Here is a 57,671-nt window from a genome sequence, read left to right as displayed (position 1 = left end):
TCATAATCGCCGAAGGATTTCTCCAGTCCGCGAATTTTAACCACTTCGTTGCTCGTATCGATTTTTGCCTTTTGTTTTTGCATATTGCTATTAGCGGAACCAGCCGGCTATTTGTACAATTAAAACTTCTTCAATAAATACCAAAAACATAGCGGTTACAACAGCGCCGTTAGCGGCTTTGCCCACGCCTTCGGTACCCTTGTCGGCATTAAAGCCCTGGTAACAGCCTACAATACCAATAGTGAAGCCAAAAACAATGGCTTTGGATAATGATGCCCAAAAATCTACAAAGGTGAGTGGATCAAAAGCCTGCTCCATAAAGGTAGTATAGGTAGTGCCCTCGTTAGCGCTTACGTTTAGATAGCCGCCCAATAAAGCGATAAAAGCAACATACGTAGATAACAAGGGTATAGTAATGGTGGTAGCAATAACGCGTGTACACACTAAAAACTTAAAAGGTTTGGTGCCCGATACTTCCATGGCGTCTATCTGCTCGGTAACCCGCATGGAGCCTAATTCGGCACCGATGCTGCTGCCTACCTTGCCGGCGGCAATAAGCGCGGTAACCAAGGGAGCCAGCGCCTTCATAATAGCTATGGATACCAGTGATGGCAGCCATGAAGTTGCGCCGAAGCCTGTTAAAGATGGACGACTTTGCTTGGTGAAGATAACGCCCACAATAAAACCGGTTAGCGTGATGAGGGTAAACGAGCGCACGCCAGTTTCGTAGCATTGGCGCACAATTTCTTTGAGGTCGTAAGGCGGCATTAAAACTTCCTTAAAAAAGCGGAGCACAAAAGCATACACTCTATACAGCATCAGGAAGAAATCGCTAACACTATCCTTAGCCCTGGAAAGGCGGGATGGCATTGGCCTTGTTGTACTTTTTATGGTATTCATTTAAGCGGACAAAGGTATAACTAATACAAGATATAGAATAGGTAAGGGCGCAAAATGTTTTAACGGGGGAGTGATTATTACACATGATAGACTATTCAAATGCAAGCCTATAGCCAGCGGTTGTAACCGGGTGTAAATTTGAAATAAAAGAACAACATCTGCAAGGGTGAATTTTGCGTTTGGAATGGTCGGAGATCTGCAGCTATTCGTGTCAATGAGGGCAGAGTGCCAGGCAATATAAAGTCCAAAAAAATGATTCAAAAAAGTGCGAAAAGGCGCGAAATATGCCGAAAAAAGCGCTAAAAAGTGTAAAAACACGGAAGTTTTCGACAGTAAAAAGCAACTTTTCGCCCAAAAACCCATGTTTTTAGGCGATATAGAGGAATCTTTCATACCTAATTTGGTGGTAATTTTTAGTGATTTTGAGATAATATAATATTATTGTGTTAAATTCGTATTATACTTTGATTGTAAACCGCAACCCTAATTAGCCATGTCAAATAACGTAATGCGTGAGATAACCCCGCTCACACCAAGCGATTGTTTTACCATTTTTAGCCGGGTGAAAGCCAAGTTTGATTTTCCCCTGCATTACCACGAGGAGTATGAGTTGAACCTCATTATCAACGCTAAGGGTGCTAAACGGGTAGTTGGCGGCAGTATTGAAGTGATAGATGAGCTGGAGCTGGTGCTTATAGGCCCAAACCTTTACCACGCCTGGTTTACACACCAGGCTAAAAGCGAGGCCATTACCGAGGTGACCATTCAGTTTCATAAGGACCTGTTCGACGATAAATTCCTCCGCCGCAACCAGCTTAGCTTTGTAAAAGCCATGCTGGACAGGGCCCAGCGCGGCATCGCTTTCCCACCCGAAACTATAATGGCTATTAAGGACAGGCTGCAATCGCTGGATAAGAAAAATGGCTTCGATTCGGTGCTGGAGCTGCTCAGTATCCTGCACGATCTTTCTATCAGCCGCAATATGAAGGCTTTATCTGATGCCAGTTTCACCAACGAAAAATTCAACTACAACAGCCGCCGCATAGAAAAGGTGTTCGAATACATGAACGTGAACTACAATAAGCAGGTAACCCTTGCCGAAGTTGCCAAAATAGCCAACATGCCCGATGCCTCTTTTAGTCGCTTTATTAAAAAACGCACCGGCAAAACCTTCATCGATAGCTTGAACGAGATCCGGCTCGGCCATGCCTCCCGCATGTTGATAGAAAGCACCACTACCGTTGCCGAAATAGCCTATAAATGCGGTTTTAATAATATCTCCAACTTCAACCGCATCTTCAAGCGCAAAAAACTCTGCATCCCAAAAGAGTTCAGGGAAACATATACGGGTAACCGCGTATTTATATAGGCTGATTTGAAAATTTGGTGATTTGAAGATTTGAAAATGCGGTGAAACAGCCGGTGCTTTTGGGTTTGGCTGTCATGTTATATCAATACTTGGTTAAAATAGTATTATAGTTGGGTGGTATAACCATCTAATTTTGTGGTTAACCAGTTATAATTATACTTTCCATAAAAAAAATAGACCAAAAATCACCTAAATGAGATTGTCCCTGATAGATATTTCCATCATTGTATTGTACCTCCTCAGTACCATTTTTATTGGGCTTTGGTACCGTAAAAAGGCCCGCGAAAACAAGGATAGCTATATGCTGGGCGGTAAATCGCTGCCCTGGTATAAGCTTGGCCTGAGCGATGCATCGGATATGTTTGATATCAGCGGCACCATGTGGATGGTGAGCCTGTGCTTTGTTTACGGGATGAAAAGTATCTGGATCCCATGGCTTTGGCCGGTATTTAACCAGGTTTTTTTGATGATGTACCTCTCGCGTTGGCTGCGCCGTTCCAACGCCACCACCGGCGCCGAATGGCTGGCAACCCGGTTTGGTAAAACAGGAGCAGGCGTAACCAGCTCACACTTAGTGGTTATCGCTTTCGCACTGTTAAGCTGCCTTGGCTTTATGGCTTACGGCTTTATCGGGTTGGGTAAATTTATCGAGATATTTATCCCCTGGGACCTCATCAAAGGCTATGTGCCGTTTGATGTTGCGCCACAGTATGTGCCTCACGTTTACGGTATTATCTTTACGCTGTTTGCCATGTTCTACTCCATTTTGGGTGGAATGCACAGCATCGTAACCGGCGATATGGTAAAATACGGCATCATGACGGTTGCCTGTATCTGGATAGGCATTATTGCAGCAGAACAAATTGCCAGCCATAAATTAAATGTTCCAAATGGCTGGTACACACCGTTTTTTAGTAAACACCTGGGGCTGGATTGGTCGAACGTGATTAAAGAAGTGAACTTGAAGATCAAGAGCGACGGCTACTCGCTGTTCGCCTATTTCTTTATGATGATGACCTTTAAAGGCTTTTTTGCTGCCCTGGCGGGCCCCGCGCCAAACTACGATATGCAAAAGATATTGAGCACCCGTTCGCCGGAGGAAGCCAGTAAAATGAACGGTTTTGTAAGCGTTATTTTATTACCTATCCGCTATACGCTTATCATCAGTCTAACCGCATTAGGTCTTATCTATTACCACCAAATGAACCTGGCCGATGGCGCAGGAGGTATAGATTTTGAGCGCATTTTGCCTGCGGTTATCAATAACTTTTTACCTGTAGGGCTGGTAGGTTTGCTGCTTGCCGGATTGCTGGGGGCCTTTATGAGCACCTTTAGCGGTACCATGAATGCGGCGCAGGCTTATATTGTTAACGATATCTACATTAAATACGTAAACCCGGAAGCTTCTACTAAAAAGATAATCGGCATGAATTACCTGGTGGGCGTGGTAGTGGTAGCTTTAGGTGTTTTCCTTGGCTTTTTTGTGAAGGATATCAACAGCGTATTGCAATGGATCGTATCTGCGCTTTATGGCGGCTACATTGCCGCCAACGTGCTTAAATGGCATTGGTGGCGCTTTAATGCCAATGGCTTTTTCTGGGGGATGCTTACCGGTATTTTGGCCGCCATGGCATCTTCAGTGCTGGTTACTTATGGCTATATTGCTGAAGGGCAGCTGCTTTACTTTTTTCCGGTGTTGTTCCTGTTCTCGCTGGCGGGCTCCATCATCGGCTCTTATGCAGCGCCCGCTACAGATATGGCGGTGCTGCAATCCTTTTACACCAATGTACGCCCCTGGGGTTTTTGGGAACCGGTAAAAAAGCTGGCCCTTAAAAACAACCCGTCCTTTCAGCCTAACAAAAACTTCAAATTAAATATGTTCAACGTGGTAATAGGTACCATAGCCCAATGCTGCTTAACCATACTGCCCATGTACCTGGTGCTGGGGCAAAAATCGCCATTGCTGGTTACCATAGCCATTTTGGCGGTGATGATGCTGATCCTCAAGAAAACCTGGTGGAATAAACTAAAAGAATATTAATACATTATATGATCCCTACCTTTAAAAACAGGCTGGCGCAGCTGCAAACTGCATACCAGCAACTGATAGATACGCCAAACGAGATCGACGGACCGGGCAACGGCATTTTCGACCGGTATAAAAACCCGGTGCTAACCGCCGCGCACGCCCCCATTAACTGGAAATACGACCTTAACCCCGAGACCAATCCTTACCTTATGGAACGTTTCGGCATCAACGCGGCGTTTAACGCCGGTGCCATTAAATTCAACGATAAGTACCTGATGGTGGTGAGGGTAGAAGGTGCCGACCGTAAATCCTTCTTCGCGGTAGCAGAAAGCCCTAACGGAACCAGTGATTTTACTTTTTGGGATAACCCGGTTACCATGCCCGAAACAGAGGAACCCGATACTAACCTGTACGATATGCGCTTAACCGCGCACGAAGACGGCTGGATCTACGGCCTTTTTTGCACCGAAAGGCGCGACCCGGCTGCCCCGGCACACGACCAAAGTATGGCCATAGCAGCCAGTGGCATAGCCCGCACAAAAGACCTGCTGGTATGGGAACGCCTTGCCGACCTGAAAACCAACTCGCCCCAGCAACGCAACGTGGTATTGCACCCCGAGTTTGTGGATGGCAAATACGCGCTATACACCCGCCCGCAAGATGGTTTCATCAGCGCCGGTAAAGGCGGCGGGATAGGCTTTGGGTTTTGCGATAGCATGAAAAATGCTGTAGTGGACGAAGAAGCCATTATAGATAACAAACAATACCATACCGTTTACGAGGCCAAGAACGGGCAGGGGCCAACCCCTATAAAAACCGAAAAAGGCTGGCTGCATCTGGCACACGGCGTGCGTAACACCGCTGCAGGTCTGCGTTATACCTTGTATATGTTTATGACGGATCTGAACGATCTGACAAAGGTTTTATACAAACCAGCAGGCTATTTTTTGGCTCCCGAAGGTGCCGAACGTATTGGCGATGTAAGCAACGTGGCTTTCTGCAACGGCTGGATAAAAGACGAGGATGGCAGCGTGTTTATTTACTATGCATCGTCGGATACGCGGATGCATGTGGCAACTACCACGGTGGATAAATTGCTGGATTACGTGATAAACACCCCGGCGGATGGCCTGCGCTCGGCTGCTTCGGTAATTACGCTGAATACCATCATCAACAATAATAAAAGCCTTAAAGAACTGGTTTAATAAGGATGAGCGAGATACTTAACGCGTATAAGGCAGAGGTAAGCGAAGAACTGGAGAACATCCTGAACTACTGGGTGGATAACACCATCGACGAAGCCGATCGCGGGTTTTTCGGTAAAATAGATAACGATAATAAGGTTATCCCCGGTTCACCAAAGGGTTCGGTGCTGAACGCGAGGATCTTGTGGAGTTTCTCTGCAGCATATAATCAAACTTATAACGCGCTTTATTTGGGCGTGGCTACCATCGCTTACTTGTATATCATCGATCATTTTATTGATGATGTGCACGGCGGTGTTTACTGGACGGTTGACCACCAAGGCAAGCCCTTAGATACTAAAAAGCAGGTTTACGCGTCTGCTTTTACCATTTACGCGCTTAGCGAATACTATAAGGCAACCAGCGACGAAGCCGTATTGGTCGAGGCGAAAAAGCTCTATTATCTGTTAGTAGAGAAAAGTTACGATGCCGAAAATACCGGCTACCTGGAAGCCTTTACCCGCCAATGGGCACCCATTGCCGACCTGCGCCTGAGCGCCAAAGATGCCAACGAGAAAAAGAGCATGAACACCCACCTCCACGTACTGGAGGCCTATACCACGCTTTACACCATTTGGCCTGATGAGGGTTTGAAGACGCAGATAGATACCCTGCTGCATAACTTTACAGAGCACATCATCGATAGTAAAACAAAACACCTCGTGTTGTTTTTTGATGAGGAATGGAACGCCAAATCTGACACGGTTTCTTATGGGCACGATATAGAGGCAACCTGGCTTTTGCTGGAGGCTGCCGAAGCTATCCATCATGAGGAATTGATAGAAAAAGTAAAGGGCATCTGCATTGAAATCTCCGAAGTAACCCTCGAAGGATTGGATAAGGACGGCGGGTTGTGGTACGAATACGAGCCATCAGCCGATCATCTGGTAAAAGAAAAACACTGGTGGCCGCAGGCTGAGGCAATGGTTGGCTTTTACAATACCTACCAAATCACCGGCGACGAAAAATGGTTGAAACTGTCCATCGGAAGTTGGGGATTTGTAAAGCAACACATCCTCGATCACGAGAACGGCGAATGGTTTTGGGGCATCTACGCCGATGGCAGCGTAATGGCTACCGAAGATAAAGCCGGCATCTGGAAATGCCCATATCATAATAGCAGGGCTTGTTTGGAAGTGATGAGGAGGATTAGTCTGAACCGGGATTAAGCAGATTCATACGATTTAGGGATTTTTTCTATAATGCTGCCGCGGGTTTTCAACCCGTGGTTTGCACAAGGTCAGCTTTCAGCTGACGCAAGCTGGAAGCTTGCCCAATACCCGCCACGGGATACGCTGCGCTCGCGGCAGCGGGGGATAGCATTCTGTTAATTCTCAAATTCTGTGAATTCTGATTCAGACAAACTTTTCTCCTCCTTCATCTGTTCCTCATAAGCAAAACACGAAGTTATGAACACGTACCAGCAAAAATGGATAGATGTATTGGCAGCCGCTAATTTACAGGGTTGGAAAATTGAACCCATTGGCGAGGACATCCATGTAGAAATGCCCCATATTATCGATTTGAAACTGATCAGGGATAACCTGCCTGAAACTCTGGCGGCTATTTCCTTAGATATCACTGTGCCGAAAGAGCGGTTGAGATTCCAGTTTCATAACGGGTACGAAAATTTTGAATATGTGCTGAATCCCGGCGAGGCCGATTTGACGAAGGCTTAAATTTTTGCCTTGGTGGATACGATGGTAACGCAAATACCCATTACAGCTATCAGCGTGAACGATGCCCGCAACGTGGCTAACCCCGCGATAAAGCCGATGATAGGTGGCCCTACCAGGAACCCCATAAAACCAAGCGTAGATACCGCTGCCAGAGCCACACCCGGTGCCATTGTTTTTGATTTGCCTGCAGCGCTGTAAACCATCGGCACAACAGAGGACACACCCGCGCCCACCAATAAAAACCCGGCTAACGCGCTATAAAAGTAAGGGAAGATAACCGCTACGAGCAAACCGGCTGCCGTGAGCAGTCCACTAATCTGCATAGTGCGTTTTAAGCCGAAACGGTGTGCAAATTTATCAGCAACAAAACGGCCCAATGCCATGGTGGCCATAAAAGCGGTAAACCCGGCGCCAATCCAGTCGGTAGGGGCAAGTACCACTTTTTTAAAGTAAATAACGCTCCAATCGAACATTGCGCCTTCGCATATCAGCGAACAAAAGGCAATAACGCCCAGTTTTATGAGCGAATTATCGGGCATCACAAATACCGGCCCTGTATTAACTACTTTATCGTTTTTTAAATAGGGGATAGTGATGATCACCACGATAACAATGAGGGCCAGCATAAACGCGAAATGTTTCCAGGGCACCACCTGCATGTGCATCATAAAAACACCAATAAGCCCTCCGGTGAAACCCGCCAGGCTCCAAAGCCCGTGGAAAGACGCTAAAATGGGCCGGCCGTACATCCCTTCGGCAGCTACCGCTTGGGTGTTTACAGATATGTTTACCGAGTTGCTGGCAAAACCAAAAACAACCAGGCAAATGATAAGTTGCAGCGTATTTTGAGCAAGCCCGAGCGTAACCAGCGCGCAGCTATAAACAATCAGCGCAGCGATCAACAGGTTTCTGCTGCCAATTTTGGTGATTACCCAGCCGGAAAAAGGCAGGGAACACATTAAGCCAACGGGCAGGGCAAATAATACACCGCCCAGTTGCGCTTCAGACAGATCGAGCGTTTGCTGAATGGTGGCTATCCGCGACGTCCAGCTGGCAAAGCAAAGCCCCGTCATGAAAAACATGGCGGCAACGGCTATCCGGAAAACGGTGCGTGTGTGATTGTATGGTAATATAGCGGCTTCCAAATAAATAGATTCTTCTTAGTGTAATTATTACACTAAGTTGTGAAATGTATTTCAAATATAAAACTTTGCGGTAAATTATTACAATATGATTATCTACCTAAGAGGCTAAAAGGAGGCTTGTAGTGTTATAATTAATTGTATATCAATCCATTAATTTGTAATGCTGAACGAGCCGCTTATTGGTCCTGCCGGGGAACCCGTCTTATCATTCATTTGCCCGGTAAATGTGCCTTTCAATGTTCCGTTAAAGCCATTGGCAGATGTAAGGGTACTAAATACTATAGTGCCTTCGCCCACCAAATCTGTCCCTACCGCTATAAGTCCGTTAGGGAAAGTGCCGGCAACTGCGGTTGGGGCTATAATGCTAAACAAATTGGCCGGCTCTGTGCCACCTATTATTTGGGTGCTTCCCTCGGGTACAACGCCGGGTGCTATCACCTGGAAAACAATATGGCTCTCTATCCTGGTTGTTTTACCGGCAAACGTGTAACTTATAAAATTGCTGCTGGAACCACCTCCCCCGGTACCACCTCCAACAGTGCCATCCGGGTATATAGGTTGGTCTATTTTACAACCCGTGACAACGAGCGTAGTGAAAATGATAAGCGTTAATAGGTAGCAATAAATCCTCTTCATGAACAACGGTAGTTTAGATCAGGTAACTCTATAAATATAAATATTTGCCAACTAAAATACTAGCTATAAAAAGGGTTATTTTAACAATCCCCATCCGGCCCGCAAACGGGTCCGTCAATCACATCAAATTTTGGCTTTGCCTGTTCATCGTTCCACTCGCCATAGGCTTTTTCAAGTGTTTGGGTAAACACGGGTACGGCCTGTGCACCTGATACTGCGTATTTTCCGTTCATCACAAAAAATGGTACACCGCGTATACCCAGGTATTCGGCTTCGGCAATATCGTGTTTCACATCATCGGTATAGGTGTCGCTGTTCAATACAACGATTACTTCGTCCCTGTCAAGGCCTATCTCTGCGCCAAGGTCGGCAAGTGTATCGGTATCATCGGTATTTTTACCGAGGGTGAAATATGCCTTGAAAAGGGCTTCTTCCGCGGCATCGCCCAAGCCTTTGCTTTTGGCAAAATGGCTAAAGCGGTGCGCCTTTAAACTATTAGCAACAACCGCCCGGTCGAAATCGTATGTCAGCCCAACTTCGGCAGCCATTTGGGTTACATGGTTGTTCATTTGCTGCGCGTACTCCAAGGTCCAGCCTTTTATATCGGCCAGGTATTGGCTTATGTTCACCGATGGGTCGGTTTTCATCTGCGGGTTAAGCTGAAAGCTTTTCCATTCAATCTCCACCTTGTCTTTACCCTCAAACTGCTGCAAAGCATCCTCAAAACGGCGTTTGCCTATGTAGCAGAACGGGCACATCACATCACTCCAGATCTCAACTTTCATAACCTTATATTTTAAACAAAGGTAACCGATGCTGTTAATGCGCAGGTAAGCCCAAAGTCAAAAAAAATAAGCTAAAATGCTCGCCTGTTTATTTTTAGCGCTGTATTGACAGCTAACTTAATTTTTTTACTTTAGTATTTCACAACCTGGTTAACCAATACTGTTATAAGCCCCTTACTGACAAAATGAATATTAAGACTAAACCTTTGCTTTTTTGGGCTGGCATTGTATTGCTTATTTTACCCGGTTTGCTGCATGCTTACCTGCTGATGCCTTTCCCTGGCAGCCAGGACATCAATGCCATTACCATTTGTTATTACCTCGAAAAGATGGTTTTACCGCTCCGTATTTTAGGCTCGGTATTTATTGTGGCCTACCTCTTCATATACCTGTCAAAAGATTCCCGCAAGGGTAAGATCGTTAAGTTAAGCGTACTTGTCCTTTGCCTGGTTAGCTTTTACTTTACCGATTATATGTTTAAGGCCGAGGTGATGTTTAAAGAAACCAAGAAGGCAAGGTTTGCCAACGGACTAAAAAATAAGGTGCCGCAAAGCTACCTGGTAATTGGCATGGTGCATAACGGCGTTGCCAAAGCTTACCCGATAATTTACCTGGGCTACCATCATAAAGTGCAGGATAGCCTGGGTGGTAAACCTGTTTTGGTTACCTATTGCACCATGTGCCGTACCGGCCGCGTGTACGACCCGGTTATTAAAGGCACTCAGCAAACCTTCCGGCTGGTAGGGGCGAGGCATTACAACGCCATTATAGAAGACGAAGCCTCGGGCTCGTGGTGGTACCAGGCAACCGGTATTGCCGCGGTAGGCCCAATGAAGGGTTCGCATTTGGAGGAACTACCATACGAACAAATGACACTTGGTTCCTGGCTGATAAAATACCCCTCATCGCAGATCATGCAGCCAGACAGGACCTATATGGACGATTACATCGACCTGAAGGATTACGACCACAAGCAAGCGGTGGAAAAGGATAGCGCGCTAAAAAATAAAGACTCCCTGGTGCGCAAAAGCTGGATGATAGGCATCATTGCCAACGGAAAGCCAAAGGCATACGATTGGCGCCAGCTGGTGAAAAAGCAGGTACTAAATGATAACCTGAACGGCACTCCGCTGATCATCGCCATTGAAGACGACCAGCAAAGCTTTCATACCTGGAGCAGTATGGTGGATGGCAAGCAGCTCCATTTTGTTATGGATAAAGAAAATTGCCTGTCCGACCAAGAAACCTCTTCCATTTGGGATTGGACTGGCACCTGTATCTCCGGCCCGCACAAAGGCAAACAGCTCAATAAAATACAAGCCTACCAGGAATACTGGCGCTCCTGGAAACAGTTCCACCCGGGTACCGAATTGTGGAAAGGGGTTTAGGAGTTGTGCAGATTTCAGATGTGCAGATGTGCAAATAAAAAACGCGTCATTGCGAGGCACGAAGCAATCTCTGAACTATGCGTGAACGCTTTGCAATCGCCGACTTGTCCTGTGTAGAGATTGCTTCGTGCCTCGCAATGACGCGTGGGAAAAAAGCTACTTCTCCGTATCTCTTTCTGTAAGCTCCATACCGCATTTGGAGCAGGTGCCGGGTTTATCAGACGTGATTTCGGGGTGCATGGTGCAATAGTATTTGCCTTTTGGTTTTTCGGTTGCAGTTGCCTTGGCGTCCTTTTTTGGCGCGGTGTTACAAGCGGCCAAGGCCAGCAAGCCTGTTAATGCGAATAATATAAAACGGATCTTCATAATTAGTTATTTGTTTTTGATAAAAGCGGCAAAGCCGAATAGGGAAACTACCAGCACACCAAGCGCGGCCAGCATACTTACCACATCGCGGATGTTTTTGCCTGCCCAGCTCATGCCGAAATACTTGTGTAAAAATATAAAGGAAAACCCTTCCGCGCGGTCTATCCCCGCAACTTTTGTTGCAAGGGCCGATGTGGTGGTTTCTATGTACCAGTTCTCGCCGCCGGGGTATTCTACTTTTTGCACCGGCAGGCGCTTGTTAATAAAGCCGTATTCGTTATCAAACTGGCGTAACTGGCTGATGTTTAGCTTACCCTTAGTTTGTTTAATGCCTAAGGGTGCCTCCCGGTAAAAGCCTGTCAGAAAAACCGCGTACAGTTTATCGCCGTCAGCTAATTCCTGTCCGTTTGCTGCATCGAAATAAAGCACCTCTTTTTTATTGGTGCTTATCTGGTAATAAGTTTTTCCATAGAAATTAACAGTGCCTGTTTTGAGGATAGTACTATCGGCCAGGGGCAGTTTTAAATTGGATACTACCATATCTTTGGTATCGATCAGCTGGTTATATTTTTTATCCCCCGGGCCGATGTTGTGCAGCTTTACGATGATGTGGAAAGCCCCGCTGATGATAAAAGTGAACATCACAAAAGAAACGATAAGCCCTATTTGCCGGTGATAGCGGTGTACAAAGCGGGTGTCTGCTTTTCCGGCCTGTTTGCGGTTTTGCTGTGCTGCTTTAAACTTCTTCCAAAAGAAACCATAAACGGTTAGGCCGCTCAGCAACGATAAAAACATCAAACTGACGATAATTAGCAACAATACAAGCCTGAACTGTTCGCCGCCTATTGCCGCTAAAAATTGCCAGGTGTGCAGCTGCTCAAAAAATACCAGCATGGCCTTGCGGGTGTTGTTATTGAAAGTGCCCATGCGGCTTTGCGTGGTTTCTATGTACACATCCATGCCGTCCGGTCTGTCGAAGCTTACCTTCCAAACGGGCAGCAAGTGGTTAATGGGCTGGTAGTGGCCGTCGAAGGTTTTTTGCAGAGTAACGCTTTTGATGCGCGATACGGTGTCCTGCGTAAAATAGCGGGCTAAGTATTTGGCGTAGGTTTGGTCGCCATCCTTCAACAGATCACCGTTATCGGCGATATAGTAGTTTACGGTGCTATCCTCGCCCATAACCTGGTAAAAGGTTTGGCCTTCCAAACTGATCAGCCCGAAATTGCGGAACTGGTTGATATGGTTCTTATCCAATACCTCCCGTACCGACATACCCGGTTTCATGGTGCTTTGCGACGCAGGCCGGAATACTTCCTGCGCAATACCGGGCCTGAACCAGTTGGACATGAACGGGTGGGAGAGCCCGCTCAGCGTCCAGAAGATCACCGGCACCAGGGCGGTTAAACCCAGGATGCGGTGCCATTTATAAAAATTCTGTTTTGCTGTTGCCATGTTAATGTTTTGCTATGGAATAACTGATGCCTAATGTGATGGTGCGTGGTGGGGCGGCGATGTAGGTGTCGCCATACTGCTTGCTGGTTACCGTGGTGGCGTAAAGTTTATCGGTAACGTTAAGCGCGTTGAACCAGATGCCCGCGCCCTTTAATGCGCCCGCTTTCATATCATACCCCAACCGCACATTGTAAATATTATACCCCGAATACGTTTTGGTATTGGCCAGGTTGGTAAAATACTGGTTAATGTGCTGCCATTCGGTTGAAAGGCGCAAGCCTTCGGCATAAGCCGGTTTGTAGGTGATCTCCGAATTGGCTATCCAGGCCGGGGCGTTGTTCATACGCTTGCCGTTGTAGCTGATAACCGTGTTTGTGCCCGTGGTGTAATTAGTGCTCACCTCGCTGTAATCTACATAGGTGTGCCTTGCATTGGTCCCGCTGAAGCGGAAACTGAGTTCCTTCACAGGCGCGTAAGCTACCGAATATTCTACACCACGGTGGCGGGTTGCACCGGCATTTTGGTTTTGGGTGGTATTATCGGGCAGTAACTGGTTGATGATCTCGTTGTGGCCTTCCAAATCGTACAGGGTAACCTCTACGTACATCTTTTTATCCAGCAGGGCCAGCCAGCCGCCGGCTTCGTAGTTGTTAAAGGTGGCCTGTTTTAATTGTACCAGCTGGCGCGAGCTGTATAGGTCGCCGGTTTCGGGCGGCTGAAAGCCTACACTGTAATTAGCATAAAAGCCTTTGTTATTGCCGAAATTGTAGGTGAGCCCCAGCTTAGGCGCCACGATGTTAAAATCGTTCGTTTCCTGCTGTTTGTATTTTGTGCTACCCGCGGGGATGTTGTTGCTGAAAGCATAGTGGATCCGGTCGTAACGTAAACCTATCACAATACGCAACGCGTCAACCGGCTTAATTTCGTATTGGGTGTAAGCCGCGGTGTTAAACAGCTTGATGCGGTAGTCATCAATAAAACGACCAGTACTGGTGTAGCCGGTGTAATAATTATTGGCTACATCTTTTCGCACTTCCAAATATTTGGCGTAGTAGCTGCTTGGGCTGTTATCGGCATAAATCCCCGCTATCAGGCGCGAATGCAAAAAGCTGAAATCGGTACGGTGCTGTGCCAGCAGGCCAATGCTGTGAAAGCGCTGGTTGTTCTCCTGCCCGTTGGAGCTTACGTAGTTACCCGCATTATCCCGCACATCCGATATAAAGTAGCTCGGCAGCTGCGCAGTGGAATTATTGCGGTAGAAAAGGGTAACAAAGGTATTGCTGTTATCGCTCCAGGTATGCTCCAGCCTGGTGCTGGCCCTAAAGGCTTCCACTTTGCGGTAGGTAAAACGCTGGTTGGCACCATAGCTGCGGTTGTGAAAATGCACGCTATCTAAACTTCCCGGCGTTTGGGTGTTGAGGTAGTTATAGGTTGCCGCAGCGGTTAAGCGGGTTGCCGCGTCAACGTCATAAGTGGTTTTGATGTTGGCGGAATACTTATCAAAATTCGAATAATCCTGCCAGCTATCTTTTTGATGGGCGATATAACCACCCGTATACAGCCCCAATTTGCCCGAAGTGAAACCACCATCTGCATCTACCCTGCGGTATTTATAATTATCGCCCTGTACCGATACATTGGCTGCGTAGCCCGCGGGCGCGCTTTGGGTAATAAAGTTAACCGCGCCGCCGATAGCGTTGCTGCCATAAAGCGAAGAAGCCGGGCCTTTGATCACTTCAATATCGCGTACGCCGCTCATGTTGATCTCGTAAAGCGAGTTATGATTGAACATCCCCGTTGGGCGAATAGGCAGCCCGTCTTCCATATACAAATAAAGCGCGTTATAGGTAATGGGCTGGCGAATAGCCATGGTGTGCTGTTCGTTACCCAGGTTCACCATGTAAACACCGGGCACCTTGTTCAGCAACTGGTAAAGGGCGGTTGCTTTGGTATCGTGCATTTGGGTGGCGTTTATCTTGCTGATAGCGATAGGCGCGTTTTGCCTCGCCTGCCGTTCGCGACTGGCGGATACCACTACCTGTTGCAGGTCTATGGTAGCGGGCTCCAGCACTATCTCCACGGAAGTAGTGCCGTTAACTATCGTAAAAAATTGCGTGTTATAGCCCACAATACTAAAACGTAGGGTTTTAATACGATCGGTGTAAATTACAAAATGGCCCTTGGCATCGGTATGGCCCAGGTCTTTCAGGTTGGCCAGATCATCGGCGTTACAAACCGCAACGCCGGTAAGCGGCTCGTGGGTGCGGGCATCGGTAACGGTGAATTTATTTTGCCCAAAGACTGCCGCCGATAGGATGGAAAATAGGAGATATAATGGTGTAAATGGTTTCATAAAGTATATAAAGGTGCCCGCGACAAAGCCGCGAGGCATAAGGTCTGGATTGTTAGGAAGCGGTGGATGCTCTGGTGGCTATTCAACTCACCCCGACGAGGCTCCGCCCGTCGACCCTCTCTACCTGCGGTAAAGAGGGTGAGCTACCATAAAGAGGGCGTCACCATTCTCAAACAATCGTTTTAAATAAAATATACAGCCACGCACAAGCATACACGTGTGCTTAACAACGGGCAAAGCCGGTGCAAAAAACTGTACATGGAAAAACTTTATAGAACTTATGCGAGCCGCGGAGGCTGAAAGATGGGGCGGATTTGGGTGGGTAGGTTAATAGGGGGCTCGGGGCTCGCTATTACCGCCAACAAAACGGAATGGAATTTAATTTGCTCCGGCTCGTTAAATCCCGCTTCCTGGAAAAGGTTCTTTTGCGACGACCGTTCGCCGGCTGCTTTGTTGTCTTCGGCTTGCTTTATCTTTTTCATAAAGTAGCACTTGCCGTTACAATGCATCCACGGTTTATCGCGGTTCTCGCAAAGTTTGGTGGCAATATAATTGCGGTTAAGCTCGAAACCCGCGTAAACAAACAGCCGCGTAAAGTTCACCGTTACCAGCGAAACAATTAACAAATATGCGATTATACGTTGCAGCATTTGGCCGCAAAGGTAAAGCTTGTGGCTTGTATGTGGAAATGGATTGGCGAATTATCAGAGAAATGCTTTTTTAGGCTTGTTCGCGTTCGACATGGGGCGCGAACAGTCCGAACAGGCCCGAACATTGTGATTTTAAACGAAATTACTACTGAATAAGCCTGTGAAAATCTAAAAAGCGATTTCCCCGGGTGAATTATACTCCCAATAAAAAACCCCACCGTTTCGGGCAGGGCTCTATCGGTTTTAGGTTTGTAATTACTTGGCGTGTTTTAATACGAAGTGCGAAGCCGCACCACCGAAATCAATATTCATGGCAACAGAATCGGCATAAACTTTACCCGTGTGTGGGTAATCGGTGCCGTTTACATTTACTTTAAAGGTAAAATCATCACCTTTAATTTTGCCATCGTCAACGCTAACATCGCCCATCGGGGATGTGGCGGTACCGGTAAGTTTTTCGCCATCAACCTTAAAAGTGTAAGTAAGGTCGAGTGCTTGCCCATCGGGGGTGTTAAGTACGCCTACCCATTTGCCGTTCAGATCGGCAAAGGCTGCCAAACATATCATAAAGCAGCAGGATAATACGGCTGTAATAAAGATCTTCTTTTTCATAATCAGTTTGTTTTGAATTACTAAATGTAAGGCTTTTATTAAAAAAACAATAGCCGAGAAAGAAATTTAATATACCGCTAACACACGCGGCTACTCAAACTTGTCTGCCACTACCTGTATCTTCATATCCGGCATTTCTGCCGTTTCCATAGTAGCGGTAATTTTGCCGGCCTTGCCTTCAATGGTAACCGTTGCGTTGAGACTTTTACCACCATCCGTAAACACGGTTGTTACCACGGTTTTTCCCTCTTTATAAGGTGTAGACCAATTGCAGGTGTAGGTTTTTATATCGCCCGTCATTTTGTGATCTTCGTCGCCGGGGGCAATAATTATCTGTGTTTTGGTTAGAGTGATAATGGTTTCCTCATCCTTGCTGCGTTGCAATTCGCCTTTGGCATTGTAATAATTGGTGGCCGATGCAATAAGCATTACAGGCTTGTCACATTGCGCAAAGCTGATGGTGCTGCCAGCCAGTAGTAAAGCAAAGGCTAATACAGTCTTTTTTAAATGGTTTGTTTTCATTTTTTTAAGGGTTAATAGGTTATTCAAACTTATCTGCCACTACCTGGATCTTTTTGCCGGCCTCTTCCTCAGCCACAAAGGTTAAGGTCACTTTTCCGGCTTTGCCTTCAATGGTGATGGTAACATGCAGGTCGTTATTACCATCGGTCAGCACCGCTTTAGCAATTGTTTTCCCGTCTTTAAAAGGGGTGGTCCAGTTACAGGTATACTCGGTAACGTTACCATTCATCATGTGGTCGCCGGGGGTAATGGTGAGTTCGGTTTTTGATAAAATGATAACCGTTTGCTCCGCTTTTGTCCGTTCCACCTCGCCCTTATCGTTTATGTAGTTGGTTACCGATGAGGTAAGTTTTACCGGTTTGTCGCACTGTGCAAAACTGATGGTGCTGCCTGCCAGTATTAAAGCAAAAGCCAATGCGGCTCTCCTCAAATTGTTTGTTTTTGTTGTTTTCATTTTGTGATCGATTTAATATTTCAACAAAGATATATGTTTGATATAGTATTATGCAATACAAAGTACTATATAATTTGCAAATTAATGTATTTTGTGATATTTTATCTCTAAAAGCAATTTATCGAAATTATTAAAGGTAATATCCTGCTATTATCAGGTAGAAATCGATAAAACGGAAGCCTATTTTCTTTTACTTTTGGATAGCTTTACATTTAGCTAATCAATAATTCCTTTTGCCCATGAAAAAGCTTTGCCTCGTGCTTTTTGTTTGCTGCAACATTTCCGCGTACGCGCAGAAACAGGATTACCCCATACAGCCGCTTGCCTTTACACAGGTAAAACTGGCCGATCATTTTTGGGCGTCCCGCATTGAAACTAACCGTACGGTAACCATCCCGGCATCGTTTGAGCGTTGCAAAAGCACGGGCAGGATAAAGAATTTTGAAATGGCCGCCGAGGGGAAGGGTAAGTTTTGCACCGTTTACCCTTTCGACGATACCGACATTTATAAAACCATAGAAGGCGCGTCATACTCCTTAGCGGTTCACCCGGATAGGCAACTGGACGCCTACCTCGATTCCCTGATCACCGTGGTGGGCAAAGCGCAAGAGGCAGACGGATACCTGTACACCTACCGCACTATAGACCCAATACACCCCGGCGGAGCAGCCGGCCCCGAGCGTTGGATGAAGGAGAACGAGAACAGCCATGAACTATATTGCGCCGGCCACATGTATGAAGGTGCTGCCGCCCACTTTATGGCGACCGGTAAACGCAACTTTTTAAATATCGCCCTGAAAAATGCCGACCTGCTGGTGCAAACCTTCGGGCCCGGTAAACGCGCGGTAGCACCCGGCCACGAAATTGTGGAGATGGGGCTGGTGCGCCTTTACCGCATCACGGGCAAAAAAGAATACCTGGACCTGGCTAAGTTCTTTATAGACCAGCGCGGGAAAAAGGCTTACAATAAAAAAAGCAAGAACGTTTGGGAGAACGGCACCTACTACCAGGATGATAAACCGGTAATTAACCAGGACGAAGCCGAAGGCCACGCCGTACGCGCCATGTACCTGTACGCCGGGATGGCAGATGTTGCCGCTTTAACGGGCGACAAACAATACCTGGCCGCCATTGATAAGATCTGGGATAATATGGTAGGCAAAAAAATGTATGTGCAGGGTAGCATTGGTGCCGTTGGCGATGGCGAGCGCTTTGGCGCCAACTACGAATTGCCAAACGCTACCGCCTATAACGAAACCTGCGCCGCCATTGGCAGCGTTTTTTGGAATCAACGGATGTTCCTGCTGCATGGAGATTCGAAATACATCGATGTGCTGGAAAAGGTATTATATAACGGGCTTATCTCCGGTGTTGGGCTGGATGGTAAATCCTTCTTTTACACCAACGCCATGCAGATCCAGGATCACTTTACGCACCCGGATATTGAGCGCGAGCGTTCGGGCTGGTTTGTGTGCTCTTGCTGCCCTACCAACGTTGCCAGGCTCATCCCTTCTATCCCCGGCTACATCTACGCTCAAAACGGTAAAGATGTATTTGTGAACCTGTTTATCAGCGGCACCGGCAGTTTAAAGGTGAATAACAAGGCCCTGCAAATTACGCAGCAAAATAATTACCCGTGGGATGGCGGTTTGGCGTTCATCATTAACCCGGCATCGGCAATGGAGATGAACCTGAAGATCCGCATACCGGGCTGGGCGCAAAACCAGGCCGTTCCTTCAGACTTATATAGCTACCAGCAGCCGCTTAACAAAAAGGTAGAAATTAAAGTGAACGGCAAGCCGGTGGAGTACCAGATGGAGCATGGCTATGCCGTTATCAGCAAGAAATGGAAAAAAGGCGACAAGGTAGAAATGACCCTGCCGATGGATGTACAGCGTGTAATGGCCAGCGAAAAACTGCCCGATGATGCCGGAAGAGTTGCCCTGCAGCGCGGCCCGCTGATGTACGCCGCCGAGTGGACAGACAACGGGGGCAAAGCCGCGAATATCATCATCCCAAAAAACACAGCGTTTACAACGCAATATGAGGCCGGGCTGCTGAATGGCGTTACCGTTTTAAAAGCCGAGGTAAAGGCCATCAACGTAGATACCGCGAAACAAACCGTAAGTACAGAAAATAAAACCCTTACCGCTATACCCTATTATGCATGGGCAAACCGCGGTAAAGGAGAAATGATGGTTTGGTTCCCGGAAGAGGTAAAATTTGTCGATATTATCAGCCGATAACCAAATCTCTATCAAATGAAGAAGATCCTAACCGTTTTATTCCTGCTGGCCTGTTTTGCAAAGGCCCATGCGCAGGTTTCGCTTTCTACCGGCTGGAAGTTTAAGGCCGGCGACAGCACTGCTTTCAGCGCGACAAATTTCGATGACAGCCAGTGGCAGGCCATTGATGTTAACAAACCCTGGGAACGCCAGAGGCACGATTATTACAATGGCTTTGGCTGGTACAGGCTGCATGTAACTATCCCTGCATCGTTAAAAAACAGTTCGTACTTAAAGGATAGCCTCCGCATCGATCTGCAGAATGTAGACGATAACGACGAATTGTACCTCAACGGTAAGCTGATAGCCAAAGGCGGCAGCGATATAAAGGTCTCTAACTACGGCCCGCGCCACTACATGCTGGCCACCAACAACCCCGCAATTTTGTGGGATAAAGAGAACGTACTGGCCATCCGCATATTTGATACCGGCGGCGACGGTGGCCTTTATGGCGATAAGTTCAGCATCAGCATGAATGATATTATGGATTATGTATCCATCAATACCGACGCGGATTTTGTGTACGGCGCAAAAAACGCGGTTGGCAAATCCATCAAACTGATCTCGAAAGGCAATAACTACAACTATAAAGGCAAACTGGATTTTAAAGTGACCGACCCGGAAACCGGCAAGGTGCTTTACGAGAAAACAAACAAAGCCACCTTCACCGGCAGCAAACCCTTTACCTACACGTTTAGCGCCGCAGCCATCGAACGTAAATCGTACCAGCTGAGCTACGTTTTTACGGATAGCTTGTCGGGTACCAAAATTTCTAAGGTAGAAAGCACCCCGTATATCCTTACGCCGGCACCATCGGCAAAGCCAAAAATTAACGGGCCCGAAGTTTATGGCGCAAGGCCGGGCAATCCCTTCCTGTACCTTATCCCGGCAACGGGGCAAAAGCCGCTTACCTATAAAGCGGTTAGTTTGCCAAAGGGCTTATCGTTGGATGTCGCAACCGGTATTATCAAAGGTTCGGTTAGTAAAAAAGGCGATTACCCGGTAACTTTCACCGTAAAAAATGCAGTTGGCTCGGGCACAAAGCAATTCACCATCTGCATTGGCGATAAAATTGGCTTAACTCCCGCTTTGGGCTGGAACAGCTGGAACGCTTTCGGTTTAAGTGTGGATGATGGCCGCGTGCGTACAGCGGCGCGCACCATGATAGAGAAATTAGCCTCCTACGGCTGGAATTATGTAAACATTGATGATGGATGGGAAATTGATAAACGCCTGCCCAGCGGCGAGATAACCGCAAACCAAAAATTCCCGGATATGAAAGGAACCGTAGACTATGTGCATAGCCTCGGGCTAAAAATGGGGATCTACTCATCGCCCGGCCCAACAACCTGCGGCGGCTACTTAGGCAGCTGGCAGCACGAAGATCAGGATGCTAAAACCTATGGCTACTGGGGGATAGACTATTTAAAATACGATTGGTGCTCTTACAGCGAAGTATCGCCAAAGGACCCAACGCTTACCGATCTGAAGAAACCCTACCAGGTGATCCGTGCATCGTTGGATAAGGTTAACCGCGATATTATGCTGAGCTTTTGCCAGTATGGCTGGGGCAAGGTATGGGAGTGGGGGGCCGAAACAGGGGGCAACAGCTGGCGTACTACAGGCGATATCCAGGATACCTGGAGAAGCATGTCGGAAATTGGCTTTAACCAGGATGAAGCCGCCAAATTTGCACAGCCAGGGCACTTTAACGACCCCGATATGCTAGTGGTTGGCAAAGTGGGCTGGGGCCCAAGCCTGCACAACACGCACCTTAGCGCCGATGAGCAATACACGCACATCAGCCTGTGGAGCTTGCAGTCGGTACCCTTGCTGATAGGTTGTGATATGGGCGCGCTGGATAAGTTTACGCTGAACCTGCTTACCAACAGCGAGGTATTGGCGATAGACCAGGACGCTTTGGGCAAAGCAGCCCGCCAGGTTGTAAAAGGCAATACGTACCAGATATGGGTTAAAGAAATGAAGGACGGTAGCAAGGCGATAGGGTTGTTCAACCTGTCGGATAAGTACCAAACCATTACCCTGCCGGGCACGACAGCGGGCACTTACAAAACCATCCGCAACGTGTGGGAGCAAAAAGATCTTACAAAAGGTGCAGGCGATTTTAAGGCAAGCGTTGCACCGCATGGAGTAATGCTGGTGAGGGTGAAGTAGTAAGAGGCCCCCACCCAACCCTCCCCTGAAGGGGGGGCTTAAAGAAGTAATTAACGATATATAATAAATAAATAAATCAAAAATTACCCCTTTAGGGGGTTAGGGGGCTAAATATGAGCATAGTATGGAAAGGGGTATTCCCAGCGGTAACAACAAAATTTACCGATGATGACGAATTGGATTTTGATGCTTTCGATGCCAACATCGAAGCGCAGATACAGGCGGGTGCCAATGGCATCATCCTTGGCGGTTCGCTTGGTGAGGCCAGCGTACTGACCGATGAGGAGAAAATAGCCCTGCTGGAGCATACCGTAAAAGTGGTTGCAAAGCGTGTTTACGTAGTGCTCAACATTGCGGAGCAAACTACTAAAGCCGCCCTGCAATGCGCCAAAAACGCCGCTAAATATGGTGCCGACGGCCTAATGATGCTACCGCCGCTTCGTTACAAAGCCGATGAGGAAGAAACCGTGAAATACTTTGCCGATGTAGCCAAAAGCACTAAGCTGCCTATCATGATCTACAACAATCCTTTCGATTATAAGATAGAGGTTACGCTGGATATGTTTGAGCAGCTTTCGGCATACAAAAATATACAGGCGGTGAAAGAATCTACTCGCGACGTGAGTAACGTTACCCGCATGATCAACCGTTTTGGCAACCGTTTTGCTATTATGACAGGTGTGGATACCCTGGCATTGGAGAGCCTTTTTATGGGTGCCGATGGTTGGGTCGCCGGGTTGGTTGATGCCTTCCCCAAGGAAACCGTAGCTGTTTACCGTTTGGCTAAAGCCGAACGTATGAAAGAAGCATTGGCTATCTATCGCTGGTTTTTACCGGTACTGGAGTTGGACATCCACCCAAAACTGGTGCAATACATTAAACTTGCCGAAAGCGTTACCGGCCTGGGTACCGAAACCGTGCGCCTGCCGCGCCTTAAAATTACCGGCGAGGAACGCGACAGGGTTTTAGGCATTATTAAACACGCCGTAAAACACCGCCCCGAATTGCCGGCAGGCAGTTGGGGTGTAGAAGTTGAAGCAGAAGTTGATGTAACGGGGGTTAGTTAAGGAAGCAAGACGCCAGGAAACAAGAATCAAGCAGGTAAGGGAAGACAGGTGAAAAAACCCACCATGTCGTTTCGAACCGGCGTGTGAGAGGATAGCGGGAAAAGGCGGGTGTGAGAAAACTTATACGAGATGCATAGCGCTTTGCAAAGTTCGTGGCTTGTCACTCGATAAAATTTTTCCCTTCGGTCAAGAGATAGTTCTCTTCGCCCCGGCGCTTCGGCCCTGCCGCGTGCTCATCGAAATGACATTGGGTTTTACAGGTTTTAGTACAACAATACATGAACACAAAAAATATAATCGGCTACAGCTTTTTACCTCAAACGGGCAAAAGCTTTAAAGCGGTAAGCCCGGCTACCAACAACGAAATTGATGGCGATTTTTACGCTGCCACAGCCGCAGACGTGGATGCCGCCATGCAACTGGCAGATAAGGCATTTGCCGTTTACCGCAACACCGAGGCCAAAACTAAGGCTGCCTTTTTGCGCAGTATTGCCGAAGGCATCACCGCCCTGGGCGATGAGTTGTTAAACCGGTGCGCGGCTGAAAGCGGCCTGCCTATTCCGCGTTTAACAGGCGAGCGTGGCCGGACAACCGGTCAGCTGAATATGTACGCCAATCTGCTGGAAGAAGGCAGTTGGGTAGAGGCTGTTATTGATACAGCGATCCCCGATAGGATCCCCTTACCCCGGGTTGATCTCCGCAAAATGATGGTGCCGATTGGCCCGGTGGTGGTATTCGGCGCGAGCAACTTCCCGATGGCATTCTCGGTTGCCGGTGGCGATACCGTTTCTGCATTGGCTGCGGGTTGCCCGGTTGTGGTAAAAGCCCACCCAGCGCACCCCGGTGCCAGCGCGCTGGTTGCCGAAGTGATCATGCACGCCGCCCAAAAGCACGGCTTGCCAGAAGGCATTTTTTCACACCTTTTTGATGATGCTTACACCGTTGGCGAAGCCCTGGTAAAACATCCCAAAACAAAAATAGTAACCTTCACCGGCTCGCTTAAAGGCGGTATGGCGCTGGTAAAAATGGCACGCGAACGCGATGAGCCTATCCCGGTATTTGCCGAAATGGGCAGCACCAACCCGGTAATATTATTGCCGCAGGCCTTGCAAAACCGCGCTGAAGAACTGGCCAAAACTTACACCGAAGCCATCACCTTGGGCGCAGGGCAGTTTTGTACCAACCCGGGCTTGCTGTTTGCGGTTAAATCTGAAGGGTTGGACAGGTTTAAACAAGCGCTCGGAGCTGGCATTGCCAACGTTGCTTCGGCTACTATGCTTACGGCTGGTATCTGCGGCGACTACCAAAAACTGGCTAAAGAAAAGTTGGGCGATGACGCGGTTAACATCATCGGCAAAGCCGATAAACTTAATACCGAAAACCTAAACCAGGCACTGGCCATGGTAAGCGAAATTTCGGCTGGTGATTTCCTGGCGGATGAGAAATTTAAAGAGGAAGTTTTCGGCCCGTATAGCATGCTCATTGTGGCTGATGATATGGCGCAGTTAGAACAGGTGGTTAGCTCGTTACACGGGCAGTTAACCGCTACGCTGATGGCCGAGCGGGAAGAATTGGCGCTGTACAAGCCTATTATCGATAAGCTAAGCAACCTTGCCGGTCGTGTAATATTGAACGGCCCGCCTACGGGTGTGGAGGTAGGTAATGCTGTGCAGCATGGCGGCCCTTTCCCGGCCACATCTGATAGCCGCTTTACTTCGGTTGGTACGGGTGCTATCAAGCGTTTTGTGCGCCCCCTTAGCTGGCAAAACTGGGAGAACGAATTACTTCCCGATGCACTGAAGGACGAAAACCCGCTAGGTATATGGCGGTTATTTAATAATGAATGGGTTAGATAGGTGAGTGGTAAATGGAGAGTGGTGAATGGTTGCAAAAACGTAATTATTTACCACCCTTCCAACTAAGAAAACCACTCACCAATCAACCACTCTCTACTCACCAAATATGACCAAAACATTTTTCTGTATAGACGCGCATAGCTGTGGTAACCCGGTGAGGCTGGTTGCCGGCGGCGGCCCCAACCTTAACGGCGCCAATATGAGCGAAAAACGCCAGCACTTTTTGAAGGAGTACGACTGGATCCGCAAGGGGTTGATGTTTGAACCCCGCGGGCACGATATGATGAGCGGCAGTATTTTATACCCGCCTCACGATCCGGCAAACGATGTAGCGGTATTATTTATCGAAACCAGCGGCTGCCTGCCTATGTGCGGGCATGGCACTATTGGTACCATTACCATCGCTGTGGAAGAAGGGCTCATCACGCCAAAAATACCCGGCATTATCCGCATGGAAGCACCGGCTGGCCTGGTGATGATATCCTACAAACAGGTAGGCGGGAAGGTGAAATCGGTAAAGCTGGTTAACGTGGCCTCGTACCTCGATTCGGAAGGATTGCAGGTGGAATGCCCGGATCTGGGGATGCTTACGGTTGATGTGGCCTACGGCGGTAATTTCTACGCCATAGTAGATCCGCAGGAAAACTTCGGCGGACTGGAAAACTATACTGCCGACCAACTCATCTCCTGGAGCCGGGTTCTGCGCACGCGCATAAATGAAAAATACACCTTCGTTCATCCGGAGAACCCAACCATTAATACCTGTACGCATATCCTGTGGGCAGGCAAAACGATTTCGCCGGATGCAACGGCCCGCAACGCTGTTTTTTATGGCGATAAGGCGATAGACCGGTCGCCCTGCGGAACGGGTACCTCGGCAAGAATGGCACAATGGCATGCCAAAGGCAAATTAAAAAAAGGTGATCAGTTTATCCACGAAAGTATTATCGGCAGCCAGTTCATCGGCACGGTAGAGGATGAAGTAACCCTGGGCGGTAAACCCGCCATTATCCCCGGAATAGAAGGCTGGGCAAAAGTATATGGCTACAACACCATCAAAATTGATGATGAGGATGATCCTTACGCCTTCGGGTTCCAGGTGATCTAAGGCAACACCACCCAACCCTCCCCTTCAGGGGAGGGCTTTAAAAGTAGAAGTTGAATCAATGAAGCAAATCAAAAATTCCCCCTTCAGGGGGTTAGGGGGCTCGGCTCATGAGTAAATCAATCATCATCGGAGGGGGAATCATCGGCCTGTTCTCCGCATATTATTTGCATAAGGCAGGCTGGGAAGTAGAGATATTAGAGCAGGGCGACCTGCAGGATAATTGCTCTTTCGGCAATGCGGGGATGATAGTCCCCAGCCATTTTATACCACTGGCCGCGCCGGGGATGATAGAGCAGGGCATCCGCTGGATGTTTGACAGCAAAAGCCCGTTCTACGTAAAACCATCCTTAAACCTGGAACTGATAGGCTGGGGACTAAAATTCTTAAAAGCCGCCAATAAAAAGCATGTTGAACGCTCGGCTGTTCCTTTGCGTGATCTGTCGCTCCTCAGCAAAAAGCTTTATAAGGAGTTTGAGGGCGAAGTTGGCTTCAATTTCGGACTGGAAGATAAAGGTATCCTGATGCTGTATAAAACCGCGAAGTTTGAAGAAGAAGAACATCGGACCGCCGAAAAAGCGAGAGCGCTGGGCCTTGACGCGCGAAACCTAACGGCCGGCGAATGCCGTGCGCTACAGCCCCAAATTGATATGGACGTATTGGGTGCCGTGCATTACCATTGCGACGCGCACCTGTACCCGAATAAACTAATTGCCGGTTTAGTAAAATACCTCGAAGGCGCAGGTGTATCGATCCACCGTAATACCCCGGTAACCAACATTGAACGCGACCATGGCAAAGTGCTTTCTGTGAGCAGTAATGGAAAAAACTTTAAGGCGGATAAGTACCTTATAGCTGGTGGTGCATGGTCGCCGGTGATTGCAAAACTGGCCGGGCTAAATGTGCCGCTGATGCCGGGTAAAGGGTATTCTTTTATGGTGGATGAGCCGCAAAAACGAATGAGCATCCCGTCGCTGCTTTGCGAGGCAAGGGTATCGGTAACGCCCATGAACGGTAGCATCCGCTTTGGCGGTACTATGGAGATAGGCAAGATCAACGACAAGATAAACATGAACCGTGTTGCCGGCATTGTGGAATCTATCCCCAAATACTTTCCCGGCTTTAAACCGCCACCCCCGCAGCTCAAAGAGATATGGTACGGCTTCCGCCCATGCTCGCCGGATGGATTGCCTTATATAGGGCGGTCGGATAAGTATAGCAACCTCGCCTTCGCAACAGGGCACGGTATGATGGGCCTGAGCCTTGCCCCGGCAACAGGTAAGCTGGTAGAAGAAGTACTGAACGAAAAGCAAGTATCAGCGGACATTAAACATTTCTCTCCCGATAGATATTAAAACCAACCACTAACTACTCACCATTCACAACTTAAACTCCCTTGAAAGTTCTCCCATTTACCATACCGGTGCCCCACGGGCAAACCATTATAGTGCAGGAGGAGATATTGCCGCATTTTTACCCGCACCTGCACCGCCATGCCGAAGTACAAATCACCTGGATCCAAGAGGGCGAGGGCACGCTGCTGGCCGGGAACAATATGCATGTTTTTAGCGGGGGCGAGGTGTTTGTAATGGGAGCCAACCAGCCCCATTTATTTAAAAGCAGTCCCGGTTATTTTGCCGAGGGCAGCCAAAAACAGGTACGCGCCATCAGCATATTTTTTAATCCCAACGGCAAGCTGGCAGCGTTATTTAACCTGCCCGAAATGCAATCGGTACAAAGTTTTTTTGCGCAGTGGCAAAATGGCTTTAAGATCCCGGCGGCTGTGACCGGAAACTTTTCAGCGTCGATAATAAAAATTCAGCATAACACGGGCGCGGCACAACTGGCCCTGCTGATAGATATGCTGAACGCCATGAGCACAACCGCGAGCTTGCAGTCACTGTCGTCAGAAAGTTATACCTACTCCATGACAGACCCCGAAGGCGCGCGCATAGCATCAGTATATAACTACATTATGCACAACTACAGCAGCGCCCTCACGCTGGATGAGGTTGCCCGCGTGGCCCATTTAACGCCCAACGCGTTTTGCCGGTACTTTAAAAAGCATACCCGTACTACCTTCATCGCTTTTGTAAATAAAGTAAGGGTGAACGAGGCCTGCAAAATGCTGCTGAACGGCAGTTTAAACAATATAGCCGATGTGGCTTATAGCTGCGGGTTCAGCAGCATCACCAACTTTAATTATGTGTTTAAAAACATTGCAGGGAAATCGCCGAGGGATTATATTAACGATTACTCGGGCGCGGTAAAAACCGACCGCTGATCAATTGGGAATTTCGTAGTAATAGATGGGGGCGAACACGCCTTCGCTGGTGGTGTAATAGCCTTTACTATCTGGCGTAAAGCCAATGGCCTCGCCTTGTTTTTCTTGTTTGTAGGGGAGTTCGCGCGGTGGGCGCTGCATGGCTCGCCATGCCGGCTCGTTTGGCTGGCGCTGCCAGTAGTAAACCTTTTCGTAGCTCTTCAACAGTATCGTCATCCCGTCTTTAGAAATATCGCCGGCGGTTATCCACTTAAACGGTTTTATACCTTTAAAGTATAGCTTGGTCCTGAGGGTCATGGTAACGGTATCATCGTTGCGGTATTTTAGCGGGTAGGTGTACACGCCAACCGTATCATAACGCTTGGTAACAATGTAAATGAGTTTTTCAATGGGGTCTATCATCATGGCTTCTGCATCCTTCGCACCATCGGGGTATTTCAGGTTAATGGGTACCGGCACGGTGTTGGCCAGGCTATCTTTTCCCCATTCCTTTTTTTCTTCGGCACGATAAACGGTGATGAACTTACGCGAGGAGCCGTTATCGCCAATATCGCCAACGTATACATAGCTTTTGCCCGGTACTGGGCCCGGCCCAACATCAATATCTTCTACATCAATAGCGCCAAGGTGTTGTTTATGCCCTTTGTAATAAATAGTGGTGTGCAGTTTGCCATCAGGCGTTATGGCGAAGAAACGGCTGGTGTCGCCGCTATCGTTGTGTACGTAATAAAAGCCTTTGTTGAGAGTAGATGCCGCTATGCCCGAAATTTCGTCCATCTCTTTATCCTGCAAGTGGCTCTCCGCCTGCTTTTTACGGTCGATAAGGCGATGCTTGGCAAAGGCGCCAACAAACATCAGCACAACAATGGGGATCAGGATATTTAATTTTCGGCGGCGGCTCATCTCTTTATATGCATTAATAACATCCGTTCGCTTCATATATTATCAACTTTGCAGTAAAAGCTGTAATTATTTAACAAATAATTACAAATATCGGGAATTTTTATGTTTTATACTAAGCGAATAATCTAAGGTAAACAAAAAAGCCGCCTATGTAAGGCGGCTTAAAAAAAGAGATTATTTAAACTTAGGCTACAGCTTCAGTTTTTGTACCTTGGGTCATTTCAATATCCGGTTTGCTCACATCGGTAATCGCTACGCGGCCACGGTCGCGGCGCAGGATGCGGTTAAACAGTGAGATCTCCCTATCAAACAAAAACTGGAAGAATAACTTGGTCCACGAGGTGTGATAGTATAAAGTATCGTAAAACTCGGGTGCTGTTTTTTTGATCTCGGGCAACTTGTTCCATGGGATAGAAGGGAAATCGTGGTGCTCGTTGTGGAAACCTACGTTAAAGGCAACAGTATTAAAATTACCGTAGTAGCTGTACGTTTCCTGCTCAACACTGTGCGTAAGGTAATGCTCCTGTATCCAGCGTGCGCCCAGCGGGTGCAAGCCTACCGAGAACGAGAAACTTAGCAACAAAAACACCAATGAGTGCGCACCCATAAAATAAACGATAGCAGCTGTGAATACTACCTGTATTAAAAAGTTGGTCACTATCCAGCCATCGAAAGGATGGATCTCGCGCAAGCGCGATAAGCGGAAAAGTTGAAATACCGGGAAAAACAACAACCATAAAGCCTTACCAAAAAACGAATTGCTGATAAGCTTGGCCTCCCAGCGGTTAGGCAGATCGGCATCTAGCTCATGCACACCCTGAAAAGAGTGGTGTTTGATATGGTATTTTTCGAACGAAATAGCGCTTGGCAATATTTGCGGTAAATTGGCAAACATAGATGCAAAGCGGTTGGCGTTGCGGTTTTTAAAAAGTAACTGGTGCGTACACTCGTGTATCATTACAAATAGAGCATGATCTGCAAAAGCGCCCAATAAGTAAGCCGCGCCTACTACCAACCACCACGACTGATCGCGTAGGAACCAGGCCAATATCACCTGGAAAGATACGAGACCAATAATAGCGAAGATCGTATTCGGGTTTTTACCTATCAGTTTCCTAAGCTCCGGAAACTGCTTTAAAATCTTTTTTGTACGGATGCGGTGAGGTTCAGACTCACTCGAATAAACAAAATCAGTTCTCTTCATATTAAGCTTAAAACGATGAAGATAAGAATATCGTGCCACAAATCCAGTTTATTGTAAAAAATGATGCTTTTTATTTGAATAAGATCGCTTAATATTTCTTTTAAAGAAATAAATTTCGCTCAATTTTAAGCCAACATTCTCTCCTAAATTTGCGTTGAATAGTTTAATAATTATCTGTAAAATTTAATAACATGTGGTGGATATACGCTTTACTCTCAGCTGTTTTTGCGGCGCTGACCGCCATCTTCGCAAAAATTGGCATAAAAGGGGTTGATACCGACCTCGCTACCGCCATCCGTACGGTAGTGATACTGCTTATTGCCTGGGCAATTGTGCTTGTAAAGGGCGCGGGCAGCGGCATAGGTAGTTTAACCCGGCTAAACTGGATATTCCTGGTGCTTTCCGGTTGTGCTACTGGTTTATCCTGGATCTTTTATTTTAAGGCACTGCAATTGGGGAAGGTATCGCAGGTTGCACCGGTAGATAAGCTGAGCGTTGCCATCGCCATCATCCTATCCGTGATTTTCCTGGGCGAACCGCTTACCCTTAAATCCGCGTCGGGCGCGGTGCTCATCATCGCAGGTACGCTGGTGCTGATATTTTAGATGGATGCGTCAACTACATCGCCGGTTTTGTTGCAGCGCCAATGAGGGTTACATCCACAAGTTCCAGCGCGGTAACTATATGCTGCACCGCCTCTTTATACTTTTTAAAATGAGGCGTTTCTATATGCAATTTATACGCGGCTGTATCCGCGTATATTTCCAGTATGGTAATGTGCGCCGGGTTGGTTTTATCGGCAACAGCATAGTAAGTTAATACACCATGCTCCAGGCGCACGGCAGTTTCCATCTGTAGTTTTAGGGCAGCATTGTACTTATCCAACTGGGCAGGATCCACCTGGATCTTTGCCAGCCTAACTATCTGGGTTTTTTGTTGTGCCATTGTTTTTTCACTAAATATAAGCGTGAAAATACTTATAGAAAGAAATAAGAACAGCCGCTTGGTATGGTTTAATTTCATTTTGTTGCGATTTTAATTAACGGATTTAACTCATTGCGCGCAAAATAATAACCGTCATCCTGAACTTGTTTCAGGGCCCCACGGCACAGGTCGCCCACATGCAAAACCGCTTTGCACGCCGCTGCTTTGCATGTGGGGTGCAGAAATAAATTCGGCATGACGTGCTCCTTTCTGTCTTCTGGACACCTGTGTTGCCTTAAACCGCCAACTCCTCATAAGCGGCCGTCAGGCTCCGTTGGATGCCATCGCCCTGCCACAGGCTTACACCCGGGATAGCTTTTGCCGCTAAGATCTCATCCTTGGTTTTGCCTGCCTTAATACTGCTTTCTACAAAAGCTACCAGCTTCTCCATATAATCCTGCATTTGTTTTACATCTTCTACGGTGCCCGTAACTTTTAAAGGTTCAAACGCGTGGCCGAAAACGTACTGCGTGTTTTTATCGAAGTGTTTGGTTGCGGCTTCCAGCGCCTGCGGCCAGTGCTTGCAGGATGCACCTGCAGAGCGGTCTATATAAGGGTGCATTTTGTTGAACACCAGGTCGCCGGCATGCACAATGTTGGCATGTTCAAAATGGATGAAAGCGTCGCCGTTGGTGTGGCCAGCGCCAAAATAATGGCCGCTTACGATCTCGTCGCCCACTTTTACTTTCCATTTATCCGTGAAGGTGGTATCGGGGTAAAGTTGCTGGTCTTCTTTTTTTTGTTTTACAGCTGCTGCTTTTTGGTTGATGAGCGAATTGGCATGTGCGGCTACATTTTTTGCGACGCCCTTAAAAGCGATGTTGCCGCTGGTATGGTCGCCGTGGTGATGGGTGTTGATGAGCCATTGGAAAGGCTTATCGCTTTTCTTTTGCATTTCTGCTATCAGGTGCGGTGCGGTATTAGGGAACTGCGCGTCTACCACCACAATGCCTTCCTTGTTTACCATCCAGGCGATGGTGCCACCCTGTTCGATGAAGATCCCTACATTATTGCGTAAGGGGATTACCTGGTAAGCCGGGTCGGCCACGATTGAGGCAAAGCTGCGGTTACCTAAAAATGCAAAAGCGCCCGCGGTAAGAGCCGTATTTCTTAAAAATTGTCTGCGTTCCATATAGAAATTAGTTTTTTTGTCCATAGTCTATGGTCCATAGCCCATAGAAATAAATGTTAATTAGCCAATAGCCGATGGCCCGGAGCTCATGGAAAGGTTAGCGCTTACCATGGTCTATGGACCATCGACTATAGACTAAATTAGTATTGATGAAATGCCTGCGATACAAACTCTAGCACTACAGGCAGCGATGCACGCCAGTAGGTCCAGTTATGGGCACCGTCGCGTACGCGGTACTCATGCGGAATTTCCTTTTTTCGCATCAGGTTATGCACCAGCCCGTTGCCTTCGTATAAAAAGTCGTCGTCGCCTATATCCATAAACCAGCGCACCGCTTTTTTGTTAGCGTCGGGCATGGCGTTTATTAAAGGGATAACACTGTATTTGTTGTAATAATTGCTGATGGTGCTATCCGCGAGGGTTACATTCGGGTTGTTTTTTACCAGCGCCGCTTTAGCTTCCTCCAGGCTCAGGAAACCCGTGGCTGCGCTTAGCGGGCAGGCAGAGGAAAACATTTCGGGATGGTGCAACGCGTAAACAAAGCTGCCGCCGCCGCCCATGCTGAGGCCGGCAACCGCGCGATAATGTTTGTCGGCTTTTATGCGGTATTTTTTTTCCACGTAAGGCATCAGTTCGGTAAAAAAGAAATCCTCGTAATTAAAGTCGCCTTTTATATCGTTATAGTAGCCACGGCGTCCGGTATTAGCATCGGGCATTACAATGATCATACTGGTGGCAATGCCATCGCGGATGGCTTTATCGGTAATGTTTTGCACTTCGCCAAACTGCACCCAGCCGGTATGGTCGTCGCCGCCACCATGCAGCAGGTATAGCACCGGGTAGCTGCGGCCACTGGTCTCATAATCGGGCGGGAGGTAAATAGCAAACTTGCGTTCGCTTTTCAGGATCTTGCTGTTGAGGGTTAAATTATCAAACACCTTGCTGGTTTGGGCAAGCAGCAGGGCAGGACAAAGCAGCAGTAATACGGATAGCAATTTTTTCATCAGGATAAGTTTTTTATTTGGTTTGATGCAATCGGGGTTATTGCATGGCAGATAAATTTAGGAAAAAAAAATTGATAAGCGGGATGGAGAATTGACAACTTTTAAAAAGCTGTAAATTCTTTACAGATCAGGTACCTATTACGGTTTAGTGATCTTTGCGCACAAATAACTGTGGCGTTCCCTTTGGGCCAGGCTATACGTTCCAACTCCTCATTCCGAACCGCTGATAGAGGCGATGCTTCATTCCGGGGTTTCCACTGCTATCCTCAACGCAGGCACAGCCAACTAAAAATATTTATAATTTACTGAACCAATCCCTAAGAATACCGTCAATAATTCGGTCAACGATAAAGCTAACGGTAAGATAACCAGTATAATAGATATTATCAGCGTAGGAAGATAGATTATAATAACATTATTGTAAACCGAATGATAAAAACTACACCACTACGCCACCCATCAGTGGATCGCTAAAGCTTGGGTTGCCGGTTTCTACCCTGCCTGCAAAACGCTGCTGGAAATGGCTGTTTCCCTTTACTTTAAGGGTGAAGTCGTACCAGCCGTGGCTGTTCATCAGGTTCAGTTTCATGGTTTGCGGCGCAAAGCTTTCGTAGGTAATGGTCATCTGTTTGATGCCTGTTTTGTAAGCATTGTCAATCACCTCAATAGGCATAGCGGCATGGTTGCCGGGTATGCCGAAGGTAAGCGCGATATTGCCGCTTAGCTTATTACCGTTAGCCTGATAGGCGAAGTTTACATCCAGTTCGGGGTCGGCGGTGTTGCCTTTATACTCGCGGTAAAAACCGTTGGGGCCGTAAACGCGCAAGTGGTATAGGTTATCGTCAAAATCGTTTAACGCCCATTCTTCGGTAAGGCTATCGCCGGGTACCAGCCCATAACTCCAGGTGCGTACGGCTTCTTTTTGCTCTGGGTTATGCAGACTTGCAAATTTGCCCGGCGCATAAACATTGAACGGTGCGCCAAGTGCCTCTTTACCAAATACTTTATTGCCAGCCTCAAACTTAATTTCAAAATGTTTTTTATCCGCGCTGAGTTTGCCATCGGCATACAGTTCGTAATTAAGCGCGTTGGAGTGCTTAACACCCTTCTCCTGCACGGGCATCACTGCGGAAGCGTGGCGGTTTGTTTTAATAAGGGAAATATCGGCGCTGTTCAGCTTTTTAAAGGTAGGCAGCTTTTTAAATTGTGCCTTATGGATGCCTTCCACATACTTGTTCATATTTAAAAATACTGGTTTGCCTATCACCTCGCCATTGTAGGGACGGAACGCCGAGGTAAGATCACCACAAATGGTACGGCGCCAATCGCTAATATTAGGTTCTTTTATTCTTTTGCCGGTTTTATGGCTCAGGAAGTTCTCCAAAAACTGCAGGCAGGAGGTATGGTCGAACACTTCGGAATTTACCCATCCGCCGCGGCTCCATGGCGAAGCGATCACCATCGGCACCCGGTAGCCCAGCCCTATTGCGCTTTCGCGGTCGTAATGGGTTGGGAAATCTTTGCGTTCCTGTTCCTGCTCCAGCGTTACAAATTCTACACGGGTATCAATGCCCTTAGATACTTTGCCGGTACCATCTTTGTGCGAATGTGGTGCCACAAAAGGAGGGATGTGGTCAAAATAACCATCGTTCTCATCGTAATTCAATACAAAAATAGTCTTCTTCCAAACCTCCGGGTTCTTAGTTAGGATATCCAGCACTTCAGATACATACCAGGAGCCATACCATGGCGCACCGGGGTGGTCGGAGAAATTCTCGGGGGCAACCAGCCACGATACGGTTGGCAATTTGCCTGTTTTTACATCCTCCCTAAACTGGTATAAAACATCGCTTTTGGGTACCTGTACTTCGCGGGCCGTGCCGTTGTCATTGTACTTCAGTGTGGTTAATTCGCGATATTGCGGGTCGTTACGGTTGGTAGCAAAACCTTTCTGGTGGATGTTTTTTTCCCTTTGCGATAACCGGTCATACGCACCTGCTTCCAAAAGCTTCGGGTTGTTTTTAATATCGGCCAGTTCATCCTGCATCCATTTCAGCTCGCGTTTTTTCTGCTTCAGGCCTTTGTCGCCTGCGGACATACCGCTTATTTTCTGTTCGGCCTCTGTTATTTTACCGGGGAGTATTTCCAGTAATTTTTTGCGGAAGGTGGTATGATTATCGTGCAGTTTTACGTTGTACTGCTCAAAAAATTCCAGCGGATTATCGGTAAAGTTTGCTAACCAGGAGTCCTGTTCGCCTTCGAAGCCGGTGGGCACGCTTACCTCATTCTGGTAACATTTCCAGCTAATGTTATTGTCTTCCAAACGCTCGGGGAAGGTGGTCCAGTTCAGGGTGCCGAAATCGGCATCCTCATTCCATACCCTCGGGCGCGATCTTTCGTTTTGCTCCTCGCGGACGGTGCCCGTCCAAAAGAAAAGCCTGTTAGGCGTGGTGCCGGTGAGCGACGAACAAAAATTCTGGTCGCACACGGTAAAGGCATCTGCCAGGGCATAGTTAAAAGGAAGGTCTTCGCGGGTATGGTAGCCCAGGGTAAGCGGCATATCCTTATAGTCGGGGTTGCCCGATTTTTTTTCGATCAGCCATTGGTCGAACTTGCCGTCGTTACGGGCGTTAACCTGGTTGGTCCAGCTGTGTGGCAGGGAGTTCATCCAGGTGGCTTTGGTGTTTTTTATGTCGAGGTGAAAAGGGGCGAAAGTTTCGCCTTTTTCGTTGGATTGCAACCAAACGGGGTTTTTGTTGGGCAGGTCGATAGCCCTTGGATCGTTATACCCCCGCACACCCTTCAGCATCCCGAAGCAATGATCGAACGAGCGGTTCTCCTGCATCAGGAAAACAATATGCTCGGCATCCCGCCAGGTACTGCCAATTTTAGGGTTTATAGCCAAGGCCTTTTGGATAGACGGCGGTAATACACTGCTTAAACCAGCCGCGCCGGTAAGCATGGCCGCTTTTTTAAGGAAATCTCTGCGAGAATTTAACATGAGGTAAATATAGTTATCGATAGTGTAAGTTTATCTAAAATGCCTGCGTCGTAATCGACTCACCCGGCCATTGCTTCGCTCGGCCACCCTCTCTCCGCAGGCGGAAAGAGGGTTAGATGCACTTTTTTTCTCACCCTCTTTACCGCAGGTAGAGAGGGTCGACGCATGGAGTGCCGTCGGGGTGAGTCAAATATCTGTTACGCGTACAAGGTTATGCAACCACTGTTAACTGTAAATAATATAAATGTGAACCTTACGCTTAAAAATAAATTTCGCTAAATTCCCTGCGTAAATCTAACCATCTATTTATGATACGTAAGCTCACCCTCACCTTCGCGCTGTTTTCGGCGCTTGCTTTAAACACCGTTGCCCAAACCGGGCCTTATGTGCCAACTGCCGATAACCTTGCCGCCCGTAAAAAATTCCAGGAATTAAAGTTTGGCCTGTTTATCCATTGGGGTATCTATAGCATTTTGGGCGCCGGCGAATGGGTAATGTATGAAAAAAAGATCCCTTACGATAGTTATAAGCGCCTCGCCGGATTTTTTAATCCACAGGAATTTAATGCCAAGGAGTGGGTACAATTCGCCAAAAAAGCGGGGATGAAGTATATTACTATTACCTCTCGCCATCATGATGGGTTCAGCATGTTCGGCACAAAAATGTCGCCTTATAATATTGTGGATGCCACCCCTTACCATAAAGACCCCTTGATGGAACTGGCCAAAGAATGCGAGAAGGAAGGCATTGAACTGCATTTTTACTATTCCCTGCTGGATTGGGGAAGGCCCGATTATGCCTTCGGCAGCCCTATAGTAGATGGCAAACCGCAGAATGGCGACTGGGATAGCTATATTAAGTTTATGAAAGACCAGCTAACCGAACTGATCACCCAATACCCGGCTGTAAAAGGCATTTGGTTTGATGGGCATTGGGAGCGCAAGAACGCTAACTGGCATTACGACGAGATTTATGGGTTGATACATAAGCTGAACCCCGCGATACTGGTAGGTAATAATCACCATTTGGAGCCGATAGAGGGCGAAGATTTCCAGATGTTTGAGAAGGACCTGCCGGGTGCCAATACTACAGGCTTTAGTGGGGAATCGAAAATTGGAAAATTACCGTTGGAAACCTGCGAAACCATCAACAACAGCTGGGGCTTTAATATTACCGACCGCAGTTTTAAATCGTCTAAACAGATCATCCATTACCTGGTAAACGCTGCCGGGAGGGATGCTAACTTTTTGCTGAACATTGGCCCCATGCCAAACGGTAAGATCCAATCGGAATTTACCGATACGCTGGCTATTGTTGGTAACTGGATGCAAAAGAACGGCGAAAGCGTTTACAACACCAGGGGGAGCTCGATGCCACCGCAACCATGGGGCGTGATGACCGCCAACGGAAAAACGCTATACGCGCACGTTACCACAAGCCCGGCGCAAGCTTATATTTTCATCCCGCAGATGAAGGAAAAAGTTACCAAAGCCGTTTTGCTGAACGGTGGTACCGCGGTAAAGTTTAAACAACAGCCAGAAGGCGTGTTTATTTATACCAATGGGTTAGCTATGGACCCGGTTGACACCATTGTTAAACTGACCGTAAATTAAGAGCATCGCTAACATGCACCATAAAAAATGGCCGGCTTTTTTGAAGTCGGCCATTTTATTTATCGAAATAAAAAGCTTACCGCCCGCCGGCATCCTGGGCAGGCATGTTGTTGTCTTCTTTATCTTTTTCTTTATCCTTGGAAAACTCCAGCTTTCCAAATTTATAACTAAGCGAGATACCGAAGGATTGCAAAGGCACTTGCCTGATGCTTAACTGGTTAAAAGTGCTGCCATAAGTGGTAGACTTTTGTGTGATATAATGGGTGAATGGGTTGGCGGCAACCAAGCCAAGGCTTGCCTTTTTATTAAGGAACTGCTTACGAACGGCGAAATTATAAAAGAAGAAATACGGCCTTGAGCCCTGTAAGTTTTTTTGCGAGGAGTTGTAGTTGGCAAAAGCCTCGGCAGTAAGATCATGCGGAAACTGGTAGCTTGCGTTTAAATTAATGCGATAGCCAAAGCCTGTAACTTTAATTACGCCGGGATTGGCAACTGTGCCCGGGTTGGTATTGGTGCGGCTTGCAAAAAACATATTGGTCCGCAAATTTAATTTGCCTATAGGTACCGAGCCAAAAAGGTTGCCGCCAACAGTAGTTTGCGTGCCAATGTTACTACGCTGGTTTAGCAGTACATCGGCGTAATCGCGCCCGTTGATGTTCAACACAGGGTATGGTGTTGTAAATTGCTGTATATCATCCAGGTTATGGCGATAAAAGCTCCCCAGGTAAAAATTGGCACCACCATCGTACGATTTGTTATAGCCAAGCTCCAGTCCGTGGCTTAATTCGGGCTTTAAATTAGGGTTACCGGTGCTGATGTTGTGCGGGTCGCTGATGTTATAGAATGGGTTAAGGTCGCCGTAATCGGGGCGCTCTATGCGGTAAGAGTAGGCCAGCTTTATCGATGAGGTTTGCGTAAGCTTATGCGCCAGCGTAGCAGATGGCACAACCGTGTTGTAGCCAGGTATAGTTACCCCCGGAAAATCGGCAGTGGTGTTGGTATACTCATCCCGTAAGCCAATCTTGGCATCCAAAAACTTATGGAACAGCGATGTTGATACAGAAAGGTAGCCGGCGTATATCTTACGCTTATAGTTAAAGCCGTAGGTCTGCCCCGCATTGTTAATGTAGGTGCCATCGTTCAGCAAAGTATCGGTGTTTACTACGTTCTTCAGGTTTTGCAGTACCGCTTTTACGCCACCTTCCAGCGTAAAAGTTTTGCTGAAGGGCTGCGTATAATCAATAGAGATGTTTGTTTCCCTGTCGCTACCGGGGTTGTTGCTGCGCGAGCCGGATGTTGGATAGCCGCCGGTAAGGTAATCCTGCTCGTTAAAGTACGAAAAAGTGTTTTTACCGTAACTGGTATTGTACTGTACCTCCAGTTCCTGGCCTTCGGTTTTAAATTGCTTTTTGTACGAGAGGCTTACATCGGTAGCGTTTACATGGAAACGGCTGTCTGATGTGCGGTTGCTCAGCAGGTCATACAATTGTGCGCCGGCTGTAGTGGCTTTTAATTCCTCCTGGGCGCTAAACCCATTGTTATGGTTTCCAAAATGGTTAAATCCTACTGATGCGGTTAGTTCATCTTTTGGGGTGACGCTCCAGTTAAAGCTAAGACCCGATTGGTAGCCGCTGCGGCGTTGCGTATTATCCCCGCTTTGCGTTAAATTGGTTTGTGTGCCCTCGGCTAAATCGCTTGATGTACGGTTGTTGCTGCTTAACCCGGTTGTTTTTAGCTGAGCGTTCCCGCTGAAAAAAGCGTTTACGCCAAAGTTGTTTTTACGCGCGTTAAGGTTAAACGAGCCATTCTCTAACCGGCTGCCTGCCGATAAATTAACGCTGCCGTTGATGCCCTGTACTTTGCTGTCTTTTAATATAATGTTGATGATACCGCCTGTACCTGCCGCGTCGTATTTTGCGCCGGGGCTGGTGATCACTTCTATACTCTTTATTTGGCTGGCGGGTATGGCCTGTAGCGCGTCGGCAAGGCTGGCACCGAAGATGCTGGATGGCTTACCGTTGATAAGGAAACGCACATTGGCATTGCCCTGCAACTCCACATTACCATCAATATCAACAGAAACCTGCGGTACTTTTTTCAGCACATCCAAAGCAACACCGCCTTGCGCGGTAAGGTCGTTTGCGGCGTTATAAACCATTTTATCTATACGGTTCTCTATAATAGGTGTCTTTGCTGTAATGGTTACACCTGCTAATTGGTTTTGCACGGGCTGCAATAATATCGCGCTTAACGCCGGGGTGTTGCCGCCATCTGTTACAGTCACATGATCAATAGTAGTGCGTTTATAGCCTAAAAAATCAATGGTTACTTTGTAATCGCCGGCAGGGATGTTATCTATACTGAAAACGCCTTTAGCATCGGTACTGATGCCATTGAACGGGCTGGCAGCACCTTGTTTAAATACCGAAATGGTAGCATAATCTACCGGTTGTTTGGTTACGGCGTCAGTTACTTTGCCGCTTATTTTGCCTTTACCGGCGGTTTGGGCGTAGTTGTTTACAGAAATCAGGAGAAAGAAAAGTAGTGAAAGTACCGTTCGCATGGAGGTGTTAGTTTTATTAGAACCACAAATCTGGAAAGAAACTTTGGATTAAATCTGAGTTTTGATTTAAGTGTCGGGATTGTTACAGAACCTTGCTGAAACCATCGAAAAGTATACCATGGGTGTTATTGACCAATAACTTGCAGATAGGAGAGGGTTAATAACCGATATAATTTTTCTGCTCTATCACCACCGTGCCTTTGTTTTCGGTAGTGCTGATGTACATTTTTACGTGGTAAAAGTCGTTATCGAAAACGTAGATGTTATTATCTACATCTGAGCCCTGGAATTTCATGGTAAGCTTGCCGCTTTTTGCCTGGGCTATTAAATTGAGCACATGCTGCGGGTTGCGGGTGGTATACGTTACGCTGCGTAAAACAGTGCCGCTTGAGAGCGCTGTATTTACACCAATGGTGATGGTTTGCTCGCTAACATTAGGGTTAATGCTCCGAAAATGCTCGATCTTTTTACCATCTTTTTCTTCGATGAACTGATGCTTAAATACCCTGCCAAGCACTAAATAAGTATGCGCCTGTCCGTTGGACAGGTTGGTGAGGTTGGTAAGATCGTAAAATGTGATACTCTGCGCATTTGAACTCATCCGCAGGCAAAACAAAAATAGGATAAGCAGGTATTTTTTCATTTATAGGATACTCAACAAATGTAATCTAATTTTTAAGTAGTTGTTAGGGCGGGATTATAACTAAGGAAGTAAGGTCATTGCCTGTAATAGTTGTGTTTTGGTAAATTATGGATGATAGGTTTGCACTGCATATTGCAATACATCACCTTTGTAAAATAGAACATCTTTAAACTTGCCATCTATATAGCCCTGGGCTTGGTCGGTAAAATTTGGCGATGAGGCGTCAAATGAGTGCCCGCCGGTGATAATGGTTTTCGCTTTTACAAAACGGCCAAATTCTATAGCCGCTATAAAACTATTGCCAGAGAAGCCATAGCGTTTTTGCGTGCCCGGCATTACCCTGCTTTGGAACGATGGCAATTGCCCAAAATTGGAGGAAGTTAAACCAACGGGCAGGCTTGGTAGTTTATCGTCAAAGGTTATGCCGTCTGCGGGGCGCTGGTAACGGTTGATGTCGCCCCATTGTACCTTCCAGGTGCCATATCGGCTTTGCAGGCCGGTAATGGCATGGCTTAGCATGGCCACTTCGCTTTCGGGTGTGATGGTTTGCAGCAGTTCGGTTAAGCGCTTTACTATATAACTGGTTTCGCCGGGCAGGGGCGGCGGCATTGTCCTGAACATAGCACTGCCCCATTCAATAGCCACGGTGCTGGCAACCGAGTTTGCGGCCGTGCGCCTATCCCATGCTTTTAAGAGGGCAATGGGTTCGGCAAGTTTAGTTTTAACGCTGTCGGGCGCGGCATTATAGGCAGCAAATAAGCCGGGCAGCATATCGTCGAAAGCGCGCAGGTAATGGTCGTACCCTTTTGCTATCAATCCATCCAGCGTAAGGTTCTTGGCATCTTTAAGTAGGCTAACGGCGTTTACACCCCTGTAGTTTTCATCATCGGGTGCCATATACAGCGGGTATTTTGTTTTATCGGGACTGGCTGCGCCTGCCGAAGTAAATGGTGATGAGTTACAGTTTTGAATATACCCGGTGGAGGGATTGTAGACATGTACGATCTCGTCCAGCGAGTGCAAGTCTTTCCATTCTGTTGCGGGTGTGCTGCCATCTACAGGTAGGGCCCAGTTGATCTTCGGGTCGCGTTTGGGCATAAAATCGCCATACCAAAAAGCAGTGTTACCCTGTCCGTCGGCATAAACGGTATTGTTGCTGGTGTTGGCCAGCAGCCCCATCGCCTTTTTGTATTCGGCAAAGGTGTTTGCCTTGGTGATCAACCACGATTCCAGCAAAGCCTTGTACGACCGGTTGTAGTGTTTCAGCGCCAGCCACTTGCCATCTCTTGCCGCCAGCACCGGTCCATGGTGGGTATAATAAGCGGTGATATCAGTGGCAACCAACTCGTCGCCTTTTTTTACGCGCATGGTTAGTTTTTTAACGGTTACGGGCTTCAATTTGCCATCGTATTCGTAAAACCATTTGCCGTCTTTTTTCTGCACTTTTTCGGCATACATATCGCCTACATCGGCATAGCTGCTGGTATGCATCCAGCCGCAGTTTTGGTTAAAGCCCTGGTAAATAAAAAACTGCCCCCAGGTAACTACACCATAGGCATGCAGTCCCTCCTCGCTTTGCAACCCAACTTCGCTGCGGAAGTAGAAAGGCACATGCGGGTTAATGTACAACATAGCATGGCCACTTGCCGTGCGCGATGGCGAAATAGCAAAGCCGTTGGAGCCGGTTTCGCGTTCCTCGTGGGTGTTAATAATGCTTTGGGGTGAATATACGGTGCCGATGGTATTAGCTGCATCGCCGTAAAAGGCCTGTGTTTCTTTGGGGGTGATGTCGCCGGTTTCGGTAGCGGCAACGCTGCCATCAGTAAACATCAGCGGGAACCAGGGTTTGAATTTTTTGAAAACCATTGGTTTTACCTCCGGGTGTTTGTAGAGGTAATAATTCATCCCATCGGCAAAGGCATCCAGCAGTTTTTTAAACGACGGCGTGCTGTTGTTGTAATCTTTTATAGCGTCGGCGCTATCGGCTATCAGTTGTAATTGTACATCGGTATATAGGGGAGTGGCTCCATCGGCCTCGCTTTGGCGGCCAAGCTGGTACAGGTAATTGCGTTCTATCCCTCTAAAATTTTCCTCGCACTGGGTGTACATCAGCCCAAATACCACGCCTGCATCAGTTTTTGAGTAGATGTGCGGCGTACCATAATTATCGCGGATGATGGTTACCGCCTGCGCCTGTTTTTGGTAGCGGGCAATTTCTGCATGAGTATGCTTTTGCGCGATAGATAGTACCGGTAAAACAAGGATAATGAACGTAAATATTTTTTTCATGGATGGCAAAATAGGGCATCAACAGCCGTCGGGATGGTTAATTTATCTTCAATCCCCTAATTTAATAATAATTGGCATAACCTGAGGGGATAGTGTAACGGGCCTTTTCGGCGAATGCCGTAGCCTTTAATGAATTGTGAATAATTGTATTTTTGACGGTTAAATTATCTGTTTAACACTACCTATCCACTACTTATACAGCCTATAAAAAGGATGAATACAGGTGGTACAAGGTGATTTACCTTTACCTGCTGCTAAAATGGTGTATGGTTTTATAGACAAAAAAAAATGCTTTAAAAAGTTTTTTACACTATCCCCCATAATTACTATATTGCTACCGTGTTTATAAAGTTTTAATTTTCGATGTTGTTTTATCGATAAATGAAATAAATAACCGTGAAACTGTAACATATTGTATAAAAGCAACGTCTTTTTTACAAAAGACGGATATAATATATTTACGATGGCACCGTTCATTGTGTATCTTTGACACCGAAAAGTGTGAGTTGTAAAATCGGTACAATAATTGTATCGATTTTACCACAAAGAATTTAGTTGGGATATTTTACTTAACCGCCAGGTTAATAAATAAAGAGCTTGGGTAAAACTAACATGTTATCTGAGATTTAGTTGATCAGCATTATTTGAGAGATGATGTTGCAAAAGCGTTCCGGGGTGAGATACGGAACGCTTTTTTTATTTACACCGATTCCACAGATTAATTTTGATTTCACCGATTTTGGCACCGATTCTCCAAAGATATCTTTGTGCTGCCCGACTTATTTAATTTGCAGGTACAAAAACGCTGCTAATGCTGCACCGAGAATGGGGCCTATTACGGGGATCCAGGCGTAGGGCCAATCGCTGGTGCCTTTATTTTTGATAGGCAGCAACGCATGCACTATGCGGGGGCCAAGATCCCGTACGGGGTTGATGGCGTAGCCTGTGGTACCACCCAACGAGAGCCCTATTACCCCTACCAGCAAAGCTACCGGCAGCGCACCAACTGAGCCAAGGCCAATAGGTGTTTTTGTTGGTGTTATCTCGCCGCCGGTAATGTAAAATACCACAAAAACCAGCACAAACGCGCCTATGATTTCGCTGGCAATATTTGAAAAATAATTGCGCACGGCAGGCCCGGTGCAAAAAACACTTAAGATGGCCGCCGGATTGTTTGTTCGCCTAAAATGATCTATATACATCAACCACACCAGGCCTGCGCCTATAAACGCGCCCAGGAATTGCGCGAATATGTAAGACAGCACACTGCCCCAGGCAAATTTGCCAGCCACCGCAAGCCCGATAGTTACCGCCGGGTTTAAATGGGCGCCGCTGTATGGCCCGGCTACCGTTACCCCTACAAAAACGGCCAAGCCCCAGGCGGTGGTAATTACCAACCAGCCGCTGTTATTGCCTTTTGTATCTGTTAAAAGCACGTTGGCAACTACGCCATTGCCTAATAAGATAAGCAGCATAGTGCCCAGTAGCTCTGCTAAAAATGGAGACATCGGTATATTGGTTTAAGGTTTATAATTGTATTACTATGCCCCTGTTTCATCGTCGCTCCAGCACTGGGCGGTATGGATGGCTTTTTTCCAGCCCTGTATCCCTTTGTTGATATTCGGCAGATCGGACTGTACGTTAAACGCTTTTTCTGCCTGCCATAATGCCTTTATCTCGTCTATATCTTTCCAGTAGCCTACCGCCAGGCCTGCCAGGTAAGCGGCACCCAAGGCCGTGGTCTCTACAATGGTTGGCCTTATAACTTTGCAGTTAAGCAGGTTGGCCTGGAATTGCATTAGCAGATCGTTGGCTGTAGCGCCGCCATCCACGCGCAATTCCTTTATCTTCATACCGGCGTCGGCCTCCATAGCGTTCAATACATCCATGGTTTGATAGGCTATAGATTGTATTGCGGCAAGGGCTATGTGCCCGGCAGTTGTACCGCGGGTAATGCCCACAATGGTGCCGCGCGCATCAGGGTCCCAGTAAGGTGCACTCAGGCCGGCAAATGCAGGCACAAAATAAACGCCGCCGGTATCCTTAACGCTTAAAGCAAGCTGCTCTACCTCTGCCGAGGTTTTGATGATCCCCAGCCCGTCGCGCAGCCATTGTACCACGGCACCACCAATAAATATACTGCCCTCGAAGGCGTATTGCACCTGGCCGTTTATTTTCCACGCTACGGTGGTAAGCAAGTTGTTTTTTGAGGCGATAAACTCGCTGCCAATGTTCATCAGCATAAAACAGCCTGTACCGTAGGTGTTTTTCACCATTGCCTTGTCAATACACATCTGCCCAAAAAGCGCTGCATGCTGGTCGCCGGCTATCCCTGCTATCGGGATCTTCGTGGCGAATATCGTAGTCGCGGTTTCGCAGTATACCTCGCTCGATTGCTTAACCTCCGGCAGCATTACGGCAGGGATATCCAAGAGCGACAATAATTCCTCATCCCATTGCTGCGTGCGGATATTGAACAGCATGGTACGGCTGGCGTTGGTAATATCGGTAACATGCACTTTGCCCCGGGTAAATTTCCATACCAGCCAGCTATCAACCGTACCAAAGGCGAGTTCGCCGGCAAGCGCCTTTTCGCGGGCACCGGCTACGTTATCCAGGATCCATTTTATTTTTGTGCCCGAAAAATAGGGATCGATCACCAAGCCTGTTTTGTTGCGGATGAGTTCCTGGTGGCCGGCTTGTTTTAATTCTTCGCAAAAATCGGCGGTGCGGCGGTCTTGCCATACAATGGCGTTGTAAACAGGCTCACCGGTAAGGCGGTTCCAAACTATAGTGGTTTCGCGCTGATTAGTAATACCTATGGCCTTAATGTTGGTGCCATTGATGCCCATTTTAGCGGTGGCTTCGGCAGCAACACCCGCCTGGGTAGACCAGATCTCGTTGGGGTCATGCTCCACCCAGCCCGGTTGCGGAAATATTTGCGTAAACTCTTTTTGCGCCAGCGACCGGATCTTCCCGGCGTGGTCAAAAATAATAGCCCGCGAGCTGGTTGTGCCCTGGTCTAAAGCTAAAATGTAATCTTCCATAAATTAAATATCCGTTGGTCGGTTTATATCGGTATAGCAGGTGACCCTGCCGGAAAATACGGTTCTAACAAATAGGCTTGCGCCAATAGTGTAAATGTATCAATTTGTTCCTTTTTCCATGCAGCATCTTTATTAAGTTCTGCTGCCATTAAAGCGGCTACAGGTGGCGCCATATCAATTGCCGCGCGGGCATCTAAAAACAGCGCCCTTACCCGCCGGGCTAAAATATCCTCAACGGTACGCGCCATCTCGTACTTAACGCCCCATACCACTTCTGCAGCGATATAGGGCAGGCGTGGATGTAGTTTTTCGGTCCATGCGGCATTTTCGTTGGCAAGCTGTAGCAGGGCGGCTTGGTCGCTGCCATAAACATACAGGTGGCTGCTCCTGTCAAAACCCGCCATGCTGCCGTGAATGGGCAAGGACTTGGTTTTACAGGGTGAGGGGGGAAGCTTACCAACCACAATGGCCCTGTCAATGGTATCTTCGCCCATTTTGCGGTAAGTTGTCCATTTGCCGCCGGTTATGGTGATGAGGCCCGAAGTGGAAATCACCAATTTGTGGCTGCGCGAGATCTCCTTGGTTGTCGACGAATCTTTTTCGGGCGCGGCCAGCGGGCGCAGGCCGGCAAATACGCTCAATACATCTGCTTTTGTGGGTTGCTTAGTTAGGTATCGCCCGGCGGTTCGCAATATAAAGGCGATCTCTTCCGGCAGTGCTACGGGTTCCAGGGTATGTTGATCAAGCGGCGTGTCCGTGGTACCCACAACCAGCTTGTCATGCCAGGGAACGGCAAAAAGCACACGCCCATCGTCGGTTTTGGGGATCATGAGCGCATCTCCTCCCGGCATAAAAGAACGGCTGAGCACCAGGTGTACCCCCTGGCTTGGCCGCACCATGGGCTTTTTCCCGGGCTTATCCATGCTTAACAGTTCATCTACAAAAACCCCGGTGGCATTAATTACAGTTTTACCTTTAATAGGGTAGGTTTCGCCGGTCTCTCCATCCGTAGCCACAACCCCAGCGATGTTCCCCTGCAAATCCTTTATTAAATCAACCACCCGGAAATAGTTTAGCACGGTAGCGCCCCGCTCGATGCTGGTTTGGGCCAGATTAACGGCCAGCCTCGAATCGTCGAACTGGCCATCATGATAAACAACCCCGCCATACAATCCTTTTTGCTGTATGTTAGGCAGCCGGTCAATCACTTGTTTTTTGGAGATATGTTTAGCCCTGCCAAAGCCGAGCCCGCCTGCCAGTAGATCGTAAAGGCTGAGGCCGATGGTGTAAAACAAACCGCTCCACCACTCATAATTCGGGATGATGAACGATTGGTTGCTTACCAGGTGAGCGGCATTTTTTAACAGTAAGCCTCGCTCGTTGAGCGCCTCTCTTACCATGCTGATATTGCCTTGTGCCAGGTAGCGCACACCCCCATGTACCAGCTTGGTGCTCCGGCTTGATGTGCCCTTGGCAAAGTCGGCCTGTTCTAGTAAGATCGTCTGGTAACCCCTGGATGCTGCATCAAGCGCGGCGCCAAGGCCGGTAGCACCGCCCCCAACAATAATTACATCCCAAACCTTTTCGGGATTGTTTAGCGCTGAGGTTAATTTTCTCCTTGGGATAGGTTTCATATATTTATTGTAAACTACTTCTCCAACTTCAGTTCCCCCTTCAGGGGGTTAGGGGGCTGCGGCTGTTGCCTTTTATACATCGCCATAACCAGCGTTACCATCCGGTTGTAGGTATCCAGGCCTTGCGGCTGGTTGTTTGCTTTTAAAAAGTTATCGTAAAAAATGCCGGTTATTACATTGGCCTTATTTTGATAAGCCAGCCAGTATTGGCGTTCCTGCTTAAAATCGGCCTTCACCTGCGGGGAGATGCGCTTTTTTAATTCCTTATTCATCAGGCTATCGGTTACGTACAGACTAAACATAAATTCGCGCACGGCCAGTTGGTATGCCGAGTAGCGCAGCAGCCTATTTTTGGAGCCGATAGCCGCCAGGTAGCCCACAAAGTTTGCCTCATCCTCGGCCCCGTAACCCATCTGGTGCGACATTTCGTGGCAGGCCACAAACGGCCTTACAAAAACCGGCTGTTGGTAATTCAGTTGGGCCTCGGTGGTAAAGGGGTTATAATAGCCCGATGTGCCAATGTAATTAAGCAAAGGGGTTAACAGCGATGGTTTGATACAAGGGCTATAGGTTTGAAAATTTGCCGATGTACCGCCAAGCTGCCGTACGGCATTGATAGCTGTAGCGTAAATAGTATTGTTGCTTTGTTGCAGATCGGCCTGGGTAACGCGTGCACGGGTGGCGTTAGCACTATCGATAAGTGTGGTGGTTACCGCCTGCAAGTCGACGGCTGTAAATTTGGATTCTTTTAAATTTAACCTTTCGGCGGCGGAAGGGCGAAAATAGTTCATGCCCCAAAAAATATAGAAAAGCAACAGGCCGGTTTGGATGCCTATTATCACCCCTGTGATTAACAGGCCTGCACGTAAAAACTTCTTCTTAAAAAGTAATTTGATGAGTAAGATAACCGCATAGAAGAGATAGGCAACAACAGCAATGTACACCACATCGCCCAGGCTAAAGGGAAAGATATTTAAAACAGGATGGAGTACAAAGCAGATAGCGGGGTAAAGGCCCTGCGAATAGTATTTTTCAACCGCCTGCGGGTGCCCTGCAAAAATCATCAGCAGGTATATGGCTATTGCCAGGGCCAGTATAACAGCCACTCTTTTTAGTAAAGGTTTCCCGGCGAAATAGCTCTTCATTTGGTTGGTAAATATATAGGTTAAAGGATAAAAGGAGAGGGGGTGAGAGTAAAAATGCTCATGAAAAAACAAAGCCCCCCGGGTTGCACCGGGAGGCTTGTTATTTAAAACCACGAAAAATTATTTTACAGATACCGGTACCGATAACTTATCCCAGTTTAAAGAAAAGCCTTTTGCATTGATTTTGTAAACCAGGCGCTCGCTCATGGCTGCTGCTACAGGTTTTACGGTTACACGCAGCGCGTCTTTGCTTTCGTCGTATTTAAACGCTCCCCATTGTTTGGCCACTTTGTTGAAGATGATGGTCCAGGTGGTTTCTGTTGGGATGGCAAAAAAGCCGTAAGTGCCTGCGGGCAGGGTTTTGCCTTCAACTTTAATGTCTTTTGTAGTGGTAAATACGGTTGCCTCGTTTGCACCGGTACGCCATACTTTACCGTATGCTTCTAATTCGCCAAATACTTTGCGGCCCTTTACAGATGGGCTGCCATAGTTAATGGTAATAGTTGACCCGGCAACTTTAACACTAACGCTATCGCGCGGGCTGGCTGGTTTTTGCTGAGCAAATGCAAAGCTGGATACTAAAAGGGCGAATAGAAGTACTGCTGCCGCCTTAAACTGAAATGTGTTTCTCATCATGTTGGTGTTTCTTAAGTTTAGTATAAACGCGTATGGTTTAAATTATTGTTGGCAAATATAATGGCATTAATTTTATAACGGTAGTGGTTATTTTATAATGCACTCTAAATTAGTTTAAGAATATTCCCATCGCTTAAAACTTTCAGTTGGGCAGCATGTTATATAACCAGAACGCACATTGCAGTTAGGAATTGACCGAAAGGTTAAACAATTGTTGTGAGTTTTTACCCCCGTGTTTCAACAAGCATGGGGGTTTTTATTCGCAATAGCATTTGTATTGATCATCTGCCGACCTTTATTTCCATCACTAAAGAATACTTAGTTGTCAAATAATTGGTAAATAAATGTACTGACTTTCGGTTAAGTAATGCAAAAATATTTCTTGGTTTTTTAACGCAGCCGGTTATGCCTCGTCTTTTATCTCTTCCCAATAAACCGTTTCCTGGTAAATGTCATTTTTAATGGCAACCTGTGCTTTTATTTTTTCCAGCTCGGCCTTCATCTCTTCGGCGCTGAGCGAACTTACCAGCGAATGGTAGTAGATGACATAGCCGGTGCGGCTATTAATGAATTTATAATGTTTGTCAGCAGTATTCATGGAAGAATTGCTTTATATCATTATAATATAAACTGCCGGGTTTTTGTTTTAGTATGCTAAGCCAGGGTATTTAAATCGTAGCTTAAGATCAATAAGCCTGTCAACTTCAAAAAAAGCTGGCAGGCCTATATATATGGGGAGATTAAACCGCCTCTACGTTAAGTGGTATAAATTGTTCATCAGCACTTGGCCCGTAACTGCCGGGGATAGCTACATCCAACAGGCGCAGGTAAACACCTAATTGCGCGCGGTGGTGTATAATTTGCGAAATCGTCATCCTTATCACTTCCCATTTGGCATCGCGGCTGTAAATTTCGGGGCCGTTGCGCAGGGTCCAAATTTCGTTCATTATCCATTCTTTATCGGGCACTAATGATACTTGTGCGCCGGCAAACGATTTCTCAAACAACGCTACCAGATCATCGGTATTGTTGATGATGGTTGGGTTGTAGGGCGCGGCGGCAAAATCCAAGCCTTCGGTAGATAACACCATGGCGATCCAGGTTGGCAATTCGGCAATGTGGGTGGCCAGGCTGCGGATATTCATGCTTTTAGGGTGCGGCTGCCAGTCGTATTTGTCGTTTGGTACGCGCTCCAGCATTTTGCGTGTGGTTACGGCTTCTAAATTTAGTTGTTCCAGAAAAAATTCGATGGTTGTCATAGCTTGTTGTTTTAAGTTTATGATACAAAGAAACAGGAGGTTAATGACAGCCCTATGTCAGCAGTGGGAAAAGAAGTTTCCATAAAAAAGGCCGTGCAATTTGTCTGCACGGCCTTGGGTGTTAAATATTAACTGATATAAAGAACGAAACAAATAGGCTTTATCAATTTGGATTTTTTATTGGCGCGCTGCCTGCTGCCGGTGGATTTAATTGAAACTCATCAGCCGGAACGTCCCAATAGTCGAGGAAGTTATAGTTGATGGTAGCATTTGTATTGAGTACGCCCGTGGAGGTAAGCACTACGCAGTTTTTGCGGCCGCCACCTTTAGATATGTCATATATAACGCCCCAGCGCCTTGCATCGTAAAAGGCGGTGCCCCTAAATAAAAGCGACAAGCGCCTTTCTTTACGGAGTTCTTCCTGTGCAGCTGCCAGGGTTAAACCAGTGCCCGATACTTTGGCAAGGCCTGCACCCTGGTAGGTACGTACCGCATCAACGCTTGCTAAACCGGCGTCAATTTGGCCTGTATTTATAAGCGCTTCAGCTTTCATCAATTCGTTTTCTTCGTAACTGCCTGCCATGTAGACTTCCTGGTTGCCCGGGGTTTTATCGGCAATTGTAAAAGCAGGGTTATCTTTAACTGGAGTAAGCTTGGCGTCGATTAACCGCCACCTGGTGCTAAAGGTAAAACCGCCCACCTGGTTGTAAAACGGAGATTCCAATACAAAATTCTTACTTTTACGTAAATCGCCGGGTTTGATGTCTTGTACTAAACGTTCGCTGATGGTGAAACTGCTTGCTGTTTTATCGCCTGCTGTGTTAGCAGATACCGAACCACCGCCTGCAGAGAAAACATAGTTGTTTGCGGCGGTGAAACCTGCAAAAACGTTGTCGCCTGCCTGGATGCCCGCGTTGGTTAGGGTTAAAATAGTTTGCCAGTTGGCGGCCGTCATGGCGGATGTGCGGGTATTAACCAAAAGGTTGCGCGCCATCAGCGTATTTATACTATGAACAAACATAGTAGGTGTTGGTACCGCCGCGTTACCCACCTGAAAGAAAGAGGGGATTAGTTTGCTCATCACTTCAGTATAGCCGGCGGTGCTACTTATGCCATTTAACAGGGTAATGGCCTGGTTAAGGTTTTTATTTGATTCGGCAATTAAGGCTGCGCTGGTAACATAATTACCATTTGTTATACTAATACCATCATTTATTAAGCCCGCATAATAAACAGAGCCTAATCTGGCGTAAGCAAGGCCCTTCCACCAGTATGCCCAAGCCTTATATGTTGCCAATTTAGTTGCCGCGTCGCCGCCTAAACTAACATTGTCTGCCACGGCCAGTATTTGGTTACAGGCATTATTTAAACCATACATGCTTTGCCATTCGTAATAGAACATGTTAGTTCCCTGTTTATCGCGCGAGTTATTGAGTCGTAAGTTGGCAATTTGTGGCTGAGGGTTGGTGATTTTGCTGCCGTCATCTAATATTGCGTAATCTGGCATATTAACAAGGTTTACGTTTTGGTTGGATGCCTGTGCAGATACATCATCTGCCAATAATTCGTGGTAACCGTAGCATAACGAAAAGAAACTGTCTCCCAGCCATCCGTCGCCGTTTACAAAGCCGTTGGTGTATACACTGCCTGATGCAAGTGAGGTTAGTCCCGATTCTGTTTTCGCCTGCTCCAGTGTAGGCGAATTAGGGTTTTTTACGTCCAATTGCTTTTTACATGCCGACGAGCATACTACCCCCGCCATGATTAATGATGTTACTATGTATTTATATTTTTTCATTTTGTTTTCAGTTAAGATCAATTAAAACCCAAGATTTAAACCAATTTGATAAGATTTACTGTTTGGCGTTGAATCATGGTCTACGCCCCTGTCAAACGGTGAGTTGGATGCTCCCGAGCTTATTTCAGGATCAAAGCCGGTGTATTTAGTAACTGTAACTAAGTTACGGCCGGTAAAGGTAAGCAAGGCTCTTTTGAATACTTTGCGGCTGATCAGGCTGGAGAAATCATATCCAAGGGTAATATTTCGTAACCTTAAGAAAGAGGACCCTTCATAAAAATAATCTTTTGTTCCATTTCTTGCGCCGTTTCTTCCACCAATAATATCTGCGTAAGCACTTCTGTAATATGCTGTGTAAGCGCCCGAAGTGCCGCCAATGTTAACCGGTACGTCATAGTCGCCACTGATTCCGTCCCTGTATTGCCATTCTTTAGTCTGGTTATAAAGGTGGCTGCCATAAACCCAGTCAAACTGGAAACCTAATGTTAATGATTTGTAGCTTAATGCGTTGATGAACGACATATTGAACTTAGGGTTTGGATCGCCAAGTGGAGTGGCCTCATTGGCAAACTGGATTCCCTTATTAGCAATATTTACTACCCTGCCGTTTACAATGGTGTATTTGTCGTAATCTGCCGGCAATATGTAAGGTACGCCTAAGCTGTTTGTTTCGCTAACGCTGGTTAAAGCCTTGTTACCAAAGAGCTGACCTATCTTTTGCCCGGCAACTAATGTTAACTGGGTACTACCGGCAGCGGTGCCTAAAATAATAGGCTCACCACCTGTGCTGGTGATCGTAGTGGTTTGATGGCTAAAGTTAGTGGTAAAGTGCCAACTAAAGTCCTTGCTTTTTAGTATGCCAAGGTTTAATGACGCCTGCACACCATTCGACGCAAGGCCGATAGCGTTTGTTTTAATTTGTGTACCCCCGGTTGATGGCGCTGTGTTTACGTTATAAATAACATTAGAAGCTTTACGATTCCAATACGTGCCGCTTAAGGTGATTTCGTTAAACCAGTTGCCCGATGCGCCTTTGATGCTGAAATCTGTACCTATTTCATACTCTTTTGATACTTCCACCTTTAGATTTGGGTTGGCTAATGCGGTTGGAAGACTAAAGATTAGGCCTCCGCCAAAATGACCCGGATTAATGGTTGGGTATCTGTCAAAAGGATATGGCTGTGTACCGGCCTGGCCGTAACCGCCCCTTATTTTAAAGTCTGGAAGTGCATTCCCGAGGAACGAGTTTTTCCAGAAATCGAAAGATGACACACGGATGTAAGCATTGGCATTAGGAAAAGTAAAAGGTTTAGAACCGGCACCAAATGCTGATGAATAATCTGTTCTGAAGCCACCTGCAACACCAGCATAATCTCCAAAGTCAATCTTTTGGTTTAATACGAATCCGTAGGTAACAAAAGGTGTTGTGTAATCGTAAGAGACGGCTTGTGATGCCGTTTGTTGAAAATTGAAAATTTCGTATTCTGGTAATTCTAACCCATAAGTATTAAATTGTTTATCGTTGCTGTTCCTGTAATCAAAACCTAAATAAGTGCTGGTGGTTATAGGCAAGTTGATTTTAAAATCCTTGACGAAATCGGTGTTGATTACCGCCGATGTGTTAAAATTTTGAAAAACTGTAGAACTGGTATTTTTAACTAACTCTCCTTTTGGAAGTGATGCAAAAAAGCCATAATAGGAACCAAGGTCGATAGCTGTAAGTGTTTTAGACTGATCTTTGAAAACGATGTTTTCTTCTGTGTGCTGATAGTTAAGGCCGTATTTAGCATTCAGTGTTAAAAACTTATTCACTTTGTAATCAGCCATTATGCTTTGTAACAGGTCTTCACGGTTCGATATCCTGTTCGCCCATTGCGTATAATAATTGGGGTTAGAGCCGTTTACACTAATTGTACCGGAGTTTAATGACATAGGATAACTGCCATCAGCATTTTTTCGGTTAAAGTCATAAAAAGGTGATGCGTTAAGCACATCGAATATACCACCTGAGTTGCCAATGCCGTAGTTGGGGTTCAAGGTGTTTTTGGTGTAAATCAATTGGGTAACGGATCGTATGGTAAACCCTTTAAATAATTCCGAGCCAAGGTTCGCTGTTAAATTAGTACGGTTGTTATAACCGTTATTTTTGATATTACTTTGCTGGTTATTGTTGGAAACAGTTAAATTGTAATCGGATTTTTCGTTAGCTCCAGAAATGGCAACACTATTATTTGTAGTATAAGAAGTTCTGAATAACTGTTTAAGGTGGTCATAATAATTGAGGTTAGTGCCATATTGCTGATGCGCAATGTTTAATGGATTACTCATAGCTGTAGGCGAGCCATTGCCCGGATCTGCGCCATAAGCCCATTGAATGCCGGTGTAGCGACCATCCTGATCGATGGCAATAGGGTTGCCGTCAGCATCTATAAAAAGACCATTTGCATCAGTTTTAAAGCTACTCAACATAGCCTGGTGTACGTTGCCTAAGTTCAAATAGTCGTTGCTGCTTACACTGGTACTTACATCAATACGGGTTTTACCAATTCTGCCCTTTTTAGTGAAGATCTGGATAACGCCATTTGCCCCTTGGGCACCATAAATGGTAGATGCTGCGGCGCCCTGTACAATTTCTATATGATCAACTGTTGCGGGGTCGAGTTGGCTTATATCTGTCGTGCGCGATTCGATACCGTCTACAAGTATCATAGGAGAGGTGCTTCCTTGTACCGTATTTACACCCCTTAATAAGATATTTGTTCTTGCACCCGGTGTGCCGTCTACAGAGGAGATTTGCGCGCCCGCTACTTGCCCAACCAAACCCTGGTCGATAGAAGCTTGTGGCGAGGAAGAAAGGGCTTTACCGGATAGTGATTCTACAGCGATGCCTAATTTCGCTTTACTGGTAGCTACGCCCGAGCCTGTTACCACAACTTCTGAGAGCAGGTTGTTATCCGGTTGTAAAACCACATTTACCACATTATCTGTGCCGATGGGTACCTCAGAAATCTTGTAACCAATAAAAGAGAATACTAACGTACCGCCGGATGAGGGTACAATTAAGGAGAATTTGCCGTCTACACCAGTTTGTGCGCCGGTATGCGAGCCTTTGAGAATTACGCTTACGCCTGGCAGGGCCAGGCCATCTTCTTTAGCAGTTACAGTACCTGTAACGCGTCGGCTTTGGGCATAAGAATATTGGCAAAATAATGCCAATAGAATCCCAAGAAAGCTTTTGAGGAAACTTTTTTTCATACATTGATCAGTTTTAGTTAAGTAATTAAACCTATACAATGTAGTATGTAACAATTACATTACAAAAATCTTCAATATTTTTATGTTTTAATAAAAAAATAAGGCTAATTCACATAATATTTTGTTAAATATAAATTTTAACAGCTATTTTATTAAATAAATCGCATTTATTTTCTATAATAAGTATAAAATTTGCGGTTTTTTATCGGTTTTTATAAAAATTGACTTAATATTTTATCAAATAGCTATATATTATCTTATTAATGGCAGTTTTCTAACTAATTCATGCAAAAAAAGTAAAAAACGTGGATAATTATAATTTTTATACTGCCTGTTTGATAGTAAGATTCCCTTTTCTTGCCAAAAACGTACGATAAGGAAAGCGCGTTTAATTCGTAGATACCGCTACGGTTGTTTTTTTTTGATTTTTAACTTTACCGTTGTTTAACTATAACTTAATCTCTACCGATGCAAAATTTGGGCGCTCGGCTGCGGTTTTTTATGGTGTAAATTTTAGATAATAAACACTTTTTTTACCTTTTTACTATGCATGCATAGTATTTTATCGCTACCTTTACGGCAACCAATTATAATTCTGATTTTTAAAATGGACCATTTATTAACCGATACTCCTGCCGGCTTCGATTTTTCTGTAAGCGATAACCAAAAGATGATAGGCCAGATGGCCAAAGACTTTGCTGAAAAGCATATTAAACCCAATGTAATGCTGTGGGACGAGGAGCAAAAATTCCCGCTGGAGCTGTTTAAGCAACTGGGCGAAACGGGCATGATGGGCGTTTTGGTTCCCGAAGAATATGGTGGCTCGGGCTTTGGCTACGCGGAGTACGTAACCGTTATTGTAGAGATAGCCAAAGTTTGCGGCTCTATAGGTTTATCGGTTGCGGCACATAATTCACTTTGTACCGGGCATATTTTAGCATTTGCAAACGAGGAGCAAAAACATCGTTGGTTACCCAAACTGGCTACCGCCGAATGGCTGGGTGCCTGGGGATTAACGGAGGCTAATACCGGCAGCGATGCCATGGGGATGAATACTACAGCCGTTTTAGAGGGCGACCATTATATCGTAAACGGATCGAAAAACTGGATAACACACGGCAAAAGCGGCGATGTGGCCGTGGTAATGGTGCGTACAGGTAATAAGGGAGATAGCAAAGGCATTTCTGCCTTGGTTATTGAGCGCG

The 57,671-nt window shown here is 46.8% G+C and carries 46 protein-coding genes (2 of these 46 cut by a window edge); 16 read left to right on the top strand and 30 right to left on the bottom strand.

Annotation, left to right across the window (positions count from 1 at the left end; genetic code table 11):
* Positions 1–83: the start of an ABC transporter ATP-binding protein gene (locus tag EPL05_RS04020; RefSeq protein ID WP_128532342.1), read on the bottom strand. It extends 691 nt beyond the left edge of the window; 83 of the gene's 774 nt are visible here — the first part of the coding sequence; it begins with the start codon at positions 81–83; the stop codon falls past the left edge of the window.
* A gap of 7 nt (positions 84–90) precedes the next feature.
* Positions 91–819, bottom strand: coding sequence for an MlaE family ABC transporter permease (locus tag EPL05_RS04015; RefSeq protein WP_243837227.1), 729 nt, complete (start codon positions 817–819; stop codon positions 91–93).
* Positions 820–1,393: 574 nt separating this feature from the next.
* On the opposite strand from EPL05_RS04015, the gene EPL05_RS04010 reads away from it, so the two are divergent.
* The 5 genes from EPL05_RS04010 to EPL05_RS03990 all read left to right on the top strand — a co-directional run bounded on the left by EPL05_RS04010 (position 1,394) and on the right by EPL05_RS03990 (position 7,221).
* Positions 1,394–2,269, top strand: a complete 876-nt coding sequence (locus EPL05_RS04010; protein ID WP_128532340.1) for an AraC family transcriptional regulator — start codon at positions 1,394–1,396, stop codon at positions 2,267–2,269.
* 193 nt (positions 2,270–2,462) lie between these two features.
* On the top strand, positions 2,463–4,310 hold the full coding sequence (locus EPL05_RS04005; protein ID WP_128532338.1) for a sodium:solute symporter family protein: 1,848 nt from the start codon (positions 2,463–2,465) through the stop codon (positions 4,308–4,310).
* A gap of 8 nt (positions 4,311–4,318) precedes the next feature.
* Positions 4,319–5,503: a glycoside hydrolase family 130 protein gene (locus EPL05_RS04000; RefSeq protein ID WP_128532336.1), complete on the top strand. Its 1,185-nt coding sequence runs from the start codon at positions 4,319–4,321 to the stop codon at positions 5,501–5,503.
* Positions 5,504–5,508: 5 nt separating this feature from the next.
* Positions 5,509–6,711 (top strand): AGE family epimerase/isomerase, encoded by a 1,203-nt coding sequence (locus tag EPL05_RS03995; RefSeq protein WP_128532335.1) that lies wholly within the window; start codon positions 5,509–5,511, stop codon positions 6,709–6,711.
* Positions 6,712–6,951: 240 nt separating this feature from the next.
* Positions 6,952–7,221: a hypothetical protein gene (locus tag EPL05_RS03990; protein WP_128532333.1), complete on the top strand. Its 270-nt coding sequence runs from the start codon at positions 6,952–6,954 to the stop codon at positions 7,219–7,221.
* Here EPL05_RS03990 and EPL05_RS03985 read toward each other — a convergent pair.
* The 3 genes from EPL05_RS03985 to EPL05_RS03975 form a co-directional block, all read right to left on the bottom strand.
* The gene (locus EPL05_RS03985) at positions 7,218–8,366 is read right to left on the bottom strand and encodes an MFS transporter (RefSeq protein WP_243837208.1); all 1,149 of its coding nucleotides are present in this window, start codon (positions 8,364–8,366) and stop codon (positions 7,218–7,220) included. The genes EPL05_RS03990 and EPL05_RS03985 overlap by 4 nt on opposite strands.
* Before the next feature lie 150 nt (positions 8,367–8,516).
* Positions 8,517–9,002: a hypothetical protein gene (locus EPL05_RS03980; RefSeq protein ID WP_128532331.1), complete on the bottom strand. Its 486-nt coding sequence runs from the start codon at positions 9,000–9,002 to the stop codon at positions 8,517–8,519.
* A gap of 80 nt (positions 9,003–9,082) precedes the next feature.
* The gene (locus EPL05_RS03975; protein ID WP_128532329.1) at positions 9,083–9,787 is read right to left on the bottom strand and encodes a DsbA family oxidoreductase; all 705 of its coding nucleotides are present in this window, start codon (positions 9,785–9,787) and stop codon (positions 9,083–9,085) included.
* Between the two features lie 185 nt (positions 9,788–9,972).
* Between EPL05_RS03975 and EPL05_RS03970 the strand changes: the two genes are divergently transcribed.
* Positions 9,973–11,175 carry a DUF3179 domain-containing (seleno)protein gene (locus tag EPL05_RS03970; RefSeq protein WP_128532327.1) on the top strand — a complete coding sequence of 401 codons (1,203 nt, stop codon included), beginning with the start codon at positions 9,973–9,975 and terminating at the stop codon, positions 11,173–11,175.
* Positions 11,176–11,331: 156 nt separating this feature from the next.
* On the opposite strand, the gene EPL05_RS03965 is transcribed toward EPL05_RS03970, so the two are convergent.
* The 7 genes from EPL05_RS03965 to EPL05_RS03935 all read right to left on the bottom strand — a co-directional run bounded on the left by EPL05_RS03965 (position 11,332) and on the right by EPL05_RS03935 (position 17,584).
* Positions 11,332–11,541, bottom strand: a complete 210-nt coding sequence (locus tag EPL05_RS03965) for a heavy metal-binding domain-containing protein (protein ID WP_128532325.1) — start codon at positions 11,539–11,541, stop codon at positions 11,332–11,334.
* Between the two features lie 6 nt (positions 11,542–11,547).
* Complete coding sequence (locus EPL05_RS03960) at positions 11,548–12,993, bottom strand: PepSY domain-containing protein (RefSeq protein ID WP_128532323.1); 1,446 nt, start codon at positions 12,991–12,993, stop codon at positions 11,548–11,550.
* Between the two features lies 1 nt (position 12,994).
* Entirely contained in the window at positions 12,995–15,346 is a 2,352-nt protein-coding gene (locus EPL05_RS03955; protein ID WP_166727622.1) for a TonB-dependent receptor, read from the bottom strand.
* Between the two features lie 278 nt (positions 15,347–15,624).
* Positions 15,625–15,996 carry a hypothetical protein gene (locus tag EPL05_RS03950; protein ID WP_128532320.1) on the bottom strand — a complete coding sequence of 124 codons (372 nt, stop codon included), beginning with the start codon at positions 15,994–15,996 and terminating at the stop codon, positions 15,625–15,627.
* A gap of 255 nt (positions 15,997–16,251) precedes the next feature.
* Entirely contained in the window at positions 16,252–16,608 is a 357-nt protein-coding gene (locus EPL05_RS03945; protein WP_128532318.1) for a glycoside hydrolase, read from the bottom strand.
* A 90-nt stretch (positions 16,609–16,698) separates the two neighbouring features.
* On the bottom strand, positions 16,699–17,130 hold the full coding sequence (locus EPL05_RS03940; protein WP_128532316.1) for a hypothetical protein: 432 nt from the start codon (positions 17,128–17,130) through the stop codon (positions 16,699–16,701).
* Between the two features lie 19 nt (positions 17,131–17,149).
* On the bottom strand, positions 17,150–17,584 hold the full coding sequence (locus EPL05_RS03935; RefSeq protein ID WP_128532314.1) for a hypothetical protein: 435 nt from the start codon (positions 17,582–17,584) through the stop codon (positions 17,150–17,152).
* Between the two features lie 239 nt (positions 17,585–17,823).
* Here EPL05_RS03935 and EPL05_RS03930 point away from each other — a divergent pair, with 239 nt between their 5' ends.
* From EPL05_RS03930 to EPL05_RS03900, 7 genes are all read left to right on the top strand, one after another.
* A complete protein-coding gene (locus EPL05_RS03930) occupies positions 17,824–19,830 on the top strand; it encodes a glycoside hydrolase family 127 protein (RefSeq protein ID WP_128532312.1) in 2,007 nt (668 codons plus the stop codon).
* 15 nt (positions 19,831–19,845) lie between these two features.
* Positions 19,846–22,044 (top strand): putative Ig domain-containing protein, encoded by a 2,199-nt coding sequence (locus tag EPL05_RS03925; protein WP_128532310.1) that lies wholly within the window; start codon positions 19,846–19,848, stop codon positions 22,042–22,044.
* A 113-nt stretch (positions 22,045–22,157) separates the two neighbouring features.
* Positions 22,158–23,111, top strand: coding sequence for a dihydrodipicolinate synthase family protein (locus EPL05_RS03920; protein ID WP_128532308.1), 954 nt, complete (start codon positions 22,158–22,160; stop codon positions 23,109–23,111).
* A gap of 278 nt (positions 23,112–23,389) precedes the next feature.
* Positions 23,390–24,967, top strand: coding sequence for an aldehyde dehydrogenase (NADP(+)) (locus EPL05_RS03915; RefSeq protein WP_128532306.1), 1,578 nt, complete (start codon positions 23,390–23,392; stop codon positions 24,965–24,967).
* A 106-nt stretch (positions 24,968–25,073) separates the two neighbouring features.
* Positions 25,074–26,075 carry a 4-hydroxyproline epimerase gene (locus EPL05_RS03910; protein WP_128532304.1) on the top strand — a complete coding sequence of 334 codons (1,002 nt, stop codon included), beginning with the start codon at positions 25,074–25,076 and terminating at the stop codon, positions 26,073–26,075.
* Positions 26,076–26,182: 107 nt separating this feature from the next.
* Positions 26,183–27,427: an NAD(P)/FAD-dependent oxidoreductase gene (locus EPL05_RS03905; protein ID WP_128532302.1), complete on the top strand. Its 1,245-nt coding sequence runs from the start codon at positions 26,183–26,185 to the stop codon at positions 27,425–27,427.
* Positions 27,428–27,468: 41 nt separating this feature from the next.
* Complete coding sequence (locus EPL05_RS03900) at positions 27,469–28,356, top strand: helix-turn-helix domain-containing protein (protein WP_128532300.1); 888 nt, start codon at positions 27,469–27,471, stop codon at positions 28,354–28,356.
* Here the strand turns inward: EPL05_RS03900 and EPL05_RS03895 are convergent, their stop codons facing one another.
* Both EPL05_RS03895 and EPL05_RS03885 read right to left on the bottom strand, forming a co-directional pair.
* The gene (locus EPL05_RS03895) at positions 28,357–29,295 is read right to left on the bottom strand and encodes a hypothetical protein (RefSeq protein ID WP_128532299.1); all 939 of its coding nucleotides are present in this window, start codon (positions 29,293–29,295) and stop codon (positions 28,357–28,359) included. It abuts the gene before it with no gap.
* 148 nt (positions 29,296–29,443) lie between these two features.
* A complete protein-coding gene (locus tag EPL05_RS03885) occupies positions 29,444–30,463 on the bottom strand; it encodes a fatty acid desaturase (protein WP_128532297.1) in 1,020 nt (339 codons plus the stop codon).
* A 191-nt stretch (positions 30,464–30,654) separates the two neighbouring features.
* Between EPL05_RS03885 and EPL05_RS03880 the strand changes: the two genes are divergently transcribed.
* A complete protein-coding gene (locus EPL05_RS03880; protein ID WP_128532295.1) occupies positions 30,655–31,068 on the top strand; it encodes an EamA family transporter in 414 nt (137 codons plus the stop codon).
* A 13-nt stretch (positions 31,069–31,081) separates the two neighbouring features.
* On the opposite strand, the gene EPL05_RS03875 is transcribed toward EPL05_RS03880, so the two are convergent.
* From EPL05_RS03875 to EPL05_RS03860, 4 genes are all read right to left on the bottom strand, one after another.
* Positions 31,082–31,408, bottom strand: a complete 327-nt coding sequence (locus tag EPL05_RS03875; protein ID WP_208394671.1) for a putative quinol monooxygenase — start codon at positions 31,406–31,408, stop codon at positions 31,082–31,084.
* Positions 31,409–31,682: 274 nt separating this feature from the next.
* Positions 31,683–32,579 (bottom strand): MBL fold metallo-hydrolase, encoded by an 897-nt coding sequence (locus EPL05_RS03870; protein ID WP_128532291.1) that lies wholly within the window; start codon positions 32,577–32,579, stop codon positions 31,683–31,685.
* A 140-nt stretch (positions 32,580–32,719) separates the two neighbouring features.
* Positions 32,720–33,583 carry an alpha/beta hydrolase gene (locus EPL05_RS03865; protein ID WP_128532289.1) on the bottom strand — a complete coding sequence of 288 codons (864 nt, stop codon included), beginning with the start codon at positions 33,581–33,583 and terminating at the stop codon, positions 32,720–32,722.
* 439 nt (positions 33,584–34,022) lie between these two features.
* Positions 34,023–36,584: a phosphocholine-specific phospholipase C gene (locus EPL05_RS03860; RefSeq protein ID WP_128532287.1), complete on the bottom strand. Its 2,562-nt coding sequence runs from the start codon at positions 36,582–36,584 to the stop codon at positions 34,023–34,025.
* A gap of 308 nt (positions 36,585–36,892) precedes the next feature.
* On the opposite strand from EPL05_RS03860, the gene EPL05_RS03855 reads away from it, so the two are divergent.
* Positions 36,893–38,197 carry an alpha-L-fucosidase gene (locus EPL05_RS03855; protein WP_128532285.1) on the top strand — a complete coding sequence of 435 codons (1,305 nt, stop codon included), beginning with the start codon at positions 36,893–36,895 and terminating at the stop codon, positions 38,195–38,197.
* Positions 38,198–38,273: 76 nt separating this feature from the next.
* On the opposite strand, the gene EPL05_RS03850 is transcribed toward EPL05_RS03855, so the two are convergent.
* The 12 genes from EPL05_RS03850 to EPL05_RS03795 all read right to left on the bottom strand — a co-directional run bounded on the left by EPL05_RS03850 (position 38,274) and on the right by EPL05_RS03795 (position 56,466).
* A complete protein-coding gene (locus tag EPL05_RS03850; RefSeq protein ID WP_128532283.1) occupies positions 38,274–40,760 on the bottom strand; it encodes a TonB-dependent receptor domain-containing protein in 2,487 nt (828 codons plus the stop codon).
* Positions 40,761–40,917: 157 nt separating this feature from the next.
* Complete coding sequence (locus tag EPL05_RS03845) at positions 40,918–41,403, bottom strand: hypothetical protein (RefSeq protein WP_128532281.1); 486 nt, start codon at positions 41,401–41,403, stop codon at positions 40,918–40,920.
* 105 nt (positions 41,404–41,508) lie between these two features.
* Positions 41,509–43,692 (bottom strand): penicillin acylase family protein, encoded by a 2,184-nt coding sequence (locus EPL05_RS03840; protein ID WP_128532279.1) that lies wholly within the window; start codon positions 43,690–43,692, stop codon positions 41,509–41,511.
* Positions 43,693–44,471: 779 nt separating this feature from the next.
* Entirely contained in the window at positions 44,472–45,200 is a 729-nt protein-coding gene (locus EPL05_RS03835; protein ID WP_128532277.1) for an MIP/aquaporin family protein, read from the bottom strand.
* Between the two features lie 33 nt (positions 45,201–45,233).
* On the bottom strand, positions 45,234–46,739 hold the full coding sequence (gene glpK / locus EPL05_RS03830; RefSeq protein WP_128532275.1) for a glycerol kinase GlpK: 1,506 nt from the start codon (positions 46,737–46,739) through the stop codon (positions 45,234–45,236).
* A 23-nt stretch (positions 46,740–46,762) separates the two neighbouring features.
* Positions 46,763–48,373: a glycerol-3-phosphate dehydrogenase/oxidase gene (locus EPL05_RS03825; RefSeq protein ID WP_128532273.1), complete on the bottom strand. Its 1,611-nt coding sequence runs from the start codon at positions 48,371–48,373 to the stop codon at positions 46,763–46,765.
* Positions 48,374–48,387: 14 nt separating this feature from the next.
* Entirely contained in the window at positions 48,388–49,518 is a 1,131-nt protein-coding gene (locus EPL05_RS03820; RefSeq protein ID WP_128532271.1) for a DUF3810 domain-containing protein, read from the bottom strand.
* Between the two features lie 120 nt (positions 49,519–49,638).
* Positions 49,639–50,154, bottom strand: coding sequence for a DUF2911 domain-containing protein (locus EPL05_RS03815; protein WP_243837207.1), 516 nt, complete (start codon positions 50,152–50,154; stop codon positions 49,639–49,641).
* Between the two features lie 403 nt (positions 50,155–50,557).
* A complete protein-coding gene (locus EPL05_RS03810; RefSeq protein ID WP_128532269.1) occupies positions 50,558–50,752 on the bottom strand; it encodes a hypothetical protein in 195 nt (64 codons plus the stop codon).
* Positions 50,753–50,894: 142 nt separating this feature from the next.
* Positions 50,895–51,413 (bottom strand): DinB family protein, encoded by a 519-nt coding sequence (locus EPL05_RS03805; RefSeq protein WP_128532267.1) that lies wholly within the window; start codon positions 51,411–51,413, stop codon positions 50,895–50,897.
* Between the two features lie 163 nt (positions 51,414–51,576).
* Positions 51,577–53,211, bottom strand: coding sequence for a RagB/SusD family nutrient uptake outer membrane protein (locus tag EPL05_RS03800; protein WP_128532265.1), 1,635 nt, complete (start codon positions 53,209–53,211; stop codon positions 51,577–51,579).
* A gap of 21 nt (positions 53,212–53,232) precedes the next feature.
* Positions 53,233–56,466, bottom strand: coding sequence for a SusC/RagA family TonB-linked outer membrane protein (locus tag EPL05_RS03795; RefSeq protein ID WP_128532263.1), 3,234 nt, complete (start codon positions 56,464–56,466; stop codon positions 53,233–53,235).
* Positions 56,467–57,073: 607 nt separating this feature from the next.
* On the opposite strand from EPL05_RS03795, the gene EPL05_RS03790 reads away from it, so the two are divergent.
* A protein-coding gene (locus tag EPL05_RS03790) for an acyl-CoA dehydrogenase (RefSeq protein ID WP_128532261.1) crosses the window boundary here: on the top strand, positions 57,074–57,671 show its 5' portion. Its footprint extends 575 nt past the window's final position; 598 of the gene's 1,173 nt are visible here — the first part of the coding sequence; the start codon lies at positions 57,074–57,076; the stop codon falls past the right edge of the window.

The organism is Mucilaginibacter gilvus (assembly GCF_004054195.1).
Classification (GTDB): domain Bacteria; phylum Bacteroidota; class Bacteroidia; order Sphingobacteriales; family Sphingobacteriaceae; genus Mucilaginibacter; species Mucilaginibacter gilvus.
Note: the sequence above shows the minus strand (reverse complement) of the source record. Positions and strands in the feature narration are given on the sequence as shown.

What these genes read in the sequence shown, in the direction of transcription:
- EPL05_RS03965 (WP_128532325.1), bottom strand. Translation starts at nt 11,541, where the DNA reads ATGAAGATCCGTTTTATATTATTCGCATTAACAGGCTTGCTGGCCTTG.
- EPL05_RS04015 (WP_243837227.1), bottom strand. Translation starts at nt 819, where the DNA reads ATGCTGTATAGAGTGTATGCTTTTGTGCTCCGCTTTTTTAAGGAAGTT.
- EPL05_RS03845 (WP_128532281.1), bottom strand. Translation starts at nt 41,403, where the DNA reads ATGAAAAAATACCTGCTTATCCTATTTTTGTTTTGCCTGCGGATGAGT.
- EPL05_RS03855 (WP_128532285.1), top strand. Translation starts at nt 36,893, where the DNA reads ATGATACGTAAGCTCACCCTCACCTTCGCGCTGTTTTCGGCGCTTGCT.
- EPL05_RS03925 (WP_128532310.1), top strand. Translation starts at nt 19,846, where the DNA reads ATGAAGAAGATCCTAACCGTTTTATTCCTGCTGGCCTGTTTTGCAAAG.
- EPL05_RS03885 (WP_128532297.1), bottom strand. Translation starts at nt 30,463, where the DNA reads ATGAAGAGAACTGATTTTGTTTATTCGAGTGAGTCTGAACCTCACCGC.
- EPL05_RS04005 (WP_128532338.1), top strand. Translation starts at nt 2,463, where the DNA reads ATGAGATTGTCCCTGATAGATATTTCCATCATTGTATTGTACCTCCTC.
- EPL05_RS03970 (WP_128532327.1), top strand. Translation starts at nt 9,973, where the DNA reads ATGAATATTAAGACTAAACCTTTGCTTTTTTGGGCTGGCATTGTATTG.
- EPL05_RS03860 (WP_128532287.1), bottom strand. Translation starts at nt 36,584, where the DNA reads ATGTTAAATTCTCGCAGAGATTTCCTTAAAAAAGCGGCCATGCTTACC.
- EPL05_RS03920 (WP_128532308.1), top strand. Translation starts at nt 22,158, where the DNA reads ATGAGCATAGTATGGAAAGGGGTATTCCCAGCGGTAACAACAAAATTT.
- EPL05_RS03810 (WP_128532269.1), bottom strand. Translation starts at nt 50,752, where the DNA reads ATGAATACTGCTGACAAACATTATAAATTCATTAATAGCCGCACCGGC.
- EPL05_RS03960 (WP_128532323.1), bottom strand. Translation starts at nt 12,993, where the DNA reads ATGGCAACAGCAAAACAGAATTTTTATAAATGGCACCGCATCCTGGGT.
- EPL05_RS03910 (WP_128532304.1), top strand. Translation starts at nt 25,074, where the DNA reads ATGACCAAAACATTTTTCTGTATAGACGCGCATAGCTGTGGTAACCCG.
- EPL05_RS03955 (WP_166727622.1), bottom strand. Translation starts at nt 15,346, where the DNA reads ATGAAACCATTTACACCATTATATCTCCTATTTTCCATCCTATCGGCG.
- EPL05_RS03995 (WP_128532335.1), top strand. Translation starts at nt 5,509, where the DNA reads ATGAGCGAGATACTTAACGCGTATAAGGCAGAGGTAAGCGAAGAACTG.
- EPL05_RS03815 (WP_243837207.1), bottom strand. Translation starts at nt 50,154, where the DNA reads ATGATGAGAAACACATTTCAGTTTAAGGCGGCAGCAGTACTTCTATTC.
- EPL05_RS03915 (WP_128532306.1), top strand. Translation starts at nt 23,390, where the DNA reads ATGAACACAAAAAATATAATCGGCTACAGCTTTTTACCTCAAACGGGC.
- EPL05_RS03800 (WP_128532265.1), bottom strand. Translation starts at nt 53,211, where the DNA reads ATGAAAAAATATAAATACATAGTAACATCATTAATCATGGCGGGGGTA.
- EPL05_RS03940 (WP_128532316.1), bottom strand. Translation starts at nt 17,130, where the DNA reads ATGAAAACAAACCATTTAAAAAAGACTGTATTAGCCTTTGCTTTACTA.
- EPL05_RS03990 (WP_128532333.1), top strand. Translation starts at nt 6,952, where the DNA reads ATGAACACGTACCAGCAAAAATGGATAGATGTATTGGCAGCCGCTAAT.
- EPL05_RS03870 (WP_128532291.1), bottom strand. Translation starts at nt 32,579, where the DNA reads ATGGAACGCAGACAATTTTTAAGAAATACGGCTCTTACCGCGGGCGCT.
- EPL05_RS03935 (WP_128532314.1), bottom strand. Translation starts at nt 17,584, where the DNA reads ATGAAAACAACAAAAACAAACAATTTGAGGAGAGCCGCATTGGCTTTT.
- EPL05_RS03905 (WP_128532302.1), top strand. Translation starts at nt 26,183, where the DNA reads ATGAGTAAATCAATCATCATCGGAGGGGGAATCATCGGCCTGTTCTCC.
- EPL05_RS03865 (WP_128532289.1), bottom strand. Translation starts at nt 33,583, where the DNA reads ATGAAAAAATTGCTATCCGTATTACTGCTGCTTTGTCCTGCCCTGCTG.
- EPL05_RS03875 (WP_208394671.1), bottom strand. Translation starts at nt 31,408, where the DNA reads ATGGCACAACAAAAAACCCAGATAGTTAGGCTGGCAAAGATCCAGGTG.
- EPL05_RS03945 (WP_128532318.1), bottom strand. Translation starts at nt 16,608, where the DNA reads ATGAAAAAGAAGATCTTTATTACAGCCGTATTATCCTGCTGCTTTATG.
- EPL05_RS03805 (WP_128532267.1), bottom strand. Translation starts at nt 51,413, where the DNA reads ATGACAACCATCGAATTTTTTCTGGAACAACTAAATTTAGAAGCCGTA.
- EPL05_RS03850 (WP_128532283.1), bottom strand. Translation starts at nt 40,760, where the DNA reads ATGCGAACGGTACTTTCACTACTTTTCTTTCTCCTGATTTCTGTAAAC.
- EPL05_RS04000 (WP_128532336.1), top strand. Translation starts at nt 4,319, where the DNA reads ATGATCCCTACCTTTAAAAACAGGCTGGCGCAGCTGCAAACTGCATAC.
- EPL05_RS03930 (WP_128532312.1), top strand. Translation starts at nt 17,824, where the DNA reads ATGAAAAAGCTTTGCCTCGTGCTTTTTGTTTGCTGCAACATTTCCGCG.
- EPL05_RS03880 (WP_128532295.1), top strand. Translation starts at nt 30,655, where the DNA reads ATGTGGTGGATATACGCTTTACTCTCAGCTGTTTTTGCGGCGCTGACC.
- EPL05_RS03895 (WP_128532299.1), bottom strand. Translation starts at nt 29,295, where the DNA reads ATGAAGCGAACGGATGTTATTAATGCATATAAAGAGATGAGCCGCCGC.
- glpK (WP_128532275.1), bottom strand. Translation starts at nt 46,739, where the DNA reads ATGGAAGATTACATTTTAGCTTTAGACCAGGGCACAACCAGCTCGCGG.
- EPL05_RS03835 (WP_128532277.1), bottom strand. Translation starts at nt 45,200, where the DNA reads ATGTCTCCATTTTTAGCAGAGCTACTGGGCACTATGCTGCTTATCTTA.
- EPL05_RS03950 (WP_128532320.1), bottom strand. Translation starts at nt 15,996, where the DNA reads ATGCTGCAACGTATAATCGCATATTTGTTAATTGTTTCGCTGGTAACG.
- EPL05_RS03980 (WP_128532331.1), bottom strand. Translation starts at nt 9,002, where the DNA reads ATGAAGAGGATTTATTGCTACCTATTAACGCTTATCATTTTCACTACG.
- EPL05_RS03825 (WP_128532273.1), bottom strand. Translation starts at nt 48,373, where the DNA reads ATGAAACCTATCCCAAGGAGAAAATTAACCTCAGCGCTAAACAATCCC.
- EPL05_RS03975 (WP_128532329.1), bottom strand. Translation starts at nt 9,787, where the DNA reads ATGAAAGTTGAGATCTGGAGTGATGTGATGTGCCCGTTCTGCTACATA.
- EPL05_RS04010 (WP_128532340.1), top strand. Translation starts at nt 1,394, where the DNA reads ATGTCAAATAACGTAATGCGTGAGATAACCCCGCTCACACCAAGCGAT.
- EPL05_RS03820 (WP_128532271.1), bottom strand. Translation starts at nt 49,518, where the DNA reads ATGAAGAGCTATTTCGCCGGGAAACCTTTACTAAAAAGAGTGGCTGTT.
- EPL05_RS03795 (WP_128532263.1), bottom strand. Translation starts at nt 56,466, where the DNA reads ATGAAAAAAAGTTTCCTCAAAAGCTTTCTTGGGATTCTATTGGCATTA.
- EPL05_RS03840 (WP_128532279.1), bottom strand. Translation starts at nt 43,692, where the DNA reads ATGAAAAAAATATTTACGTTCATTATCCTTGTTTTACCGGTACTATCT.